The 56,809-nt window shown below is 66.0% G+C and carries 50 protein-coding genes and 1 tRNA gene (2 of these 51 cut by a window edge); 16 read left to right on the top strand and 35 right to left on the bottom strand.

The window, feature by feature from the left end; genetic code table 11:
- Nucleotides 1–167, top strand: partial view of a tripartite tricarboxylate transporter substrate binding protein gene (locus tag AC3FJ6_RS20810; protein WP_488773551.1) — the end only. Its footprint begins 820 nt before the window's first position; the window shows 167 of its 987 coding nt (coding positions 821–987); the start codon falls outside the window, past its left edge; it ends in the stop codon at nt 165–167.
- A gap of 315 nt (nt 168–482) precedes the next feature.
- On the opposite strand, the gene AC3FJ6_RS20815 is transcribed toward AC3FJ6_RS20810, so the two are convergent.
- The 7 genes from AC3FJ6_RS20815 to AC3FJ6_RS20845 all read right to left on the bottom strand — a co-directional run bounded on the left by AC3FJ6_RS20815 (nt 483) and on the right by AC3FJ6_RS20845 (nt 11,062).
- Complete coding sequence (locus AC3FJ6_RS20815) at nt 483–1,673, bottom strand: ribonucleotide-diphosphate reductase subunit beta (protein ID WP_153947226.1); 1,191 nt, start codon at nt 1,671–1,673, stop codon at nt 483–485.
- Between the two features lie 137 nt (nt 1,674–1,810).
- Entirely contained in the window at nt 1,811–4,759 is a 2,949-nt protein-coding gene (locus AC3FJ6_RS20820; RefSeq protein ID WP_488773552.1) for a ribonucleoside-diphosphate reductase subunit alpha, read from the bottom strand.
- A gap of 703 nt (nt 4,760–5,462) precedes the next feature.
- Nucleotides 5,463–6,074: a 1,6-anhydro-N-acetylmuramyl-L-alanine amidase AmpD gene (ampD, locus tag AC3FJ6_RS20825; RefSeq protein WP_488773553.1), complete on the bottom strand. Its 612-nt coding sequence runs from the start codon at nt 6,072–6,074 to the stop codon at nt 5,463–5,465.
- Nucleotides 6,067–7,743 carry a sigma-54-dependent transcriptional regulator gene (locus AC3FJ6_RS20830; protein ID WP_488773554.1) on the bottom strand — a complete coding sequence of 559 codons (1,677 nt, stop codon included), beginning with the start codon at nt 7,741–7,743 and terminating at the stop codon, nt 6,067–6,069. Before AC3FJ6_RS20830 ends, ampD begins: the two co-directional genes overlap by 8 nt.
- Before the next feature lie 38 nt (nt 7,744–7,781).
- Nucleotides 7,782–9,803 (bottom strand): sensor histidine kinase, encoded by a 2,022-nt coding sequence (locus AC3FJ6_RS20835; RefSeq protein ID WP_488773555.1) that lies wholly within the window; start codon nt 9,801–9,803, stop codon nt 7,782–7,784.
- Entirely contained in the window at nt 9,800–10,066 is a 267-nt protein-coding gene (locus AC3FJ6_RS20840; protein ID WP_488773556.1) for a PP0621 family protein, read from the bottom strand. Before AC3FJ6_RS20840 ends, AC3FJ6_RS20835 begins: the two co-directional genes overlap by 4 nt.
- 51 nt (nt 10,067–10,117) lie before the next feature.
- On the bottom strand, nt 10,118–11,062 hold the full coding sequence (locus AC3FJ6_RS20845; RefSeq protein WP_488773557.1) for a cytochrome C assembly family protein: 945 nt from the start codon (nt 11,060–11,062) through the stop codon (nt 10,118–10,120).
- Nucleotides 11,063–11,180: 118 nt separating this feature from the next.
- On the opposite strand from AC3FJ6_RS20845, the gene ffh reads away from it, so the two are divergent.
- The gene (gene ffh, locus AC3FJ6_RS20850) at nt 11,181–12,572 is read left to right on the top strand and encodes a signal recognition particle protein (protein WP_153947219.1); all 1,392 of its coding nucleotides are present in this window, start codon (nt 11,181–11,183) and stop codon (nt 12,570–12,572) included.
- Nucleotides 12,573–12,622: 50 nt separating this feature from the next.
- On the top strand, nt 12,623–13,165 hold the full coding sequence (locus AC3FJ6_RS20855) for a hypoxanthine-guanine phosphoribosyltransferase (protein ID WP_400393685.1): 543 nt from the start codon (nt 12,623–12,625) through the stop codon (nt 13,163–13,165).
- Nucleotides 13,166–13,189: 24 nt separating this feature from the next.
- On the opposite strand, the gene AC3FJ6_RS20860 is transcribed toward AC3FJ6_RS20855, so the two are convergent.
- The 6 genes from AC3FJ6_RS20860 to AC3FJ6_RS20885 all read right to left on the bottom strand — a co-directional run bounded on the left by AC3FJ6_RS20860 (nt 13,190) and on the right by AC3FJ6_RS20885 (nt 18,986).
- On the bottom strand, nt 13,190–13,828 hold the full coding sequence (locus AC3FJ6_RS20860) for a LysE family translocator (protein ID WP_488773558.1): 639 nt from the start codon (nt 13,826–13,828) through the stop codon (nt 13,190–13,192).
- Between the two features lie 112 nt (nt 13,829–13,940).
- Nucleotides 13,941–14,612, bottom strand: a complete 672-nt coding sequence (locus AC3FJ6_RS20865) for a LysE family translocator (protein ID WP_488773559.1) — start codon at nt 14,610–14,612, stop codon at nt 13,941–13,943.
- Nucleotides 14,613–14,737: 125 nt separating this feature from the next.
- Nucleotides 14,738–15,586: a helix-turn-helix domain-containing protein gene (locus tag AC3FJ6_RS20870; protein WP_488773560.1), complete on the bottom strand. Its 849-nt coding sequence runs from the start codon at nt 15,584–15,586 to the stop codon at nt 14,738–14,740.
- Nucleotides 15,550–16,491, bottom strand: a complete 942-nt coding sequence (locus AC3FJ6_RS20875; RefSeq protein WP_488773561.1) for a 2OG-Fe(II) oxygenase — start codon at nt 16,489–16,491, stop codon at nt 15,550–15,552. Before AC3FJ6_RS20875 ends, AC3FJ6_RS20870 begins: the two co-directional genes overlap by 37 nt.
- Entirely contained in the window at nt 16,488–17,249 is a 762-nt protein-coding gene (locus AC3FJ6_RS20880; protein ID WP_488773562.1) for a lytic transglycosylase domain-containing protein, read from the bottom strand. Before AC3FJ6_RS20880 ends, AC3FJ6_RS20875 begins: the two co-directional genes overlap by 4 nt.
- A gap of 15 nt (nt 17,250–17,264) precedes the next feature.
- Nucleotides 17,265–18,986, bottom strand: a complete 1,722-nt coding sequence (locus AC3FJ6_RS20885; RefSeq protein WP_488773563.1) for a proline--tRNA ligase — start codon at nt 18,984–18,986, stop codon at nt 17,265–17,267.
- Between the two features lie 196 nt (nt 18,987–19,182).
- Here AC3FJ6_RS20885 and AC3FJ6_RS20890 point away from each other — a divergent pair, with 196 nt between their 5' ends.
- A complete protein-coding gene (locus AC3FJ6_RS20890; protein WP_487523489.1) occupies nt 19,183–19,893 on the top strand; it encodes an RNA pyrophosphohydrolase in 711 nt (236 codons plus the stop codon).
- A complete protein-coding gene (locus tag AC3FJ6_RS20895; protein ID WP_400392328.1) occupies nt 19,890–20,468 on the top strand; it encodes a CNP1-like family protein in 579 nt (192 codons plus the stop codon). Before AC3FJ6_RS20890 ends, AC3FJ6_RS20895 begins: the two co-directional genes overlap by 4 nt.
- Nucleotides 20,469–20,570: 102 nt before the next feature.
- On the opposite strand, the gene proB is transcribed toward AC3FJ6_RS20895, so the two are convergent.
- The 4 genes from proB to rplU form a co-directional block, all read right to left on the bottom strand.
- Nucleotides 20,571–21,689: a glutamate 5-kinase gene (gene proB / locus AC3FJ6_RS20900; RefSeq protein WP_488773564.1), complete on the bottom strand. Its 1,119-nt coding sequence runs from the start codon at nt 21,687–21,689 to the stop codon at nt 20,571–20,573.
- Nucleotides 21,690–21,739: 50 nt separating this feature from the next.
- Nucleotides 21,740–22,837 carry a GTPase ObgE gene (gene obgE / locus AC3FJ6_RS20905; protein ID WP_488773565.1) on the bottom strand — a complete coding sequence of 366 codons (1,098 nt, stop codon included), beginning with the start codon at nt 22,835–22,837 and terminating at the stop codon, nt 21,740–21,742.
- 202 nt (nt 22,838–23,039) lie between these two features.
- Nucleotides 23,040–23,300, bottom strand: a complete 261-nt coding sequence (rpmA, locus tag AC3FJ6_RS20910) for a 50S ribosomal protein L27 (protein ID WP_066732378.1) — start codon at nt 23,298–23,300, stop codon at nt 23,040–23,042.
- A gap of 51 nt (nt 23,301–23,351) precedes the next feature.
- On the bottom strand, nt 23,352–23,663 hold the full coding sequence (gene rplU, locus AC3FJ6_RS20915) for a 50S ribosomal protein L21 (RefSeq protein ID WP_008647259.1): 312 nt from the start codon (nt 23,661–23,663) through the stop codon (nt 23,352–23,354).
- Between the two features lie 507 nt (nt 23,664–24,170).
- Between rplU and ispB the strand changes: the two genes are divergently transcribed.
- The 8 genes from ispB to yacG all read left to right on the top strand — a co-directional run bounded on the left by ispB (nt 24,171) and on the right by yacG (nt 31,595).
- The gene (ispB, locus tag AC3FJ6_RS20920) at nt 24,171–25,100 is read left to right on the top strand and encodes an octaprenyl diphosphate synthase (RefSeq protein WP_153947425.1); all 930 of its coding nucleotides are present in this window, start codon (nt 24,171–24,173) and stop codon (nt 25,098–25,100) included.
- Nucleotides 25,101–25,206: 106 nt separating this feature from the next.
- Nucleotides 25,207–25,283: transfer RNA gene (locus AC3FJ6_RS20925), tRNA-Pro, on the top strand.
- Nucleotides 25,284–25,632: 349 nt separating this feature from the next.
- On the top strand, nt 25,633–27,354 hold the full coding sequence (gene pilB / locus AC3FJ6_RS20930; RefSeq protein ID WP_488773566.1) for a type IV-A pilus assembly ATPase PilB: 1,722 nt from the start codon (nt 25,633–25,635) through the stop codon (nt 27,352–27,354).
- A gap of 137 nt (nt 27,355–27,491) precedes the next feature.
- Nucleotides 27,492–28,757 (top strand): type II secretion system F family protein, encoded by a 1,266-nt coding sequence (locus tag AC3FJ6_RS20935; protein ID WP_153947206.1) that lies wholly within the window; start codon nt 27,492–27,494, stop codon nt 28,755–28,757.
- Nucleotides 28,758–28,772: 15 nt separating this feature from the next.
- Nucleotides 28,773–29,666, top strand: a complete 894-nt coding sequence (locus AC3FJ6_RS20940) for a prepilin peptidase (protein WP_488773567.1) — start codon at nt 28,773–28,775, stop codon at nt 29,664–29,666.
- Between the two features lie 88 nt (nt 29,667–29,754).
- On the top strand, nt 29,755–30,378 hold the full coding sequence (gene coaE, locus AC3FJ6_RS20945) for a dephospho-CoA kinase (protein ID WP_488773600.1): 624 nt from the start codon (nt 29,755–29,757) through the stop codon (nt 30,376–30,378).
- A gap of 258 nt (nt 30,379–30,636) precedes the next feature.
- Nucleotides 30,637–31,395: a cell division protein ZapD gene (gene zapD / locus AC3FJ6_RS20950; RefSeq protein ID WP_092601271.1), complete on the top strand. Its 759-nt coding sequence runs from the start codon at nt 30,637–30,639 to the stop codon at nt 31,393–31,395.
- Between the two features lie 8 nt (nt 31,396–31,403).
- On the top strand, nt 31,404–31,595 hold the full coding sequence (yacG, locus tag AC3FJ6_RS20955; RefSeq protein ID WP_488773568.1) for a DNA gyrase inhibitor YacG: 192 nt from the start codon (nt 31,404–31,406) through the stop codon (nt 31,593–31,595).
- Between the two features lie 130 nt (nt 31,596–31,725).
- On the opposite strand, the gene mutT is transcribed toward yacG, so the two are convergent.
- From mutT to AC3FJ6_RS20980, 5 genes are all read right to left on the bottom strand, one after another.
- The gene (gene mutT, locus AC3FJ6_RS20960) at nt 31,726–32,169 is read right to left on the bottom strand and encodes an 8-oxo-dGTP diphosphatase MutT (RefSeq protein WP_488773569.1); all 444 of its coding nucleotides are present in this window, start codon (nt 32,167–32,169) and stop codon (nt 31,726–31,728) included.
- A 6-nt stretch (nt 32,170–32,175) separates the two neighbouring features.
- The gene (locus AC3FJ6_RS20965; RefSeq protein WP_400392307.1) at nt 32,176–33,066 is read right to left on the bottom strand and encodes an ATP-binding protein; all 891 of its coding nucleotides are present in this window, start codon (nt 33,064–33,066) and stop codon (nt 32,176–32,178) included.
- Between the two features lie 76 nt (nt 33,067–33,142).
- Complete coding sequence (argJ, locus tag AC3FJ6_RS20970) at nt 33,143–34,369, bottom strand: bifunctional glutamate N-acetyltransferase/amino-acid acetyltransferase ArgJ (protein ID WP_488773570.1); 1,227 nt, start codon at nt 34,367–34,369, stop codon at nt 33,143–33,145.
- Between the two features lie 138 nt (nt 34,370–34,507).
- Complete coding sequence (secA, locus tag AC3FJ6_RS20975) at nt 34,508–37,297, bottom strand: preprotein translocase subunit SecA (RefSeq protein WP_400392302.1); 2,790 nt, start codon at nt 37,295–37,297, stop codon at nt 34,508–34,510.
- Nucleotides 37,298–37,540: 243 nt separating this feature from the next.
- Nucleotides 37,541–38,485 carry a M23 family metallopeptidase gene (locus AC3FJ6_RS20980; RefSeq protein WP_488773571.1) on the bottom strand — a complete coding sequence of 315 codons (945 nt, stop codon included), beginning with the start codon at nt 38,483–38,485 and terminating at the stop codon, nt 37,541–37,543.
- Between the two features lie 105 nt (nt 38,486–38,590).
- Here AC3FJ6_RS20980 and AC3FJ6_RS20985 point away from each other — a divergent pair, with 105 nt between their 5' ends.
- The 3 genes from AC3FJ6_RS20985 to AC3FJ6_RS20995 all read left to right on the top strand — a co-directional run bounded on the left by AC3FJ6_RS20985 (nt 38,591) and on the right by AC3FJ6_RS20995 (nt 41,256).
- Nucleotides 38,591–39,094 (top strand): DciA family protein, encoded by a 504-nt coding sequence (locus tag AC3FJ6_RS20985; RefSeq protein ID WP_400397169.1) that lies wholly within the window; start codon nt 38,591–38,593, stop codon nt 39,092–39,094.
- A 253-nt stretch (nt 39,095–39,347) separates the two neighbouring features.
- Entirely contained in the window at nt 39,348–40,520 is a 1,173-nt protein-coding gene (locus AC3FJ6_RS20990) for a M20 aminoacylase family protein (protein ID WP_488773572.1), read from the top strand.
- Nucleotides 40,521–40,551: 31 nt separating this feature from the next.
- On the top strand, nt 40,552–41,256 hold the full coding sequence (locus tag AC3FJ6_RS20995) for a hypothetical protein (RefSeq protein WP_488773573.1): 705 nt from the start codon (nt 40,552–40,554) through the stop codon (nt 41,254–41,256).
- 73 nt (nt 41,257–41,329) lie between these two features.
- Here the strand turns inward: AC3FJ6_RS20995 and lpxC are convergent, their stop codons facing one another.
- The 13 genes from lpxC to AC3FJ6_RS21060 all read right to left on the bottom strand — a co-directional run.
- Entirely contained in the window at nt 41,330–42,247 is a 918-nt protein-coding gene (gene lpxC, locus AC3FJ6_RS21000; RefSeq protein ID WP_153947194.1) for a UDP-3-O-acyl-N-acetylglucosamine deacetylase, read from the bottom strand.
- 154 nt (nt 42,248–42,401) lie between these two features.
- The gene (locus tag AC3FJ6_RS21005; RefSeq protein ID WP_488773574.1) at nt 42,402–42,908 is read right to left on the bottom strand and encodes a peroxiredoxin; all 507 of its coding nucleotides are present in this window, start codon (nt 42,906–42,908) and stop codon (nt 42,402–42,404) included.
- A gap of 404 nt (nt 42,909–43,312) precedes the next feature.
- A complete protein-coding gene (gene ftsZ, locus AC3FJ6_RS21010; RefSeq protein ID WP_092601247.1) occupies nt 43,313–44,503 on the bottom strand; it encodes a cell division protein FtsZ in 1,191 nt (396 codons plus the stop codon).
- A gap of 196 nt (nt 44,504–44,699) precedes the next feature.
- Nucleotides 44,700–45,932, bottom strand: a complete 1,233-nt coding sequence (gene ftsA, locus AC3FJ6_RS21015; protein ID WP_061955279.1) for a cell division protein FtsA — start codon at nt 45,930–45,932, stop codon at nt 44,700–44,702.
- Nucleotides 45,929–46,831: a cell division protein FtsQ/DivIB gene (locus AC3FJ6_RS21020; protein ID WP_488773575.1), complete on the bottom strand. Its 903-nt coding sequence runs from the start codon at nt 46,829–46,831 to the stop codon at nt 45,929–45,931. The genes ftsA and AC3FJ6_RS21020 overlap by 4 nt, the downstream gene beginning before the upstream one ends.
- Before the next feature lie 37 nt (nt 46,832–46,868).
- Nucleotides 46,869–47,852 (bottom strand): D-alanine--D-alanine ligase, encoded by a 984-nt coding sequence (locus AC3FJ6_RS21025; RefSeq protein ID WP_488773576.1) that lies wholly within the window; start codon nt 47,850–47,852, stop codon nt 46,869–46,871.
- The gene (murC, locus tag AC3FJ6_RS21030; RefSeq protein WP_400391246.1) at nt 47,849–49,264 is read right to left on the bottom strand and encodes a UDP-N-acetylmuramate--L-alanine ligase; all 1,416 of its coding nucleotides are present in this window, start codon (nt 49,262–49,264) and stop codon (nt 47,849–47,851) included. The genes AC3FJ6_RS21025 and murC overlap by 4 nt, the downstream gene beginning before the upstream one ends.
- A 10-nt stretch (nt 49,265–49,274) precedes the next feature.
- Nucleotides 49,275–50,345: an undecaprenyldiphospho-muramoylpentapeptide beta-N-acetylglucosaminyltransferase gene (gene murG, locus AC3FJ6_RS21035; protein ID WP_488773577.1), complete on the bottom strand. Its 1,071-nt coding sequence runs from the start codon at nt 50,343–50,345 to the stop codon at nt 49,275–49,277.
- On the bottom strand, nt 50,342–51,583 hold the full coding sequence (gene ftsW, locus AC3FJ6_RS21040) for a putative lipid II flippase FtsW (protein ID WP_092601237.1): 1,242 nt from the start codon (nt 51,581–51,583) through the stop codon (nt 50,342–50,344). The genes murG and ftsW overlap by 4 nt, the downstream gene beginning before the upstream one ends.
- Complete coding sequence (gene murD, locus AC3FJ6_RS21045) at nt 51,580–53,091, bottom strand: UDP-N-acetylmuramoyl-L-alanine--D-glutamate ligase (RefSeq protein ID WP_488773578.1); 1,512 nt, start codon at nt 53,089–53,091, stop codon at nt 51,580–51,582. Before murD ends, ftsW begins: the two co-directional genes overlap by 4 nt.
- Nucleotides 53,092–53,137: 46 nt before the next feature.
- A complete protein-coding gene (gene mraY / locus AC3FJ6_RS21050; RefSeq protein WP_066732432.1) occupies nt 53,138–54,307 on the bottom strand; it encodes a phospho-N-acetylmuramoyl-pentapeptide-transferase in 1,170 nt (389 codons plus the stop codon).
- A gap of 12 nt (nt 54,308–54,319) precedes the next feature.
- The gene (locus AC3FJ6_RS21055) at nt 54,320–55,720 is read right to left on the bottom strand and encodes a UDP-N-acetylmuramoyl-tripeptide--D-alanyl-D-alanine ligase (protein WP_488773579.1); all 1,401 of its coding nucleotides are present in this window, start codon (nt 55,718–55,720) and stop codon (nt 54,320–54,322) included.
- Nucleotides 55,717–56,809 carry the 3' portion of a UDP-N-acetylmuramoyl-L-alanyl-D-glutamate--2,6-diaminopimelate ligase gene (locus AC3FJ6_RS21060; RefSeq protein ID WP_488773580.1) on the bottom strand. It continues 455 nt past the right edge of the window, so only the last 1,093 of its 1,548 coding nucleotides appear in the window; the start codon falls outside the window, past its right edge; the stop codon is at nt 55,717–55,719. The genes AC3FJ6_RS21055 and AC3FJ6_RS21060 overlap by 4 nt, the downstream gene beginning before the upstream one ends.

Below are 56,809 nucleotides of genomic sequence, written 5' to 3' on the forward strand. Positions count from 1 at the left end.
ACGCGGAGACGGTGAAGGCGCTGCAATCGCCCGACCTGCACAAGTTCATCACCGACCGGGGATCCGAGCCAATGCCGATGACCCCGGCCGAAACCGGCAAGTTCGTCGACAGCGAGATCAGGAAGTGGTCGGCCGTGGTGAAACGGTCGGGGGCGACGGCGGACTGAGGCGGTTTCAGGGGCCGTGCTCCGTTCGCCGCCAGCCGCTCAGGCGGCGAAACGGGACACGGTTTCTTCGATCACGACATGCCGGATCGTCCTGAGCAGGCGAAAACTCGTCGTACTGCAAGTTTTTCCATGCGCCGATCTACCGCAGGCCAAAAACTGTACGAACGCATGGTTTTTCCGGGCCGTTATCGCGCGGCGCTCGACCAAAGAAAAACGGCCACCGGGTTCTCACCCGATGGCCGTTCCTCACCCGTCCTGGCTGCGTGGACTGTTCAATGCATGTAATTACCGCTGTGCAGCCGACCCTTCAACCGGTCAGTCCCACGACAACGCGCCGCCGGTCTGGTACTCGATCACGCGCGTTTCGAAGAAGTTGCGTTCCTTCTTCAGGTCGATCATCTCGCTCATCCACGGGAACGGGTTTTCCTCGTTCGGGAACAGCTGGTCCAGGCCGATCTGCTGGCAACGGCGGTTGCAGATGTAGCGCAGGTAGCCCTTGAACATCGGCGCGTTCAGACCCAGCACGCCGCGCGGCATGGTGTCCTCGGCGTAGCGGTATTCCAGATCCACGGCCTTCTTGAACAGTTCGGTGATCTCGGCCTTGAACTCGGGCGTCCACAGGTGCGGGTTCTCGAGCTTGATCTGGTTGATCAGGTCGATGCCGAAGTTGCAGTGCAGCGATTCGTCGCGCAGGATGTACTGGTACTGCTCGGCGGCACCGGTCATCTTGTTCTGGCGGCCCATGGCCAGGATCTGCGTGAAGCCCACGTAGAAGAACAGGCCTTCCATGATGCAGGCGAAGACGATCAGGCTCTTCAGCAGCTTCTGGTCGTTCTCCGGCGTGCCGGTCTTGAACGACGGATCGGTCAGCGTGTCGATGAACGGGATCAGGAACTCGTCCTTGTCGCGGATCGACTGCACTTCATGGTACGCGTTGAAGATCTCGGCCTCGTTCAGGCCCAGCGATTCCACGATGTACTGGTACGCGTGCGTGTGGATCGCCTCTTCGAAGGCCTGGCGCAGCAGGTACTGGCGGCATTCCGGCGCCGTGATCTGGCGGTAGGTGCCCAGCACGATGTTGTTGGCGGCCAGCGAGTCGGCCGTCACGAAGAAGCCCAGGTTGCGCTTGATGATGCGGCGCTCGTCCTCGGTCAGACCGTTCGGGTCCTTCCACAGGGCGATGTCGCGCGACATGTTGATTTCCTGCGGCATCCAGTGGTTGGCGCAACCGGCCAGGTACTTTTCCCACGCCCACTTGTACTTGAACGGCACCAGCTGGTTCACGTCCGTGGCGCCGTTGATCACGCGCTTGTCGGCGGCGTTCACGCGGCGCGTGCTCTGGGCGGCGGCGGCGTTCGGGTTGTTGCCGAGGATGCCCGTCGGCGCGGTGGCGGCCGGCGGCAGCACGCCTTGCTGGTCGGGCGTGGCGGACGGCGCGGCGGGTTGCAGGGCAGGCTGCGGCGCAGCTTGCGGCGTGGCTTGAACGTCGTCGTCCCAGCTCAGCATGTTGTGTTCTCCGATGATTCGATTAGGGGCGGCTGGTGGCCAGCATCACGCATCCGGGTCAGGATGCGCCGGCCCTCTCCCCCGGCCCCTCTCCCGCATGCGGGAGAGGGGTGAAAACCGAGGGGGTTGGTATGACGTTACTGGCAGGCTTCGCACTCTTCGAAGCCGGGGTCGCCCGGACGCATCGTGCAGACCGCGCCTTCGGCTTCCGGCATGGCCGGGGCCGCGGCGGCGGCCGCGTCGATGGCCGACTGGCCGTCCGCGCCCGACGACACCGCGTTCAGCGAACCGCGCGTCACGGTGGACTTCTCCACGTGCGTGGCGGCCATCGTGCGCAGGTAGTACGTGGTCTTCAGGCCACGCAGCCAGGCCAGCTTGTACGTGTCGTCCAGCTTCTTGCCCGATGCGCCGGCCATGTAGATGTTCAGCGACTGGGCCTGGTCGATCCACTTCTGGCGGCGGCTTGCGGCCTCCACCAGCCAGGTCGGCTCCACTTCGAAGGCCGTGGCGTAGATGTCGCGCAGGTCTTGCGGGATGCGGTCGATGCGGGCCAGCGAACCGTCGAAGTACTTCAGGTCGGCAACCATCACTTCGTCCCACAGGCCGCGGTCCTTCAGGTCGCGCACCAGGTAGTCGTTCACCACCGTGAATTCGCCCGACAGGTTCGACTTCACGTACAGGTTCTGGAACGTCGGCTCGATGCAGGCGGACACGCCGATGATGTTCGAAATGGTCGCGGTCGGGGCGATCGCGATGCAGTTCGAATTGCGCATGCCGTGCTGCTTGATGCGGGCGCGCAGGCTGTCCCAGTCCATCGTCGACGACAGGTCCACGTCCAGGTAGCCGCCGCGCTCTTCGGCCAGCAGCTTCAGCGAGTCCTGCGGCAGGATGCCACGGTCCCACAGCGAACCTTCATAGGTGCTGTAGCGGCCGCGCTCTTCGGCCAGCTCGGTCGAAGCCTGGTAGGCGTAGTAGCAGACCGCTTCCATCGACGTATCGGCGAACTTCACCGCGGCGTCGCTGGCGTACGGCGTGCGCAGCACGTGCAGGCAGTCCTGGAAGCCCATGATGCCCATGCCCACCGGACGGTGGCGCAGGTTCGAATTGCGCGCCTTCTCCACCGCGTAGTAGTTGATGTCGATCACGTTGTCGAGCATGCGCATCGCGGTGCGGATCGTCTTCTGCAGCTTGGCGTGGTCCAGCACGTGCGTGCCGTCGGCCTGCTGCTTCAGGTGGGCCACCAGGTTCACCGAACCCAGGTTGCACACGGCGATTTCGCTTTCGTTCGTGTTCAGCGTGATTTCCGTGCACAGGTTCGAGCTATGCACCACACCCACGTGCTGCTGCGGGCTGCGGATGTTGCACGGGTCCTTGAACGTGATCCACGGATGGCCGGTCTCGAACAGCATGCCCAGCATCTTCCGCCACAGCTGCATGGCCGGCACTTTCTTGAACAGCTTCAGTTCGCCGTTGGCAGCCTTGGCTTCGTAGCCCAGGTAAGCCTGCTCGAAGGCCTTGCCGACCTTGTCGTGCAGGTCCGGGCAGGTGGCCGGCGAGAACAGCGTCCATTCGCCGTTTTCCATCACGCGCTTCATGAACAGGTCCGGAATCCAGTTGGCCGTGTTCATGTCGTGCGTGCGGCGGCGGTCGTCGCCGGTGTTCTTGCGCAGTTCCAGGAATTCCTCGATGTCCAGGTGCCACGTTTCCAGGTAGGCGCAGACCGCGCCCTTGCGCTTGCCGCCCTGGTTCACGGCCACGGCCGTGTCGTTGACCACCTTCAGGAACGGCACCACGCCCTGCGACTTGCCGTTGGTGCCCTTGATGTGCGAGCCCAGCGCGCGCACGTTGGTCCAGTCGTTGCCCAGGCCGCCGGCGAACTTCGACAGCAGCGCGTTTTCCTTCAGGGCTTCGTAGATGCCTTCCAGGTCGTCCGACACCGTGGTCAGGTAGCACGACGACAGCTGCGAGCGGCGCGTGCCCGAGTTGAACAGCGTGGGCGTGGACGACATGAAGTCGAACGACGACAGCAGCTGGTAGAACTCGATGGCGCGGGCTTCGCGATCCTTTTCTTCCAGCGCCAGGCCCATGGCCACGCGCATGAAGAATGCCTGCGGCATTTCGATGCGCACTTCATCCACGTGCAGGAAGTAGCGGTCGTACAGCGTCTGCAGGCCCAGGTAGTTGAACTGGAAGTCGCGCGAGGCGTCCAGCGCGGCACCCAGCCGGGCCAGGTCGTACGTGGCCAGCTTTTCGTCGAGCAGTTCAGCTTCGATGCCGCGGGCGATGAACTTCGGGAAGTACTCGGCGTACTTCGTCGACATTTCGGCCTGGGTCACTTCGGCGCCCAGGATTTCCTTGCGGATCGTGTGCAGCAGGATGCGGGCGGTCACCTGGCTGTAGGCCGGGTCCTTCTCGATCAGCGTACGCGCGGCCAGGATGGCCGAGTCGTAGACCTGCGTCATCGGCACGCCGTCGTACAGGTTCTTGAGCGTTTCCTTCAGGATCGGCTCGGCGCTGACGGCATTGCCCAGGCCGCTGCAGGCGTTGTCGATCAGCGCGTGCAGCGCCGCCAGGTCCAGCGGACGCGTGACGCCGTTGTCCGTCACGTTGAACGACGCACCCGATTCCTGCACGCGGGCCACGGCCTGCGCGTTGGCCTGGGCGCGCTCCTGCGTGCGCTTTTCGCGGTACAGCACATAGGCACGGGCCACCTCATGCTCGCCCGAGCGCATCAGCGCCAGTTCCACGTGGTCCTGCACGTCCTCGATATGGAAGGTGCCGCCATTCGGACGGCTGCGCACCAGCGCGCGCACCACGGACTGCGTCAGTTGTTCCACCAGCTCGCGCACGCGGGCCGATGCCGCGCCCTGGCCACCGTTGACGGCCAGGAAGGCCTTGGTCACGGCCACGGCAATCTTGTTCGGCTCGAACGCCACCACTGCGCCGTTGCGGCGGATCAGCTTGTAATCCTGGTACGACACACCTGCAGCGGCAGGGCTCTGCTGCGAGCTACCGGCTGCTGCGCCACCGATGCCGGTTGCGCCAGTCACGCCGGTGGTTTGTTGTTCGTTTTGGGCCGTTTGCATGAGGTAACTCCGGTATTAACCCTGAAATGAATACTTCTGTTCTTGTACTGAGACGACAAAGTCCCTAGCAAAATGCGCTATATAAGTCACTTGATTCAGGCGATGCCAGATGCGAACCAAACTGCTTGTGCGGACACTTTGCTAGGGACTTTCGGTACTGCTCCGGCCCGCCAATCCCTGTGCAGTGAATCTCGCATCTTGCTGCGACGATTGCTGCACCTGCGGCCGGTTCCCCGGTAGCACCACTAGATGTTGTGGTGCCGTTCGAAACTGGGCCTAAGTATAGTGAAAAGAGGCCACATGACCAGTCTTGACAAGTGCGGTCTGGGGTCTTGGCCGCCCGGTGCGGCGGCGCCACATTCCCGCAAAGCGCGCTGCCTCAAGGCTTGGCGGCGTCACGTTCGGTGGCGCACAAAATCCTGAAAATTTTTTAATGGGAATGGATCACCGATAGGTGACCCAGGATGGGGCGCGCCCGCGACCGCCGGGGGCGCGATTGTAGCCGCCCTTGCGCCGAAATGAAGCGGCGTACACGCAACTGCACAGGGAATTTTCATCGCGATGACACCCTACGGTGCGTGAGGTTTTGCCGGCGCCACATTCCCCGTTTTGATGCCACGGGGCGTTTGCGGCGTTTGTGCAACACAGTGAATATCCCTACACAGATTCGCCCGGCCGTGCCGATACGGCCGACCCCATCGATCTATCGATCCCCCGATTGCGGGCGATAGGGCAGCAGCGCGGCAGGCAGGCCCGCCAGCCTGACGAAGCGGTCCCAGTCGAAATGCGGCCCCGGATCGGTCTTGCGCCCAGGGGCAATGTCGCTGTGCCCCGCCACGCCCTGGATCGCGTACGCGGCACGCAGCCCGGCCACCAGCGCGGCGGCGGTGTCGTACTGGACCAGCGTGAACGGCTGGTCGTCGGCGCCCTCGATCTCGATGCCGATCGAGAAGTCGTTGCAGCGTGGCCGTCCGCAGTATTCGGATTGCCCCGCATGCCACGCGCGCTGCGTGCAGGCCACGAACTGCACCAGTTCGCCGTCACGGGCGATCAGGAAGTGGGCCGACACACGCACATCGCGGATGGTCTCGAAGAACGGATGGCGCGACGCATCGAGCCGGTTCTGGAAGAACGCCTCGATGTCACCGGTGCCGAACTGGCCGGGCGGCAGGCTGATGTTGTGGATGACCACCACGTCCAGCGGCACGCCGTCGGGCCGGGCGTCGAAATTCGGCGACGGCACGCGGCGGGCGGCGGGCACCCAGCCTTGCGCGTCGGGCCTGAAGTCGCGGGCGCCGGCAGCCGCGTCAGACATCGCGTCCCTCGCCCTCGGCCAGCGGTTCGCCATCGTCAGCGGGGTCGCGGCCATCCCGGCCATCGCGCTCGTCGCGAATGCCCAGTTGCTGGATGCGGTAGCGCAACTGGCGGAAGTTCAGGCCCAGCAGCGGCGCGGCAGCCGTGCGGTTGAAGCCGGTCTGGCGCAGCGCTCGCAAGATCAGCGCGCGCTCCACGGCTTCGAGCCGCGCGGGCAGGTCGATCGGGAATTCGATGTCGGCCAGCGCCGCGCCCAGCGGGTCGGTCGCCGCACCGTCGCCGCCCTGCCCGGCTTCGCCAGCATCCACGCCGGGTTCGGGCGCCCGTTCGGAAAGACCGCCCATCGATGGCGCTGCGCCGGTGGCCGGCCAGGTCGTCGAACTGCCCCAGGCGTGATAGCCGGCCGGCGCCGGCGCGGGCGCGACGGCAGGCATCGGCGGCATGCCCGCCTGCAACAGGCTGGCGCGCTCCATGCCAGCGTCGAGCGGCCCCAGATCGGCCACGGCGATCTCGTCGGTCTCCGCAAACGCGTAGGCGCGCTCCAGCAGGTTTTCCAGTTCCCGCACGTTGCCCGGGAACGGATACGCCGCCAGGCGCTCCAGCGCGGCGCGCGACAGCCGCTTGGGATGGGCGTCGCCATAACGCGTGGCCAGGTGCTCCAGGATGGCATGCGCCAGCACGGGCACGTCCTCGCTGCGCTCGCGCAGCGTCGGCATGCGCAGTTCCAGCACGTTGAGCCGGTAGTACAAGTCCTGCCGGAACAGGCCGGCCGCCACCATCGCGGCCAGATCCTTGTGGCTCGCGCACATCACGCGCACGTCCACGCTGTCTTCCTTGCTGGCGCCGATCTTGCGCACGCGGCGTTCCTGCAGCGCGCGCAGCAGCTTGACCTGCATGGCCAGCGGCAGGTCGGCCACCTCGTCCAGCATCAGCGTGCCGCCATGGGCGGCCTGGAAGAAGCCCCCGCGCTCGGCGTCGGCGCCCGTGAAGGCGCCCTTCACGTAGCCGAAGAACTCCGACTCCATCAGCGTTTCGGGGATCGCGCCACAGTTCACGGCCACGAACGGGTGCGCCGACCGGGCGCTGATGGCGTGGATGGCGCGCGCGGCGCGCTCCTTGCCGCTGCCGGACTCTCCGCTGATCACCACGGGCGCCATGCTGCGCGCCAGCCGCGACAGCGAGCGCCGCACCTCGCTGACGGCCGCCGACACGCCGGGCAGCAGCTGCGCCGCGCGGTCGGCCAGTTCCGACGACTCCGCCGGGCTGCCGCCATCGGCCGGCGCGCGGTGTTGCCGCCCCAGCGCGTTCAGGATCAGCGTGCGCAGTTGTTCCAGCGAAACCGGCTTGGCGATGTAGTCGAATGCGCCCGCCTTCAGCGCATCCACGGCGTTGTCGGCGCTGCCATAGGCCGTGATCACCGCCACCGGCGTCCGCTCGGGCGACGCCGACAGCTGGCGCACGATGTCGATGCCCAGCCCGTCGCCCAGGCGCATGTCGGTCAGCACCAGGCTGTAGCGGCGCTCGGCCAGGCGCAGGCGCGCCTCGGCCAGCGAACCGGCCATCACCACGTCATGGCCCATGCGGCGCAGCGAAATGTCCAGCAGCTCGCGCAGGTCGGCCTCGTCGTCGATGACGAGAATCGGGGCGGGGGCGGGCGGTCTGGGTGGCATGACGAAGGGATGTCCGGTTGTTGTTGTGGCGATGCGAACTAGCCGGCGATGGCCGCATCGACCACGTCGGGGGTCTCGATGCGCATCGTCAGCACGAATGCCTTGGCCGGCAGTGTATCGCGAGCCCCGCCCGCCAGCATGCCGGTGCGATCCAGCAACGCGTCGAGCACGATCGCCCCGTATCGCACCTGGGCGTCGTTCGCCCCGCAGAGTTCGCGCGCCATGAACAGGCCCAGCCCGGTACCCTGCGGATTGCTGGTGAAGAACGGCTCGAACAGACTGCGCTGCTGCTCGCGCGTGACCTCGGCCCCATCGTTCCAGACGATCAGTTCGGCGTGGTGTTGGTCCAGCGCGTGGGCCAGCAGCCGGATCGATCCCGGCAGCCGGCTGCAGTAGCGCCAGGCGTTGTCGAGCAGGTTGCCCAGCACCTGTTGCAGCTGCGAGGCATCGAAGATCACCGGCCCCTGCAGGTCCACGGCCACGCGCACCGCATTGGGATTGACCTCGGCGCGGGCGCCGGCGCGCGAGCGCATCTCCAGCCGCCAGCGATCGACGATCTCGGGCAGCGCCTGCCCCAGATCCACCGCGCTATGGCCGGCCTTGGGGCGGCGCGACAACTGCAGCACGTCGGACACCACCTGGTCCAGCCGGCGCACGTTGTCGCTGATGATGCGCAGCAGCCGGGCATCGATGGCGGAACCCTCGCCGCCGCCCGAATCGGCCAGCAGCTCGTTGGCCTGGCTGATGGCAGCCAGCGGATTGCGGATCTGGTGCGCCACGCTGGCCACCAGCCGGCCCATGGCCGCCAGTTTTTCCTGCTGCACCTGCTCGGCGATCCGCTCCCAGCTTTCGATATGGACCAGCACCGTGTCGCGCATCTCGCTGCGCAGCAGCGTCTCGTCTTCCGGGCTCCAGGCCATGGCCTCGTTCTGGGCAATCGCCAGACGCAGCCGTGCCGCGCCTTCGGCCGACATGTCGTGCAGGCCCGTGGTATCGCCCCCCAGCGACGACACACCGTTCAGCGTGGCCCGCAGCCCGGCCAGGCCCGGCAGCACGAAGCGCAGGCGCAGCCGGGTGTGCAGCATCGGCGTCCGGCTGGCCGTCGGGCGCGACGGCAGCGGCAGAAGCTGCAGGATGCGCGGCACGTCGTCCTTGCGCTGGATCCAGTCGCGCAGCATCTCCATCAACGGCTGCAGGCGCGGGATGCGGCGCAGGTCGAACAGCACGTTGTCGCGCTCGCCCGCGCGCACCTGGCCCTGCCTGACCCGCTCGTGCGGCTGCACGCCCAGCAGCACGAACGCCGCCGGGTTGGCGGCCACCACCGCGCCGTGGGCGCGCACCAGCATCACGCCGTCCTGCATGTCGTTCACCATCAGCCGGTTCACCAGCTGCTGCATGCGCAGTTCCTGCTCGCGCGCCAGCGCCAGCTGTTCCTGCGCGAGCTGGCGGTTCGCCAGCATGTACATCAGCAGCGCGGCGATCATGAACACCAGCCCGAACAGGCCCGAGCCCAGCAGGTTGGCGTCGGCCTGGCGCACCAGCAACGTCTGGACGAACGGATTGGCCATCACCAGCATGGCCGACACCGCGGCGGTCAGCAGCGCGAACATCAGGCTGGTCAGCGCCCCGGCCTCCAGCGCGGGCAGCAGGAAAATCATCGCCAGCCCCTCGCCGTGATTGCCGCTGCGGCCCAGCACCAAATAGATGGCAGCCAGCAGCGCCAGGTCGACGATGACCTGCGCGCGCACCCGCACATGGAAATGGCGCCGCCATAACGTGCCCAGCAGCGTGGCCAGTCCGATGCACAGGTATGGCACCACCACGGGAATCGCGGCGGCCGTGCGCGCACTGGCCGCCAGGTCCGCCACGGCCACGCCGGCACCGCCACGCTCCAGCGGCAGCCAGGCGTAGCCCAGCAGCAGCACGGCCACGGTGGCGCGGGTCCAGCAGAAGTAGCGCAGCAGGCGCCAGTGGAAGTCGGGCGGCTCGGGCTGGCGCCAGAGATCGGACAGCGTATGCCAGCCGCTCAACCGGGACCAGACCGACGCCCGCCGCTTCATGCCCCGCCCTCGCCGGCCGAATCGGGCAGGTGGCTGCGCCGGCAGTAGTGCTGCCCCTGCCAGGCAATGGCGTCAGTGCGCGGCAGGTGCACGCCGCATTGCGCACATTGCACCATCGGCTGAGCGGCCTCCGGGCTCGCCGGTTCGCGGCCGGCGGCGGCGTCGCGCCGTCCCCCATCGGATGCCTGGTGTGCGCTGGCACGCTGGCGCAGCCACCAGAGGACGCCCAGCACGACAGCCAGCAGGATGAAGATTCTTGCCATGGATCGGAAATACGGGAACGGGTTGGCCTGGAGAAAGGACGATGGGTCCGGTCAGGTGATCCGGTGCAGCACCACTTCGATCACGAAGCGGCTGCCCACATAGGCCAGCAGCAGGATGCCGAACGACGCGATGACCCAGCGCAGCGCCGTGCGGCCACGCCAGCCCCGGAAGTGCCGGCCGATCAGGATGCCGCCGAACATCAGCCAGGAGATGATCGCGAAGACGGTCTTGTGATCCACCCGGAATGCGCGGGCGAACAGCTGCTCCGAGAACAGGAAGCCCGACGCGATGGTCAGCGTCAGCAGCACGAAGCCGGCCGAGATCAGGCGGAACAGCAGCTTTTCGAGCGTCAGCAGCGGCGGCAGCAGGTCCAGCCAGCGGCCCAGCCACTGCCCGGACGCCGCCTCGCCCGCCGCCGGGCGGGTAAAGCCATGCAGGCGGCGCTCTGCCAGCAGCATCAGGAAGGCATGAAAGGCAGCCAGCGTGAACAGCCCGTAGGCCACGTTGGCGATCACGAAATGCAGCTTGAACAGCGGCCGCGCCGCGTAGCCCAGGATCTGCGCCCCCGGAAACGCGAGCGGCATCAGGCTGGCCAGCATCGCCACCGGGAACACGATCAGCCCCAGCCCGGCCAGCGAGAAGAAGAAACTCTCGATCCAGTAGATACCCACGCCCAGCCAGAGCATGGCCGACAGCGCGAAGGCGAAGCCGAACATCATGTGGTCGGCCGGGAAAATGGTTTCGTGCAGCAGCACGCCGTGGCTGACCAGCGCGGCCAGCACCAGCCCATGCCACCAGGCCGGCTGGCCGTCGATGCGCCCGCCGTGGGGCGTGGGCGATGGCATCAGCACCGCCGTGGCGCCGCCGCCTGGACGCCCGGATGGCCCGACCGTCGCCCCGCCGGCTGCCGCCAGTTGCGGGTTGCGCGTCGCCCAGCCGTGAAAGGCCAGGCCGCAGTAGAGAATTGCCGTCAAGGCATACAGTACAATGGCCATTTGCGCAGTTTACCTTAGTGCCATCACGGGTGGTTCTGGCGATGGGATTCCCGCCACACCCTCTTGCCCCGAGCCGGCTGCGCCCCGCATCTAAGCCGATTTCCTCCCCTTTTCTGCCATGCTGGATAACCTCACACAACGCCTGGCGCGGGTCGTCAAGACCATGCGCGGCGAGGCCCGACTGACCGAGGCCAACACCGCCGAGATGCTGCGCGAAGTGCGCCTTGCCATGCTCGAAGCCGACGTGGCGCTGCCGGTCGTGCGTGACTTCATCGCCCGCGTCAAGGAAAAGGCGCTTGGCGAGGACGTGGTCACCAGCCTGACGCCAGGACAGGCCCTGGTCGGCGTGGTGCAGCGCGAGCTGACCGCGATCATCGGCGGTGACGACGCCATTGCCGACCCGAAGATTACCGAGCTGAACCTGAACGTCCAGCCGCCCGCCGTGATCCTGATGGCGGGCCTGCAGGGTGCGGGCAAGACCACGACATCCGGCAAGCTGGCCAAGTGGCTCAAGGAAAACAAGAAAAAGAAAGTGCTGACGGTGTCGTGCGACGTGTATCGCCCCGCCGCCATCGCGCAGCTCAAGACCGTGTCCGAACAGGTGGGCGCGGACTTCTTCCCGTCGCAGCCCGACCAGAAGCCGGTGGACATCGCCCGTGCGGCGCTGGACTGGGCCCGCAAGCACTACCACGACGTGCTGATCGTCGATACGGCCGGCCGGCTTGGTATCGACGAGGCGATGATGCAGGAAATCGCCGCCCTGCACGCCGAACTGAAGCCCGCCGAGACACTGTTCGTGGTCGACGCCATGCTCGGCCAGGACGCCGTGAACACGGCCAAGGCGTTCAACGACGCCCTGCCGCTGACCGGCGTGGTGCTGACCAAGCTGGACGGCGACGCCCGGGGTGGTGCCGCGTTGTCCGTCCGTCACATCACCGGCCGGCCGATCAAGTTCGTCGGCGTGGCCGAAAAGCTCGACGGCCTGGAGCCCTTCTATCCTGACCGCATGGCCCAGCGCATTCTGGGCATGGGCGACATCCTCGCGCTGGTGGAGGAAGCCCAGCGCGGCGTGGACATGGAAGCGGCCGAGAAGCTGGCCAAGAAGATCAAGAAGACGGGCGGTTTCGACCTCGAAGACTTCAAGGCACAGATCGGCCAGATGAAGAAGATGGGCGGCCTGGGCAGCCTGGTCGACAAGCTGCCGGCCCAGTTTGCGCAGCAGGCGCAGGGCGCCAACATGGACCAGGCCGAAAAGCAGGTGCGCCGCATGGAGGGCATCATCAACAGCATGACCGCCGCCGAACGCGCCAAGCCGGAACTGATCAAGGCCAGCCGCAAGCGCCGCATCGCGGCGGGCGCCGGCGTGCCGGTGCAGGAAGTGAACCGCCTGCTGAACCAGTTCGACCAGATGCAGGGCATGATGAAGAAGCTCAAGGGCGGCGGCATGATGAAGATGATGCGCCAGATGGGTGCCATGAAGGGCGGCATGAAGGGCCTCTTCAACCGCTGACCCGCCCCCTACCCTGATTCCCGCAAAAGACAAGTAACAGGACACCGATCATGATGACCGCCGATCAGGCCCGCGAACTCTGGGCCAGCTCCGAGGAAATCGTCAGCGCCCAGGAGGTGCAGGACTCGCTGGACCGCATGGCCAGCGAGATTACCGACAAGATGGGCAACGACTTCCCGCTGGTGCTGTCCGTGATGGGCGGCGCCGTGGTGTTCACGGGCATGCTGCTGCCCAAGCTGCAGTTCCCGCTGGAATTCGACTACATCCACCTGTCGCGCTACAACAACAAGACGGTGGGCGGCGAGATGCAATGGCGCGTGGCGCCGCGCGAATCGGTCAAGGATCGCGTGGTGCTGGTGCTCGACGACATCCTCGACGAAGGCGAGACCATGGCGGCCATCCGCCAGCGCATCATGGACATGGGCGCCAGGGAATTCCACGCCGCCGTGCTGTGCGAAAAGACGCTGACCAAGCTCAAGCCGATGCACCCAGACTTCTGCGGCTTCCAGGTGCCCGACCGCTATGTGTTCGGCTGCGGCATGGACGTCAAGGGCTACTGGCGCAACCTTGGGGCCATCCGCGCCCTGGTCTGAACCGCACGGGTCGCCGTCCTGGCGCTACGCCCCGCGCGGGTGGGCGCCCAGGATGGGCCAGAGCGATGCCAGTAAAAGTATCGCCATCGTCACATTGAATACGCGCAGCACGCGCGGATTTGCCAGCCAGCGGCGCAATGCCGCGCCGAACACCGCCCACGTCGTGATGCTGGGCAGGTTCACCACTCCGCACAGCACCGCCATCAGGGCCGCGTTGGTCCACAGGTTCGGATGCAGCACATAGGCGCTGCAGGCGCCCACCGCCATCACCCAGGCTTTCGGATTCACCCACTGGAACGCCGCCGCGCGCAGGAAGGTCATCGGCTGCGCCACCTCGCGGTCCTGCAGCCCGCCCGCCGTGGCCAGCTTCCACGCCAGCCAGACCAGGTAGGCGGTAGCGGCGACGCGCAGCACGCTCCACGTCCACGGAATCGCCGTGAACACCGAGCCCAGGCCCAGCCCCACGATGACCATCATGACCACCATGCCGATGCAGATGCCGAGCAGGTGCGGCACCGTACGGCGCAGGCCGAAGTTCACACCCGAGGCCAACAGCATCGTGTTGTTCGGGCCCGGGGTGATCGACGAAACCAGCACGAAGGCGCTGTAGGCCATCAACGCGCCGGTACTGGCGGCAAATTCGGGGGGCAGGGTCAGAGCCATGACGGCGCTCCAGAAAATCGAAAACAGGCGCTCAGTCTAAGGACACTGCTAAGTACAGTACCGATACAGTTGGGGCGAAAGCTGCCGGTACGGCATTGGTCACGCCTGTGGGCTACCGTCCGGCGGCATGGATCGCGACCGCCACGGCCATGCCCCACAGCACGACGCCGGTCGCCCGCTCCACGGTGCGCACCGACCGGACAAAGCGCCGCATCACGGCCGGGTGGCGCACAGCGGCCGCCACGGCGATGTCCCACAGCAGGACCGCCCCGAGCATCCACACCCCATAGGCCGCCTGGGTGGCCAGCGGCGTAGACTGCCCCGCCAGCACCGCAAACAGGCTGGCGTAGAACAGTCCGTTCTTCGGATTGAGGACTGCCGACAGAAACCCTGTGCCGACCTGCGCCAGATAGGCGGGCCCGGTCATTCCGCCCGACGCCCCCAGGGCATCGGCGGCATCGCCAGGGCCGGACGGCAGCCGCACGGCGCCGCGCGCGCGCAGGAATTTCCATCCCATCCACCCCAGATAGGCGCAACCGGCCCACTGCAGCGCGCCGAACAGGCCATGCATGCCAGCCGTGGCGGCCAGACCGGCGAGCGCCAGCACAATATAGACGCCGTTGCCCAGCGCGATGCCCAGGCACACGCCGGTGGCGCTGCGCACGCCATCGACCATCGACGCACGCAACACCAGAAAGAAATCGGGCCCTGGACTCAGCAGCGCCAACCCGTGCGCGCCGGCCACCATCGCAAACTGCTGCCACGATGCCTGATCGAATGCCATCCTCGCCTCCCAGCCGGTATGCACCTGCAAAGGCGGCAGTCTGGCTGGATCGGCGCGGCAAGGATTGAAGAAAATTGCGCGGGCGCGCGGAAAGACGGCAGGCCGCCTGAAAGGCCGCTCGCCGGCTAACCGGCCCGCTGATACGCGCGCGGCGTCAGTGCCACCCGCTGGCGGAACGCGCGATGGAAGTGGCTCTGGTCGGCAAACCCGAGCTGCTGGGCCACGTCGGCCGGCGCATCGCCGCGACGCAGCAGCCGGCGCGCGTGCTGAATGCGGATGTCGATCTGGAACGCATGTGGCGTCATGCCGAACCGGGCCCGGAAATGGCGGATCAACTGGTAGCGGCTCATGCCCGCCACCACGGCCAGTTCGGCCAGCGGCAGTGCGTCGCCATGGCGGTCGTGCAGCAGCGCGGTGACGCGATCGAGCCGGCCATCGGCTGGCGGGCCATCGTCGGGCACGCCGTGCCGCTGGCGAGGCTGCCCGAGCCAGCCTTGCATATCTCCCACGAACGCCACCAGGGCCGCCTCCTTTTCCACCAGGTCGACCTCCGAAAACAGCGTGGCGTTCAGCGCGCAGACCAGTGCGTAGGACTCGGCGTCTGCGCTGACGTGCACCCGGCGTACCCGGGCCCTGCCCGCTTCGTCGAGCACCGCATCGGCCCATGCCGCATCGACGTGGATCATCTGGTAGCTCCAGCGCCCGTCGGGCACCGGGTTGCAGGCATGCACGCAGCCGGCGGGCACCCACACCACTGCGCCCGGGGCCAGCCGGGTGTCGTGGCGCGCACCGCGCAGGTCATGACTGAAGACACTGGCGCCGCCATCGACGGCACCTACCGACAGCGTGGGATGCGTGTGTGGCAGATAAGCGGCCCGGCTATCGCAGGCGCGCCGGCTTTCGACGACCGGCAGCGCCGGGTCGAACCAGACGCGGCTCAGCCCCGGCTGCGATACGGTTGCTCGCGCAGCCATTTGGTGGCGATCCACTTTTCGCCCGATTCCACGGGCAGGCCGGCATGCAACGTACGGTCGTCGAGCGTGCCGTCGGGCTGCTTGTAATGGAACAACACCGCGTTGCCCTTGACCGGCGCCACTTCGAGCCCAAGACGCGGAAACGCCGTGGCGCCACCGGCCGGCGGGCTGTTCAGGTAGATCACCAGCGTGGCCACGCGCTGGCCGCCCACGCGCAACTGGCGCGCTTCGCCGGGGCGCTGCGGGTTGAAGAAATCGAAATGCGGCTGATACTCGCCGCCGGGCTTGTAGTTGAGGATTTGCAGGCCTTCGCCGTGCTCGACCGGCAAGCCGGTGATGGCGGCAATGCGCGCCTCGATCCGCTGGATCAGCGCATGCTCGCCCACCTGGAACATCGCCCCCATGCTGGTGCGGGCGTCGATCAGGTTTTCGTCGCCGGTGTCGGGATTGACCACGGGCGAACGCTGCAGGCGGTCGCGCGCCAGCGTGATCAACGCATCACATTCGGTACCGTCGAGCAGATTCTGCAACAGCAGGATGCGCGGCGCCTCCAGCGCAAACAGGATAGGCACCTCGCGCCCTTCGTGGCGAAACGCGTTGCGGCCGGCGGCCGGCATGGCTGCTTCCGCCGCCTCTGCCGCCTTGGTTGCCGCCGTGGCCGCAGCCCCCGCAGGCTGCACCGCCGCGCGCGTCACCCCCGGCGCGGGCGCCGGCACCTGCCGGGCGGGCGGGCGATGGCCCAGCGCGCCATTGACGGTATCGCGGGCAAACGTGGCGTCGTAGCCCGACCGCAGCATCGACAGCACCAGCGATTCGGCATCGAAGCCCTGCTCGATATGGCGTGCCAGCCATAGTTCGAGCTCGGGAGACGTGGCGCAATACCCTGCGCGGGACTCACGTGTCATGACGGATTGGACAGCCGCTGGGGCGAGAACGGGTTGCGCGCGGGCGATTCGGGCGGCAGCGTGCGGCGTGCCGGCGCCGTGGCCGCCGGGGCCGCGCCGTCCGGGTCGCCAGCAATCGTGACCGTGGCCTCGGAATACTGCCAGCGTTTCCAGGCCCCCAGCACCGCATTCGGATACTCGGGACGGCCACGGCTGCCGTTGTACCGGCCCAGCGCCAGGAACAGGTCGCCGTTCTCGCGATCCAGATAGTGGCGCAGGATGGTGCACCCGTAACGCAGGTTGCTCTGCAGGTGGAACAGCTTGCGGGTGTCACCGTCGCCGATCGAGCGTACCCAGAACGGCATCACCTGCATCAGCCCACGCGCATCGGCCGAACTGATGGCGTACTTGCGGAAGCCGCTTTCCACCTGCACCAGGCCCAGCACCAGCGACGGCTCCAGCCCGGCGCGCTTGGCCTCGTAATAGACGGTCTCGATCAGTTCGACCCGCGTCTGCGGGTCGGGCAGCTTCGATTCCAGCCGGCGCGACATCTCGCCCAGCCATTTCAGATAGCCGAGCTTCTCGCCGCCCGACGCGAACGTCGGCCGCACCGGCCGGTTATCGGCAATCGCCGCCGCCAGCGCGCCCCGCACGGAATCGGCCAGCGCCTCTTCCTTTTGTGCCCCGGCCCGGGCTGCCGTGGATAATGCGGCACATAACACGCCGGCGGCCAGGGCGGCAGCCCAGCGGCGGGACATCGGCAGGCCAGCGGCGCGCATGACGTCGACCGTCGCTTAGCTGGCGAGCAGGTGGCGCACGTGCGCCACCACGTCGGTCACGGCTACGGGAGTAGCCTGTGCATCGCGGCGGCCCTGGTATTCGACCTTGCCTTCCTTGAGGCCACGGTCGCCCACCACCACGCGATGCGGCACGCCGATCAGTTCCCAATCGGCAAACATCACGCCCGGGCGCTCGCCGCGGTCGTCCAGGATCACGTCCACGCCGGCTGCCAGCAGTTCGGCATGGATGCGGTCGGCCTCGGCCTTCACGGCTTCGTTGCGGTCATAGCCGACCGGGCACACCACCACCGCGAACGGGGCAATCGACGCCGGCCAGATGATGCCGCGCTCGTCATAGTTCTGCTCGATGGCCGCGCCCAGGATCCGGGTGACGCCAATGCCATAGCAACCCATCTGCATCGGCTGGTTCTTGCCGGTTTCGTCCAGGAACACGGCATTCATCGACTCCGAATAGCGGGTACCCAGCATGAAAACGTGGCCCACCTCGATGCCGCGGCAGATTTCCAGCGTGCCCTTGCCGTCCGGCGACGCGTCGCCGGCCACCACGTTGCGCAGGTCCGCCACCACCGGCTCGGGCAGGTCGCGGCCCCAGTTCACGCCGGTGTAGTGGTAGTCGCGCTCGTTGGCGCCGCAGCAGAAATCGGCCATGTTGGCCACGGTGCGGTCAGCCACCACCTTGACGGGCTTCTTCGTGCCGATCGGGCCCAGGTAGCCCGGGGGCGAGCCAAACGCATCGACAATCTCGGTCTCGGTGGCAAATCGGAATTCGGCCAGGCCCGGCACCTTCGACGCCTTGACCTCGTTCAGTTCGTGGTCGCCACGGATCAGCAGCAGCCAGATCTGCGCGCCGGCATCGCCATCGGTGGCCAGCACGATGGACTTGACCGTGCGGTCCAGCGGCATGCCCAGGAATTCGGCCACGTGCTCGCACTTGGCCTTGCCCGGCGTGGACGTTTTGGCCAGGGCCTCGGCCGGCGCGGCGCGCTGGGCCGTGAGCGGCAGCGCCTCGGCGGCTTCCATGTTGGCGGCGTAATCCGACGTGGGGCAATAGACGATGGCGTCTTCGCCGGTGTCGGCGATCACGTGGAATTCGTGCGAGCCGGAGCCGCCGATGGCGCCGTTATCGGCCGCCACGGCGCGGAATTCCAGGCCGAAACGCGTGAAAATGCGCTGGTAGGCGTCGTACATCTTCTGGTACGAGACCTTCAGGCCCTCGACGTCACGGTCGAACGAATAGGCGTCCTTCATCGTGAATTCGCGGCCGCGCATGATGCCGAAGCGCGGACGGCGCTCGTCGCGGAACTTGGTCTGAATCTGATAGAAGTTCACCGGCAGCTGCTTGTAGCTGCGGATTTCGCCCCGGGCGATGTCGGTGACCACCTCTTCCGACGTCGGCTGCATGGCGAAGTCGCGCTCGTGGCGGTCTTTCAGGCGCAGCAGCTCGGGGCCCATCTTGTCCCAGCGGCCGGTTTCCTGCCACAGCTCGGCCGGCTGGACCACCGGCATCAGCAGTTCCACGGCGCCGGCGCGGTTCATTTCCTCGCGAACAATGTTCTCCACCTTGCGGATCACCCGCAGGCCCACCGGCATGTAGCTGTAGATCCCGGCGCCCAGCTTCTTGATCATGCCGGCCCGCATCATCAGTTTGTGCGACACGATTTCCGCGTCGGCGGGGGCTTCCTTGAGGGTGGAAATGAAGAAATGCGAGGCTTTCATCCGTTGGTTTCTCGTAAGGCTGGTCGTGGCGGGCCGTATCGGCCGCGCCGCCGGACGGCAGCATAGGACTTTCGGTTCACGGGGGGACGCGCCTGAAACTGCCCATCTGCTCGGGAAAACCAGCATTCCCGGGGTCGGGCCGACGCGCGCGCATCCCTTATAATCGACGTAATTCTAAAGGATTCGAGGTGCAGTCATGCTCGATCGTGAAGGCTTTCGCCCGAACGTCGGCATCATCCTCATCAACGCACGTAACGAGGTTTTCTGGGGCAAGCGAATCGGCGAACACTCCTGGCAGTTTCCGCAAGGTGGCATCAAGTACGGCGAGACGCCGGAACAGGCCATGTTCCGCGAGCTGCAAGAAGAAGTCGGGCTGCTTCCGGAGCACGTCAGGATCGTCGGTCGCACGCGCGACTGGCTGCGTTATGAGGTGCCGGACAAGTTCATTCGCCGCGAGATCCGCGGCCACTACAAGGGCCAGAAGCAGATCTGGTTTCTGCTGCGCATGGTGTGTCGCGATTGCGACATCCACCTGCGCGCGAGCGACCATCCGGAATTCGATGCCTGGCGCTGGAGCGAGTACTGGGTACCGCTCGACGCCGTGATCGAATTCAAGCGCGATGTCTACCAGTTGGCGCTGACCGAGCTGTCGCGGTTCCTGAACCGTGGACGCGTGCCGCTGAGCCCCTATGGGCATCACCATATGGGACACGGCCGGCACGGCGAGGGCGCGCGTGCGCCCCGGCAGCCCGAGACCGCGCCAGCGGCCTTGCAGGCGGCCACCGCAGGCAACGGCCAGCCCGCCCATGCCGTCGATGAGACGGCTGCCATGGACGCGGCGGCCATCGTGCCCGAAACCTCTCTTTCGCCGGACCAGCCGGCGACCAACAAACGGAGTCATGGATGACTAGTTTCAGCGGCCGGAGTCTTCGCTCCGGCCTGTTGCTGGCGGCAGCCTGCCTGGCGCTTGCCGGCTGCAAGACCACCAGCAAGGGCATGCCCGAGGAAGAACAGCCGGCGTCCGACAGCGGCTTCATCAACCCGTTCGAGGACCGGCCGTTCAAGGAAGTCCAGACGGCGCTGCCGGCCCTGCCCCAGGATGCGGACCTGATCCCGTTCAAGGTCAACGATTCGTCGGACTTCCGCTTCATGGTCGATCCGAAGTCGATCTCGGTCGGCCCGGACCGCGTGGTGCGCTATACGGTGGTCATCACCAGCGCCGGCGGCGGCCGCAATGTCAGCTATGAAGGCATGCGCTGCGATGCATTCGAGCGCCGCATCTACGCCACGCTGCCCAAGGGCGCCACGGCCTGGGTGCCGAACCTGGGCGAGGACCGCGACCTGTGGATCCGCATGCAGACCCGCTCCCGCAACGCCTATGCGGCCACGCTGGCCACTGACTACTTCTGCGAAGGCCGCACGGTGGCCGGCAAGCCGGAGCAAATGATCCGCGACCTGAAGGCCTACGCGCCCAGCCGCTGACCGGCCCTTCAGCACAAAAAAAGGCGAGTACCCGACGGGACTCGCCTTTTTTTCATGGGCTCCGGCCCGATCCGGCCCTATCCGGCCTTCGGCGGACGCGCGTCAGACCAGCACGAGGTTGTCGCGATGGATCAGCTCGGGCTCGTTCAGATGACCCAGTACCGACTCGATTTCCGACGATGGCTTGCGGGCGATCAGCCTGGCCTCGGCGCTTGAATAGTTGGTGATGCCGCGCGCCACCTCGCGGCCGCTGCTGTCGACACAGGCCACCACTTCGCCGCGCGCGAACTCGCCCTGCACCTCGGTCACGCCGATCGGCAGCAGCGACTTGCCGCCGCCCGTCAGCTTTTCGACGGCGCCGGCATCGATGACCACGCGGCCGCGCAGCTGCAGGTGATCGGCCATCCATTGCTTGCGCGCCGTCAGCCGGCCCGTGGGCGCCAGCAGCTGCGTGCCGATGGCTTCGCCTGCCGCCAGGCGGCCCAGCACGTCCTGCTCGCGGCCCGACGCAATCGTGGTGTGCGCGCCCGACTTGGCGGCCCGCTTGGCCGCCAGGATCTTGGTCAGCATGCCGCCGCGCCCGATGGACGTGCCCGCGCCGCCCGCCATGGCTTCCAGTTCCGGCGTGCCGGCCAGCGCCTCGTGGACGAACTCGGCATCCGGGTCCTTGCGCGGGTCGGCCGTGTACAAGCCACGCTGGTCGGTCAGGATCACCAGCGCATCGCCTTCGATCAGGTTCGTGACCAGGGCGCCCAGCGTGTCGTTGTCGCCGAACTTGATTTCGTCGGTGACCACGGTGTCGTTCTCGTTGATGATCGGCACCACGCCCAGGCTCAGAAGCGTCAGTAGCGTGGAGCGCGCATTGAGATAGCGTTCGCGGTCGGCCAGGTCGGCGTGGGTCAGCAATACCTGCGCCGTGCGGATGCCATAACGGCCGAACTGGCTCTCGTAGACCTGGGCCAGTCCCATCTGGCCCACCGCGGCGGCGGCCTGCAGTTCATGGATTTCCTTCGGCCGGCGGCTCCAGCCCAGCCGCTGCATGCCTTCGGCAATGGCCCCGGAACTGACCAGCACCACTTCCTTGCCCGTCCCGCGCAGCTTGGCGATCTGGGCGGCCCAGCGCGCAATGGCGTCGTGATCCAGCCCCTTGCCGTCGTTGGTGACCAGGCTCGACCCCACTTTGACGACGATACGCTTTGCCTGGGCGATGACCGATTGCATGACGAGTTCCCTGTCTCCGAGCCGTGGTAGTTGTGTTGAGGTGTGACAGCTTACGCCGGCTGGTCGCCCCGGTCGACGTTGTGCAGGCGGTCGTCCAGCCGGATGTCGGGCTCGGCCAGCGCGGCGGCCTCTTCGGCCTTGAGCGCGGCCAGATGGTCCTTGATCGCGTAGACCAGCTCGCGGCAGCCTTCGCCGGTCAGCGCCGAGATATGGAACACCGGGCCCTTCCACTTGTAACGCTTGATGAAGTCCTTCACCCGTGTGGCGCGCTCTTCCTCGGGCACCACGTCGAGCTTGTTCAGCACCAGCCAGCGCGGCTTGTTGTACAGGGTCTCGTCGTACTTCTTCAGTTCGTTGACGATGGCCCTGGCCTCGGCAACGGGATCGACATTCTCGTCGAACGGCGCGATATCGACGATATGCAGCAGCAGCCCGGTGCGCTGCAGGTGGCGCAGGAACTGGTGGCCCAGGCCGGCACCCTCGGCGGCGCCTTCGATCAGGCCGGGGATATCGGCCACCACGAACGACTGCTCATGGTCCACGCGGACCACGCCCAGGTTCGGATGCAGCGTCGTGAACGGGTAGTCCGCCACCTTCGGGCGGGCGTTCGACACATGCGAGATGAAGGTGGACTTGCCCGCATTGGGCATGCCCAGCAGGCCCACGTCGGCCAGCACCTTCAGTTCCAGCTTGAGCATGCGGCGCTCGCCCGGCTTGCCGTCGACCTGCTGGCGCGGCGCGCGGTTGGTACTCGACTTGAAGTGCAGGTTGCCCCAGCCGCCCATGCCGCCTTCGGCCAGGCAGACGCGCTGGCCGTGCTCGGTCAGGTCGGCGATGACCTCGCCGGTATCCATGTCGGTGATCAGCGTTCCCACCGGCATGCGCAGCGTGACGTCTTCGCCGGCGGCGCCATAGCAGTCGGAGCCGCGGCCGTTCTCGCCGTTGCGGGCCACGTGCTTCTTGGCATAGCGGAAGTCGATCAGCGTATTGATATTGCGGTCGGCCTGCGCGAACACGCTGCCGCCACGGCCGCCGTCGCCGCCATCGGGGCCACCGAAGGGCACAAATTTCTCGCGCCGGAACGAAGCACTTCCGTTGCCGCCATTGCCGGCGATCGCTTCGATACGGGCTTCGTCAATGAACTTCATGTTGGTTTTCCGATGAGGATCCGGCTTGCACCCGCGAAACGCCAGCAAACGGAGCGAAGCGGTTCGGGCCAGGGCGCGTGGCCGCAGATAATACAAATGTTACGGCAAGGCCGCGCAACGACGCCAGAAACGTTTTGCCGGCGCGTCGAAAATAAAAAAGCCCCGCATGCTTGCGGGGCCTTTCGTGCTGCAAAGGCTGTTATCAGGCCGCCGGAACGACGCTGACTTGCTGCTTCTTGGCAGCGCCCTTGACTGCGAACTGCACGTGGCCGTCGACCAGTGCAAACAGCGTGTGGTCCTTGCCGACACCCACGTTGTCGCCAGCGTGCACGCGCGTGCCACGTTGACGAACGATGATGCCGCCGGCGTTGATCGCCTGACCACCGTACACCTTCACGCCCAGACGCTTCGATTCCGAATCACGTCCGTTCCGCGTAGAGCCGCCGCCTTTTTTCTGTGCCATGTCTTAACTCCTGTTGACCTATTGCGAGGAAACCTGTTTCCGAGCCGTGGCTCAGGCAACGATGGCTTCGATGCGCAGTTCGGTGTAATTCTGACGATGGCCCTGACGCTTCTGGTAGTGCTTGCGACGGCGCATCTTGAAGATCTTCACCTTGTCGTGACGACCTTGGGCGATAACGGTAGCCTTGACGGAAGCCCCGCTCACCAGCGGCGTACCAAACTTGATTTGGTCGCCAGCGCCCACTGCGAGCACCTGGTCCAGCGTGATTTCTGCGCCAATGTCAGCCGGTATCTGTTCTACTTTCAGTTTTTCGCCAGCAGCAACCTTGTATTGCTTGCCGCCGGTTTTTACGACCGCGTACATTGTCGAACCTCTCGATGTTGATTGAAACGATGAATGCTGCCCCGGGAGGCCCGGAGCCGGCGCCGTTTCGTGCGCCGCAGACGGTGCGCGCATGAAACGCGACCGAAGGAACCGCAAATTATAATCCGGTTTACGGAAAAGCGCAAAGAAAACAACGGGATAGCCGGCCGGACGCCGGTTGAGGCGGGCGGCGCACTTCCGGCGTTGCGCGCAGGATCAGGTCAGGTCGGCCAGCAGAAACCCGGCCAGGGCAGCGAACGCCACCCACCAGGCGGTGCGGCGGACATGCCGGCGGGATGCATGGGGCTTGTCCATGGCGGCATTATAGGGGCGCCAGCGCCGCCGCAGACACCCTTGCGCCGCCGCGCCTGACATTCCCTTCCATCCCGCGCCAGCGACAGCCATAGTCACATCGGCATCGCATATAATCCTCCGGTTTTGCGAAACGGTGATCCCATCTTGTCCCAGTCTTCCGCCACTGCCTTGCTTGCCCCGGTCGCTGCCGACATGCGCGCCGTTGACGCCGTGATCCGCCGACGCCTGTCGTCGGAAGTCCCGCTCGTCGAACAGATTGGCGAATACATCATCAGCGCGGGCGGCAAGCGCCTGCGCCCGGTCATCCTGCTGCTGTCGGCGCGCGCGTTCGGCTACGAGGGCCATCGCCATCACGAACTGGCCGCGGTGGTGGAGTTCATCCATACCGCCACGCTGCTGCATGACGACGTGGTGGACGAATCCGAACTGCGCCGGGGCCGCCAGACCGCCAACGCCGTGTTCGGCAATGCCGCCAGCGTGCTGGTCGGCGATTTCCTCTACTCGCGCGCGTTCCAGATGATGGTCGACGCCGGCAGCATGCGCATCATGGAGATTCTCTCCAACGCCACCAATGTGATCGCCGAGGGCGAGGTGCTGCAGCTGCTGAACATGCACGACCCCGATGTCACCGTGGAACGCTACCTGCAGGTGATCCGGTACAAGACGGCCAAGCTGTTCGAGGCTTCGGCGCAACTGGGCGCGGTACTGGCCGGCGCGGACGCCGCCATGGAAGAAGCGGCCGCCGAGTACGGCCGGCGTATCGGCACGGCATTCCAGCTGATCGACGACATGCTCGACTACACGGCCAGCGCCGAGCAGATGGGCAAGAACGCCGGCGACGACCTGCGTGAAGGCAAGCCCACGCTGCCGCTGCTGCACCTGCTGGAGCATGGCACGGCCGAGCAGCGCGAACTGGCCCGCGACGCCATCGTGCAAGGCGGCACCGAACACTTCGACGCCGTCTTCTCGGCCATCCACGCCAGCGGCGCGCTTGAAGTCACGTTCGCGGCCGCGCGCCACGAGGCCGAAGCCGCCGAGCGGGCCGCCATGCAGTTTCCGGACTCGCCGCTCAAGAACACGCTGATCGAGCTGTGCGCGTTCTCGCTGCAGCGGCAGAGCTGACGGCGGACGATACTTTTTCTTGAGATGGTGCTTGCCAACTCCGGGAAACGCCGCTAGAATTTTGTTCTTTGCTGCTGACGACACACTGTCAGCGGGCAACAGAAATCGGGGTGTAGCTTAGCCTGGTAGAGCGCTACGTTCGGGACGTAGAGGCCGGAGGTTCGAATCCTCTCACCCCGACCAGATTTCGATGCAAGGTGATGCAGGGCATTGCCGGACATCACAGGTATCAGCAGAAAGCCGCACAGCGATGTGCGGCTTTTTTGTTTTTGTCCCCCGCCCCTCCCCTGCTTTTCCCCCTCCTTTCCGCCGGACCGCGCCACCCCTCTTTCCGCCCCCCGCGCAAGTAGGGTTGCAGCCGTGTCGCGCAAACGCCAACGCGCCCGCGCGCCAGCTTTACAAAAAGTGACCCCGGCGGCAAACTGCCCCGATCCTGGGACCCGCGCCCGCCGTCCCGACGCTGTCAACCGCGCCGTCCGCCGTTTTCCGCCCAGCCTTCGGCAGCCTGCGCACCTTGCATCGACTTTCGACCATGACACTAGGTCTTGCGCTTGCCCAGAGCCGGCGGATCGCTCCGGCGCTGCTCGCCCAGCTGGAGCAATCGGCACGGGAAAAGAAAACGCAGCTGATCGACGAGATCATCGGCAGCGGCACGATGTCCGCCCACGACGTGGCGATCTTCGCCGCCGACAAATACCGGCTGCCGCTGCTGGACCTGTCGCAATACAGCCTGGACCGCGTGCCGTCGGTGCTGGCCGGCAACCGCGAATTCCACGCCCACCGCCTGCTGCCGCTGGGCCGGCGCGAGAACCGGCTGATCGTGGCGACGTCCGACCCGGCCAACCAGGCCGGCGTGGAGGCCATCCGTCAGAAGATGAACCTGACGGTCGAAACGGTCGTGGTCGAGCACGACAAGCTCATGAAGCATGTGCAGGCAGCCGGTGAAACGCTCGGCACGCTCAAGAACATCTCGCCGGTGACGCCGACCGCGCAGAAGATGATCGAGTACGACCCGTCGGCCGCGGCTGCCGCGCGCAAGGGGCCGGGCAACGACATCGACGACGCCCCGGTGGTGCGCTTCCTGCAGAAACTGCTGAACGAAGCGTTCAATCGCGGCGCATCGGACCTGCATTTCGAGCCGTTCGAGTTCTTCTACCGCATCCGCTTCCGCGTGGACGGCGTGCTGCAGGAAGTTGCGCGCCCGCCGCTGGACATCCGCGACAAGATCGCCACCCGCATCAAGGTGCTGTCGCGGCTGGACATTTCCGAAAAGCGCGTGCCGCAGGACGGTCGGATGAAGCTGCTGATCTCCGTGCCCAAGGACAAGGACAGCAAGGAAACCATCGAGAAGGCGATCGACTTCCGGGTATCGACCCTGCCGACGCTGTTCGGCGAGAAGATCGTGATGCGGATTCTCGATTCGTCCACCGACAAGCTCGACATCGACCAGCTTGGCTACGAGCCGGCGCAGAAGGAACTGCTGCTCGACGTCATCAAGCGCCCGTACGGGATGGTGCTGGTCACCGGCCCGACCGGCAGCGGCAAGACCGTGTCGCTCTACACGTTCCTGAACATGCTGAACCAGGGCGACATCAATATTTCCACGGCGGAGGACCCGGCGGAAATCCAGCTGCCCGGCGTCAACCAGGTTAACGTCAACGACAAGGCCGGCCTGACCTTCGCGGCCGCGCTCAAGTCGTTCCTGCGGCAGGACCCGGACATCATCATGGTCGGCGAAATCCGCGACCTGGAAACCGCCGATATCTCGATCAAGGCTGCGCAGACCGGCCACCTGGTGCTGTCGACGCTGCACACCAACGACGCGCCCACCACGCTGACGCGCCTGATGAACATGGGGGTGGCCCCGTTCAACATCGCGTCGTCGGTGCTGATGATCACCGCGCAGCGCCTGGCGCGCCGCCTGTGCTCGTGCAAGCGCGCGGGCGACCTGGCGCCGCAGGTGCTGCTCGATGCCGGCTTCACGCAAGCCGATATCGACGGCAGCTGGAAGCCGTACCACCCGGTGGGCTGCGAACGCTGCAACGGCAGCGGCTACAAGGGGCGCTGCGGCATCTACCAGGTCATGCCCATCACCGAGGCCATCCAGCAGATCATCCTGTCGCACGGCACGGCGTTGCAGATCGCCGAACAGGCCCGTAAAGAGGGCGTGCTATCGTTGCGCGAGGCCGGGCTGCAGAAGGTGAAACAGGGCATCACGTCGCTGGAAGAAGTGCTGGCGACCACGAACAGCTAGTCACGGACAAGGCGGTACTGACCAGGCGCGCGGCCGGGGACAGTACGAAAGGCAGAGCCGGCCGCGCTTACGGGCATCCGCATCGGGTTGCGGAGGTCCAAAAACAATAGCAATAGCAATACTTCGGGGGTCAAATCATGGCGACGCGTGCACCAGCGGCGGGCGCCCGGACGGCAGCGCCGTCACGGGCCAGGACAGGGCGGAAGGCGCCCACGCAATACATCTTCGAGTGGGAGGCCAAGGACCGCAAGGGCAAGTCCTTCAAGGGCGAGCAACGGGCCGAGAGCCAGGCGGAGGTCACCACCACCCTGCGCAAGCAGGGCCTGACCGTCGTCAAGATGAAGAAGCGCAAGGCGGCGCGCGGCAAGAAGATCACCGAGAAGGACATCGCATACTTCACGCGCCAGCTGTCGACCATGCTCAAGGCGGGCATTCCGCTGCTGCAATCGATCGACATCATCGCGCGCGGCCACGCCAACCCGAACTTCACCCAGCTGCTGAACGACATCCGCTTCGATATCGAGTCCGGCAGCAGCATGGCACAGGCCTTCCGGCGCCAGCCGAAGTACTTCGACACGCTGTACTGCAACCTGATCGATGCCGGGGAACAGGGCGGTATTCTCGACGCGCTGCTCGAGCGCCTGTCGCTGTACATGGAAAAGAGCATCGCGCTGAAGAGCCAGATCAAGTCGGCGATGATCTACCCGATCGCCGTGCTGTCGGTGGCCTTTGCCGTGACCGTGGTGCTGATGCTGTTCGTGATCCCGGCCTTCAAGGGCGTGTTCTCGAGCTTCGGCGCGGCGCTGCCGGCGCCCACGCAGGTCGTGATCGGCATGTCCGATTTCTTCGTCGAATACTGGTATCTGATTGTCGGCGCGCCGATCCTGTCGATCGTCGCCTACTTCCGCGCCCGCAAGACATCGGAAAAAGTCCAGCGATGGCATGACAAGATGCTGCTGAAGATGCCGATCTTCGGCAGCCTGTTCCGCAAGGCCGTGGTCGCGCGCTGGACCCGCACGCTGGCCACGATGTTCGCGGCCGGCACGCCGCTGGTGGAGTCGATGGAATCGGTGGGCGGTGCGGCCGGGAACTGGCTGTATTACGATGCCACGCGTGAAATCGAGCAGGCCGTGCGCATCGGTACCAGCCTGACCAACGCCATGCAGGCCACGCACCTGTTCGACAACATGGTGCTGCAGATGACGCAGATCGGCGAGGAATCGGGTGCGCTGGACAACATGCTGCTGAAGGTGGCGGAATTCTACGAGCGTGAGGTGGACGACGCCGTGGCTGCCATTTCGAGCCTGATCGAGCCGCTGATCATCGTGATCCTGGGTGTGCTGATCGGTGGCATGGTGGTTGCCATGTACCTGCCGATCTTCAAGCTTGGCCAGGTGGTTTAACAACAGGTATCTCGCATGCAAGCAGTTTTTGGACCGGCCGGGGCCGTCACGCTGGATGCCCTGGCGCGGGTGCCGGCGCCTTTCCTGATCGTCGTGGCCGGTCTGCTGGGCCTGCTCGTGGGCAGTTTTCTCAATGTCGTGATCCATCGCCTGCCAAGGATGATGGATCACGAAGAGGCCAACTACATTGCCGAACTGCGCGGCGAGCCCCTGCCGCATCCCGGGCGTTACAACCTCATGGTGCCGCGCTCGGCCTGCCCGCACTGTGGGCACCAGATCGCGGCGTGGGAAAACGTGCCAATCGTCAGTTACCTGTTCCTGCGGGGCAGGTGCTCGTCGTGCAAGGCGCCGATCAGCATCCGCTACCCGCTGGTGGAAGCGGTAAGCGGGGTCCTGTCCGCACTGGCAATGTGGCATTTCGGCCCGACCGCCCAGGCCCTGGCCGCCATCGTCATGATCTGGGCCCTGGTGGCACTGTTCCTGATCGATGCCGATACCCAGCTGCTGCCTGACCAGATCACGCTGCCGCTGCTCTGGCTGGGGCTGCTGCTGAACCTGCAAGGATGGTTTGCGCCGCTGGCCGATGCCGTGATCGGGGCCGCCGCCGGGTATCTGGTGCTGTGGACGGTCAACCTGCTGTTCACGCTGGTACGCGGCCAGGCCGGCATGGGCCATGGCGACTTCAAGCTCATGGGCGCGCTGGGCGCATGGTTTGGCTGGCAGGCACTGCCTGCGCTGATTCTGATGTCGTCGATTGTCGGCGCGATCATCGGCGGGCTGATGCTGGTGGTCCAGCGCAAGGGCCGCGACACGGCGTTTCCGTACGGCCCGTACATTGCCGGGGCCGGCCTGATCGTGCTGTTCCTGGGCCCGGACGTGCTGCCGCTGGGGCTGATCGCGGGCCACTAGCGACGCCAGACCGGCCCGCATCGCAATCAGGGGAGTGCGAAACTGGTATCGTGGGCACCATTCGCCAATGACTCCCCTGCCTGCCCCCATGCTGGAAATCGGCCTTACGGGCGGTATCGGCTCCGGCAAGACCCGCGTCGCGGACATGTTTGCCGAGCGCGGTGCCGCGTTGATCGATACCGATCTGCTTGCCCACGAGATCACCGCGCCCGGCGGCGCGGCCATCGCACCGCTGGTGGAAGCCTTCGGGCCGCGCTGCCTGCGGTCCGACGGCGCCATGGACCGCGACGCCATGCGCGCGCTGGTGTTTTCCGACCCCACGGCCAAGGCCCGGCTCGAAGGCATCACCCACCCTGTGATCCGCCAGCTGACCGAAGCGCGCGCGGCCGCCATCCGGTCTGCCGGCCAGCATCCGTATCTGATCTACGTGGTGCCGCTGCTCGTGGAATCGGGCACGTGGCGGGCGCGCGTCGGGCGCGTGCTGGTGGTCGACTGCCAGGAGGAAACGCAGGTGGCGCGGGTCATGGGCCGCAACGGGTTCACGCGTGACCAGGTGCTGGCCATCATGCACAAGCAGGCCACCCGGGCGGCACGCCTGGCCGTGGCCGACGACGTGATCGATAACGATGGCCCGCCCGACGCACTCGCGCCGCAAGTGGCGCGGCTCGATGCGCTGTATCGCAGTCTGTCGGCGCGGCCGGCCGGCGCATAAGACGACCCAAGGATCACCCGGTTGGGTTTCGCGCGGCACCTGGGCGTTCGGTCTGCGCCGCCCGGGGAACTTTCGATTTGTGGTTGGGCTCCGACTCGCATAGAATGCGCTGAAACATGCCGGGGAAAAAGCACCGAGTGACGGCTCCCGGCCTCTGCGCCACGGCTGGACCACCAGCGTGCGCGGAGAAACCGGCGGCAGCACCGCCGGGCGCCCTCGCCTACGAACCGCCATTCGGCGCGCAGCACGGATACCGACTTGATCCTGTACGAATATCCTTTCAACGAACGCATCAGGACGCTCCTGCGCCTGGAAGACCTGTTCGATCGGCTGGATTATTTCCTCGGGCAGGAACATCCGCTGCAGCACCACGTTGCCATCACCACGATCTTCGAGATCATCGACGTGGCCGGCCGTGCCGATCTCAAGACCGACCTGATCAAGGAACTGGAGCGTCAGCGCCAGGCCCTGGCGCCGCTGCGTGCCAATCCGCAGATCGACCAGGATGCACTGGTCAGCGTCATTACCGAAGTCGAACAAGGCATTGCAGCACTGAGCCAGACCGTTGGCAAGGCCGGCCAGCTGCTGACCGACAACGAGTGGCTCACCAGCATCCGCAGCCGGGCGATCATCCCGGGCGGCACCTGCGAATTCGACCTGCCGGCCTACTACGCCTGGCAACACCGTCCCGCCGAAGACCGCCAGGCCGATATCCTCAAGTGGGCCCGGCCGCTGACCTCGCTGCGCATGGGCGCGACCATCGTGCTGCGCCTGCTGCGTGAGTCCGGCCAGAGCGGCAAGGTCATCGCCACGGGCGGCAGCTATCAGCAGATGCTGTCCGGCCGCAGCTACCAGCTGATGCAGGTGTACCTGGACGAATCGCTGCTGGCCTTCATCCCCGAGATGAGCGCCAACAAGTACATGCTCTGGGTCCGCTTTACCCAGCAGGACGGCGACATGCGGCCGCGCTCGGTGGACGCGGATATCCCCTTCCTGCTCAAACTCTGTAATTTCTGAAGTTCGCGATGCCAGCCGTCGTCAAGTGTCCCACCTGCGGCAAGGATGTCGCCTGGGTGCCGGAAAACAAGTTCCGCCCGTTCTGCTCCGATCGCTGCAAGCAGATCGACCTTGGCGCCTGGGCGGCCGAGAAGTACGTCATCGGCGGCAAGCCGGACGAATCACCATCGCCAGACCTGCCGGCGGACGAGGAAGACTGACGACGCGTCGCAGGGCTGGCTCCCCTCGCCTGCATGGCGGCAGAGGGGATCGCAGATAGCGCGCTTCCGCACTCTCTCGCCGTCGCCAACGGAAATGCCCGGCTTGTAGCCGGGCATGCCTTGCCTGCGTTCAGCTGGTGCGGGATTCCTCCGCCAGCCATTCGACGACCGGGATGGTCGCCGGTAGCAGCGGCCCCACGTCCACGGGTACCGCCTGCCAGGAAAAAGCCTGGCCCTCCCTGCCAACCGGCTCGCCGCGCCAGTCGGTGATCTTGCAGAAATACAGCCGCACATAGGCGTGCGGGTAATCATGTTCGAGCGTGTGCCAGCGTTCGCTGCGCAGGATGTCGAGCCCCAGTTCCTCGTGCAGTTCGCGCGCCAGCGCGTCTTCCACCGTTTCGCCCGGTTCCAGCTTGCCGCCCGGAAATTCCCAGTAGCCCTCGTACGGCTTGCCCGCCGGGCGCTGTGCCAGCAGGAAGCGGCCATCGGGCTGGATCATCACGCCCACGGCCACCTCCGTGACCTTGCGCGTCTGGCCGTCGGCCGTCGTCACGGTTTCCACCTGCGCCGTCATGCCCGGTTATTCCTTGTCCGCCACGAACGGCTGGCCATGCTTGCCGCCCCAGTCGCGCGCAAATTGCCAGGCCACCCGGCCCGAACGCGAGCCGCGCTCCAGTGCCCAGATCAGCGCGTCGCCGCGCGCCGCCTCGATATCGGCCGGCGTGCAGCCGAAGTGCGACAGCCAGTGCCCGACAATCGCCAGGTACTCGTCCTGCTTCGGCGGGTAGAACGACAGCCACAGGCCGAAACGCTCGGACAGCGAGATCTTCTCTTCCACCACCTCGCCCGGATGGATCTCGCCATCGGACGTGTGCTGGTACGTCTCGTTGTCCTTCATGTACTCGGGCAGCAGATGGCGGCGGTTCGACGTGGCATAGATCAGCACATTGTCCGACTGCGCGGCCACCGAACCGTCGAGCGCCGACTTCAGCGACTTGTAGCCCGACTCGCCGTCTTCGAACGACAGGTCGTCGCAGAAAATCACGAAGCGTTCCGGCCGCGAAGCCAGCCTTTCGACGATGTCGCCCAGGTCGCCCAGGTCGTCCTTGTCTACTTCCACCAGCCGCAGCCCATCCTTCACGAATTCGTTCAGGATGGCCTTGATCAGCGACGACTTGCCTGTGCCGCGCGCGCCGGTCAGCAGCACGTTGTTGGCCGGCAGTCCCTTCACGAACTGGCGCGAGTTGGCCACGATCGCGTCCTTCTGGCGATCGATGTTCTTCAGGTCGTTCAGGTGGATCGGCGGCAGCTGGCGGATAGCCTGCAGATAGCCGATGTTGCCGAACAGGCTCTGCCGCTTGCGCCAGCGGAATGCCACCGCCTCCTTCCAGTCCGCCTCGGTCAGTTCGGGCGGCAGCCATTGTTCAAGGCGGGCGAGGAAGTTGTCGAGGCGGGCAGCAAGGTCGGACATGGGGCGCTTCTTCTCAGACGAATGACGGAATACGAAAGGCGACGGGCGAAAGTCGAGAATTTGAAGGTTCTACGACTTACGAACGGTAATCGGCGTTGATCGACACGTAGTCGTGCGACAGGTCGCACGTCCACACCGTGGCGTCGGCATTGCCACGGCCCAGCGCGATACGCACCGTGATCTCGGCCTGCTTCATCACGCGCTGGCCGTCTTCCTCGCGATAGTCGGGGTTGCGGCCGCCATCGCGTGCCACCCAGACGTCGTCGAGCCACAGGTTGACGCGGTTCACATCGAGATCGTTCACGCCGGCATAGCCGACGGCGGCCAGGATACGGCCCAGATTGGGGTCCGACGCATAGAAAGCGGTCTTGACCAGCGGCGAATGGGCCACGGCATAGGCGATCTGGCGGCATTCGGCCACATCCTTGCCGCCTTCCACGCGAATCGTCATCAGCTTGGTGGCGCCTTCGCCATCGCGCACGATCATCTGGGCCAGTTCCTGGGCCAGCGACGTCACCGCGTCGCGCAGCGCGTCAAACGCCGGGCCTTCGGCGGCGGTCACGCTGGCGCCCGACTTGCCCGAGGCAATCAGCACGAACGAGTCATTGGTCGACGTATCGCCATCGATCGTGATGCTGTTGAACGAGTGATCGGCCGCATGCGACACCAGCTTCTGCAGCACCGGCTGGGCCACCGCGGCGTCCATCGCAATAAAGCCAAGCATCGTCGCCATGTTGGGACGAATCATGCCGGCACCCTTGCTGATGCCCGACAGGGTCACGGTCTTGCCGTCGATCTGCACCGTGCGCGACGCGGCCTTGGGCTGCGTGTCGGTGGTCATGATCGATTCGGCAGCGGCCAGCCAGTTGTCGGCGCGCGCGTTGGCGATGGCCGTGGGCAGTGCGGCGGTCAGGCGATCCACGGGCAGCTGCTCCAGAATCACGCCGGTCGAGAACGGCAGCACCTGGTTGGCGGCGATGCCCAGCTGCCTGGCCAGCGCGTCGCAGGTGGCGCGCGCGGCGGCCAGGCCCGGTTCGCCGGTGCCGGCGTTGGCATTGCCCGTGTTGACCACCAGCGCGCGGATGCCGGCGCCCGCTGCCAGATGCTCGCGGCAGACCTGCACCGGCGCGGCGCAGAAGCGGTTCTGGGTAAAGACGCCCGCCACCGTGCTGCCTTCGGCCACCTTGACCACCAGCACGTCCTTGCGATTGGCCTTGCGGATACCGCCCTCGGCCCAGCCGAGTTCGACGCCAGCGACGGATTTCAGGTTGTCTGCCTGCGGCAGGGGCAAGTTCACGGGCATGTTCGTTTCCTTTGCTGCAAATTGTGTGATGCACCTGATGAACATGCCCGCTTGAGCGGTCGGCTCAAGCGGGCATGTCCAGGGATTCGGTCGATGACGCGCCGCTCGGGGCGCGTCACCGGCAGTGGCGGGCCGGCTTCAGCTCAGCTTGCCGTGGCACTGCTTGAACTTCTTGCCCGATCCGCACGGGCAGGGGTCGTTGCGGCCAACCTTGGGCATGCCGGCCAGCGCCACGTCGCCGCCCATCGCGGCCATCGCGGCGGCTGCCGTGCTGCTGCGCGGCGACGCCTCTTCCACCGGCTCGCCGCCGTCGGCGAATTCGTCGTGCTTGTACTGCACGTTGGCCAGGTGCGACAGGCCTTCCTCGATTTCCTCGGATGCCTGCTCCAGCTGCTCCGGCGACTGGATCTGCACGTTGAACACCACGCGCGTGACTTCGTTCTTGATGACGTCCAGCAGGCGGGCGAACAGTTCGAACGACTCGCGCTTGTATTCCTGCTTCGGGTCCTTCTGCGCGTAGCCGCGCAGGTGAATACCCTGGCGCAGGTGATCCAGCGCGGCCAGGTGCTCGCGCCAGTGCGTGTCGATGCTCTGCAGCATGACCGACCGCTCGAAGCCCGCGAACGAATCGCGGCCAACCTGTTCCACCTTGGCGTCGTAGGTCTCGCGCGCGGTCTTCAGGATCAGGTTCAGCAGCTCCTCGTCCTCGATGCTCTGGGCGCCCTCGATGGTCTTGGCCAGCGGCACGTCCAGGCTCCAGTCGTCACGCAGACGCTGCTCCAGCCCGGCGATATCCCACTGCTCTTCCATGCTTTCAGCCGGCACGTAGTCGCGGAACATTTCCACGATCACGCTTTCGCGCAGGTTGGCCACCATGTCGCCGACGTCCTTGGCTTCCAGCACGTCGTTACGGAGCTTGTAGATTTCCTTGCGCTGGTCGTTGGCCACGTCGTCATACTGCAGCAGCTGCTTGCGGATGTCGAAGTTGCGGCCTTCCACCTTGCGCTGTGCCGATTCGATCGAACGCGTGACGATGCCGGCCTCGATCGGCTCGCCCTCGGGCATCTTCAGGCGTTCCATGATCGCGCGCACGCGGTCGCCGGCGAAGATGCGCAGCAGCTGGTCGTCCAGCGACAGGTAGAAGCGCGACGAACCCGGGTCGCCCTGGCGGCCGGCACGGCCCCGCAGCTGGTTGTCGATCCGGCGCGACTCGTGACGCTCGGTGCCCACGATATGCAGGCCGCCCGATGCCTTGACCTGCTCGTGCAGCGACTGCCATTCCCCTTCGAGTTGCGCGATCCTGGCGGCCTTCTCGGCATCCGACAGGTTCGGGTCGGCCTGGATGAAGCCCGATTGCTTCTCGACGTTGCCGCCGAGCACGATGTCGGTACCGCGACCGGCCATGTTCGTGGCGATCGTGATCATCTTCGGCCGGCCGGCCTGCGCCACGATCTCGGCTTCGCGCTCGTGCTGCTTGGCGTTCAGCACCTGGTGCGGCAGCTTTTCCTTGTTCAGGAGGTCCGACAGGTACTCGGACGTCTCGATCGACGTCGTGCCCACCAGCACCGGCTGGCCACGCTCGTAGCAGTCGCGGATATCGCGCACCACGGCGTCGTAGCGTTCCTTCGACGTCTTGTAGATCTGGTCCTGCAGGTCCTTGCGCTGGGCCTGGCGGTTGGTCGGGATTACAACCACTTCCAGGCCGTAGATTTCCTGGAATTCGTACGCTTCGGTATCGGCCGTGCCAGTCATGCCGGCCAGCTTCTCGTACATGCGGAAGTAGTTCTGGAACGTGATGGTGGCCAGCGTCTGGTTTTCCTGCTGGATCGTCACGCCTTCCTTGGCTTCCACGGCCTGGTGCAGGCCGTCGGACCAGCGGCGGCCCGTCATCAGCCGGCCCGTGAATTCGTCGACGATCACCACTTCGTCGTTCTGCACCACGTAGTGCTGGTCGCGATGGAACAGGCTTTGCGCACGCAGGGCGGCGTACAGGTGGTGCATCAGCGTGATGTTCTGCGGCGCGTAGAGCGATTCGCCCTCGCCGATCAGCCCTTGCGCGGCCAGGATCTGCTCGGCCTTCTCGTGGCCGGCCTCGGTCAGGTAGACCTGGTGGCCCTTCTCGTCCACGTAGTAGTCACCGGGCTTCTCGACGCCCGTGCCATCGGCCTTTTCCTCGCCGATCTGGCGCTCGAGCAGCTTCGGAATGCCGTTCATGCGCTGGTAGAGGTCGGTCTGGTTCTCGGCCTGGCCCGAGATGATCAGCGGCGTACGCGCCTCATCGATCAGGATCGAGTCCACTTCGTCGACGATCGCATAGTGCAGCGGGCGCTGCACGCGCTGCGACGGGTCGTAGACCATGTTGTCGCGCAGGTAGTCGAAGCCGAACTCGTTGTTCGTGCCGTACGTGATGTCGGCGTTGTAGGCCACCTGCTTCTGGTCGTGCGGCATCTGCGACAGGTTCACACCCACCGACAGCCCCAGGAAGTTGTACAGGCGCCCCATCCACTCGGCGTCACGCTGGGCCAGGTAGTCGTTCACCGTCACCACGTGCACACCCTTGCCGGTCAGCGCGTTCAGGTACACGGGCAGCGTGGCGGTCAGCGTCTTGCCTTCGCCGGTTCGCATTTCGGCGATCTTGTTGTCGTTCAGCACCATGCCGCCAATCATCTGCACGTCGAAGTGGCGCATCTTCATGACGCGCTTGCTGGCTTCGCGGCACACGGCAAAGGCTTCGGGCAGCAGGGATTCGAGCGATTCGCCGCCGGCATGGCGCTGGCGGAACGTCTCGGTCATGCCACGCAGTTCGTCGTCCGAAAGCACCTCGAACTTCGGCTCGAGCGCGTTGATCTGCGTGACCGTGCGGCGATATTGTTTGATCAGCCGCTCATTGCGGCTGCCGAAGACTTTCTTGAGAAGGCCCGTGATCATCGAGTGCTTTCACCTGCGCGGCAGACCGGTACGAGACCCGCCAAATCCGCGCGAGGAATGGGTAGATTGGCGCAAAACGCCGAGTTTATCATGTGCCGATGTCCTGACCGGACCTGTCACCAGCACAGTTTCTGTACAGGTGCAACAGCCCGGCCCCATTGACCGGCGGCCCGTGCAGCAGGTTGGGACAGACGCGGCGGCTTCAATGTTCCGGCCATCGGGCCCGATGGCGGCCGGTGGTCGTCATCGGATGGCGCGCCGGTCGGCCGGCGCAGGGGCAGCCGCCAGGGGGAACTGCGCCGGCACCGGCACCGCGGCGGTCAGGAAGCCGCCCGGGTTGCGTGGCACGCCGTTCACATGGACCTCGAAATGCAGGTGCGCCCCTGTGGAGCGGCCCGTGCTGCCCACGCAGGCGATCGGCTGGCCCGCCCGGACCAGGTCGCCGGCCTTGACCAGCACTTTCGACGCGTGGGCGTAGCGGGTCTTGAGGCCGTTGCCATGGTCGATATCGATCATGTTGCCGTACTCGTGGTGCCATTCGGCGGCCACCACCACCCCGCCTGCGGCGGCCACGACCGGCGTGCCGGCGGGCGCGACGAAATCCACGCCATCGTGCTGCGAGCGGCGGCCGCTAAAGGGATCGATGCGCGCGCCGAAGCTCGATCCATCGTAGCCCGACGCCACCGGCAGCACGCTGGGCTGGCGGCGCTCACGCAACTGGCGATCCATCAGCGCGGTCTCGATCATGTCGAAATAGTCGACGCGATGGTCGGCCTGGCGGCCCAGCCGCGCCAGTTCGTCACTCAGCTCGGGCATCGTCAGGTCGCTGGACTGTGCGGGGTGGGCCGGGCCGCCGCGCGCCGGCCGATGGCGGAAATCGAAATCCTGGGGGGAGATGCCGGCCAGGCCGGACACGCGCTCGCCGAGCGCGTCCAGGCGCACCATCTGGGCCTGCAGTTCGCCCAGCCGGGTGGCCATCACGGCCAGGTTCTCGCGCAAGTACGCATTGTCCCGCGCCTGGCGGGTGATTTCCGGCGCCGACGCATTGCGGGCAACCAGCCAGGTCAAACCCGACGAGGCCGCCGCCACCAGCGCGCACAGCGCCAGGCCGAAGAGCACGAGGCGCGCCCGCGTCAACTGGAAGCGAAACACCCGCGGCTCGCGCGGATGCAGCACGATGATCTGCATGACCGTTCCCCAATTTCAAGGACGGCGCCATCGAGGCACCGGCGCGCTGGCAGGCATCGCATCCCGGCTCTCGGACGGGCAAGGATTGCGCGCTAGAATGCTTGCATGCGCTTGTTCACCCACCACGCTCACCAGACCCCGAACGCCAAGCCTCTCAATGATTGGCTGGCCAAGTCCGGCCCGGTTTCCGCGCTGATGCAGACCGCGCGGCAACTGGCGTCACTGGAAGCGGAAGTCTTTGCGTTGCTGCCACCGGCCCTGCGCAGCGGCATTGCGGTGGGCGGCATCAAGACCGACAACCGGGGCCCGCAGGCGGAGCAGACGCTGCTGTTGCTGGCCGCCCATGGCGCGGCCGCCGCACGGGTCAGGCAAGTGGTGCCCACATTGCTTTCCCGGTTGCAACAACGAGGCTCGCAGGTTACTGCAATCCGGGTACGGGTACAACCCGAGGTGGGACGCGGCGACTGGGACACCGAGCCCGTCGAGCGCAAGCCGCGCACGCAGAATCTGTCGCAAGCCGGCATGCAGAGCATGGACGCACTGGCGCGCACCCTGGAGGATTCGCCGCTGAAGGACGCCGTGCAGGCATTGCTGGCGCGTCACCGCTGAAGACCGAAAGCCCCAAAACGCTTCAGTCGAGCCCATCACGATAATCCCGCATCATTGCGCCAATCGGGCAGATGCGACGGTCATCGCAAATCCTGATATTTCCCCGCGATTTTGATGTACCGGTGCGCGAACCGCGCATCGGGCCCGCTGTCGTCAAAACCATGACGCCGGGCAATTTGATCAAGCTTTCCGGCTCATAGAATGGGCTCGGGCGTACATCACGACCCTTTGCATTGTCCAAAGGAGAAACATCATGTACCAGCGCATTCTGAAAGCCATTTCCGAAAGCGAAGACAGATTTATCCGAATTCGGCGTCAGATCCACCAACACCCGGAAATCGGATTCGAGGAAACCCGGACCAGCGATCTTGTAGCAGAAATGCTAAAAGGCTGGGGCTACGAGGTCCATCGCGGCTTGGCCCGGACCGGCGTGGTCGGCACGCTGAAGGTGGGCAATGGCAGCAGGCGCCTGGGCATCCGCGCCGATATGGACGCCTTGCCGATGGCCGAAAACAGCCAAAAGGAATGGAGCAGCACCGTTCCCGGCAAATTCCACGGCTGCGGCCACGACGGACATACCGCGATTCTGTTATGTGCGGCGGAATATCTGGCAAAGACCCGGAATTTCGACGGCACGCTGCATCTGATTTTCCAGCCGGCCGAGGAATTGCTTTACGGCGGCAAAGTCATGGTGCATGACGGATTGTTCGAGCAATTTCCCTGCGATGCGATTTTCGCCATGCACAACATGCCGGGATTCAAGGAATGCGAATTCTATTTCAGGAAGGGCGCATTCATGGCATCGTCCGACACCTTGCATATCGAGATTACCGGGGTCGGCGGGCATGGTGCGATTCCGGAGAAAACGGTCGATGCCACGCTGGTTGCCTGCCATATCGGCACCGCGCTGCAAACCATTGTCTCGCGTAATGTGTCGCCGTTCGAGGCGGCGGTTATCACCATCGGCAGCATCCAGTCCGGAGAAGCGCCAAACATCATCAACGCCAAGGCCCTCATGAAACTGAGCGTCCGGTCGTTGAATCCGTCCATCCGCACCCTGCTGCTCAAACGGATCGGCGAAGTCGCCCAGCTGCAGGCGCAGAGTTTTGGCGCGACTGCAGAAGTCTTTCACGTGAACGGCAGCCCGGTGCTGGTCAATGACGACCAGGCCACCGAGTTCGCCGCCGAGGTCGCGGAGGACGTGTTTGGCAGGAACAAGGTCCATACCGACGCGCCTCAGCTACCCGGCAGCGAGGATTTTGCGTTCATGCTCGAAGCCAATCCAAATGGCAGCTACATGCTGATCGGCGGGGGCGACGAGCCGGGCTATTGCATGGTGCATAACCCCGGTTATGACTTCAACGACAAATGCCTGGTGCCTGCCGCCGCATACTGGTGCGCGCTGACCGAGCGATACCTGAAGTAGGCCCCATTCAGGCTGGATTCGAGGTTATCCCATGAAAACACAGGATCTGGCGCTGGTCGCGCTGCTCTGCCTGATACTTCTGCCGTTCGCGGTGTTCCCGGCATGGCTCGATGCCTACAAGAGCTTCAACGGGCAGCACGGCATGGTCATGGCGTTTATCAAGTTTGGCGTGCTGGCGACGTTGGGCGAGGTCATCGGGCAGCGCATACGCACCGGGCATTATTTCAGGAAGGGGTTCGGCATCCTGCCGAGAATGATCGTCTGGGGCATTCTCGGCCTGTTCATCAGCATGGCGTTCAAGGTCTTTGCCGTCGGCTCGCCCTATTTTGCGGAATACCTGGGCATCGACGGCATCGTCGCGGCCATGGCGGGCGGTTTCACGATGCTCAAACTGGTGGGCGCCCTGATTATCAGCACCTTGCTGAACCTGACCTTCTCGCCGGTCATGATGACCGCCCACAAGGTCACGGACATGCATATCGTCCGCCATCACGGCTCGTTGCGGTCGCTATACCGGCCGATTGCCGTCGCGGAACACCTGAAGGCGCTCGACTGGCAGACGCAGTGGGGCTTCGTGTTCAAGAAGACCATTCCGTTCTTCTGGATTCCCGCCCATGGACTGACCTTCCTGCTGCCCCCCGATTTCCAGATCCTGTTTGCGGCATTGCTTGGTGTCGCCCTGGGTATCGTGCTGGCCCTTGCAGGCCCCAAGCCTGCGAAACCCATGCCGGCCTGATCGGCGATCCCAACAAAAAACCCCCGCTCTCACGAACGGGGGTTTTTCAATCTGGCGGAACCGCTATGGTCGATCAGGCAAACGCCGGTTGCGCCTGCGGCAGGAAAGCCGTGGGTGCTTCCTCGACCTTGTCGAAGGTCACGATCTCGTAGGCTTCCTGGTCGGCCAGCAGTGCGCGCAGCAGCTGGTTGTTCAGACCGTGGCCCGACTTGTGGGCAACGTACGAGCCAATCAGCGGATGGCCCACCACGTACAGATCGCCAATGGCATCGAGGATCTTGTGACGCACGAACTCGTCGCCGTAGCGCAGTTCCTCGTTGTTCAGCATGCGGTGCTCGTCGAGCACGATGGCGTTGTCCAGGCTGCCGCCACGGGCCAGGCCCATCTCGCGCAACGCTTCCACCTCGTGGGCAAAGCCGAACGTGCGGGCACGGGCGATTTCGCGGACATAGCTCGTATCGGCAAAGTCGATCGAGAAAGTCTGGCCGGTCTTGTCGACCGCCGGATGGCGGAAGTCGATCGTGAACGCGAGCTTGAAACCGAAGAACGGCTCCAGGCGGGCCAGCTTGTCGCCCTCGCGCACTTCCACCGCCTTCTTGACGCGGATGAAACGCTTGGCGGCCGGCTGCTCCTCGATGCCCGCGGACTGCAGCAGGAATACGAACGAAGCCGCGCTGCCGTCCATGATCGGGATTTCCTCGGCGTCGACGTCGACGTAGAGGTTGTCGATGCCCAGGCCGGCGCAGGCCGACATCAGGTGCTCGACCGTCGAAACGCGGGCGCCGTCCTTCTGCAGGACCGACGCCAGACGGGTGTCGCCGATGGCGCTGGCGGCCACCGGAATTTCCACCGCTTCGGGCAGATCGACGCGCGTGAAGACGATGCCGGTATCGGCGGGGGCCGGCCTCAGCGACAGCGTCACCTTGCGACCCGAGTGCAAACCGATGCCGACCGTCTTCACCACGGATTTGATAGTGCGCTGTTTGAGCATGACGGCCTCAACTATTATTAAAAGCTATTGGGCGTGATTTCCAATAACGCGATACTACCATTACTGGATGTATTGCGCTGCACCACTTTGTGTCCGGGTGTTATGCAATGTTAATGAAGCGCCCAATACATCACCTTTACTGACACGCTTCGTGTCAGGCGCGCAACGCTTCCAGAACCGCTTCGGCGCTGCTGACCTTGAATTCGCCCGGTTCTTCCACGGCCAGGTGCGTCACCACGCCATCGTCGATGACCATGGCATAACGCTTGGCGCGCACGCCCAGGCCGCGCTGGCTCAGGTCCTGGTCCAGGCCGAGCGCCTTTGCCCACTGTGCGGCACCGTCGGCCATCATGCGGACCTTTCCATCGGTCTTCTGCTCGCGGCCCCAGGCGCCCATCACGAAGGCGTCGTTGACCGCATGGCACCAGACCTCGTCCACGCCAGCCGCGCGCAGCTGGTCGTTGAGCTTGACGAAGCCCGGCACATGTTTGGCCGAGCAGGTGGGCGTGAATGCGCCGGGCAGGCCGAACACCACGATCTTCTTGCCCTTGACCAGTTCGGCCACCGGAAAGGCATTGGGGCCCAGCGCGCAGCCGCCGGTCTCGGTTTCAAAGAACTCGTACAACGTGGCGTCGGGGACGCGCTGGCCAACGGCGATCATTTTGGACAATCCTCCAGCGTGGGGTCTGGCGTGTATCGGAAAAACCTGCCTGCATCATAGGGGCGGATGCCGTCGCCACCAAGCGGCGCGGCATGCGGGTGCAGCAGGAATTACCTTGGGATTCGAAACGCCGCGCGGCGCGTTAGGTCAGCGCGCCGCGCGGACGGAGACATCCCGCCGCCGGGGGCGGGAAACCAGTCCGGGGAGGCGGCCGATGGCCTGCCTGCCCGGCAACGGGATGCGACGGACAACATGTGGCGTGGCGCGGCGCAGCCGCACGCACTGACGGGTGACGTCAGTCCAGGCAAACGCCGGGCGGATAGGGAGCGCCCAGGCGATGCGTGACGGACCGCTGACAGCCTGCCAGGCGCGCGGCGGATGCCGCTGCCCTGCCGGTTCCCAACTTAGTCCGCCTGCTTGCGCAGGAAGGCCGGGATGTCGTACGTATCCACACCCTTTTCTTGCAACGCCGCCACGTGAGCCGATGCCGACTCACGCGAGCTGCGCCACACCGCCGGGGTATCCAGGTTGCTGTAGTCCGGCGATGCATGGGCCGGCGCGGCCGTCAGTCCTGCCATCATCTGCACCGGGATGTTGTCCGTGCCGGTCTTCAGCAGCGTCATCGGCTGCTGCTTCTTGGCCGAACGGCCCAGGCCCGTGGCCACCACGGTCACGCGCAGGGCGTCCCCCATCGAGTCGTCGTACACCGTACCGAAGATCACGGTCGCGTCTTCCGCGGCATAGCTGCGGATCGTGTTCATGACTTCCTTGGTTTCCGACAGCTTCAGCGAACGGCTGGCCGTGATGTTGACCAGCACGCCACGCGCGCCGGACAGGTCCACGCCTTCCAGCAGCGGGCTGGCCACGGCCTGCTCGGCCGCCAGGCGGGCGCGATCCACGCCCGACACGGTTGCCGTGCCCATCATGGCCTTGCCCTGCTCGCCCATCACCGTCTTCACGTCTTCGAAGTCGACGTTCACCAGACCATCGACATTGATGATCTCGGCGATGCCGGCCACGGCGTTGTGCAGCACGTCATCGGCGCACTGGAAGCACTTGTCCATCTCGGCGTCGTCGCCCATCACTTCGAACAGCTTCTCGTTGAGCACAACGATCAGCGAGTCCACCGACGATTCCAGCTCGCCCGAGCCATGTTCGGCCACCTTGGCGCGGCGCGCGCCTTCGAAGTCGAACGGCTTGCTCACCACGCCCACGGTCAGGATGCCCATTTCCTTGGCCACCTGCGCCACGATCGGCGCAGCACCGGTACCGGTACCGCCGCCCATGCCGGCAGTGATGAAGACCATGTGGGCGCCGCGCAGCGAATCGGCGATCTGTTCGCGCGCCTGCTCCGCGCAGTTGCGGCCCACTTCAGGCTTGGCGCCGGCACCCAGCCCGGAATTGCCAAGCTGCAGCACGCGCGATGCGCTCGAACGCTTCAGCGCCTGGGCATCGGTGTTCATGCAGATGAATTCCACGCCCTGCACCCCACGGCTGATCATGTGCTGCACGGCGTTGCCGCCTGCACCGCCCACGCCCACCACCTTGATGATGGTGCCGTCCTGAATCTCCGTTTCGATCATGTCAAAGTCCATCACTGCCTCCGAGAAAAATCAGTCCCCAAACGCTGCAGCCTCCCCGCCGCAACCCTTGGTTTCTGAACAAGAAACCATCAAAAAACGACTAGCCAATACCGCAGCAAAACTGCTTGACCTGCTCAACGTGCCACGATCCGTTCGGCTGACTGCAACAGGATCGTCACACTTAAAAAAGTCCTGACAAGCTTGCGGCTCAGAAGTTGCCGACAAACCATTCCTTCATGCGCGTCCACACCTGCTTCACCTGGCCGCTCTGCACGGCCACCTTGCGCCCGCGCATGCGCTGCACGCAGCCTTCCTGCAGCAGCCCCATAACGGTCGAATAGCGCGGACTCTTCACGACTTCGTGCAGATTGCCGCGGTACTCGGGCACGCCCACGCGCACCGGCTTCAGGAAAATGTCCTCGCCTAGCTCGACCATGCCCGGCATCATCGCCGTACCGCCGGTAATCACCACGCCCGACGACAGCAGTTCCTCGTAGCCCGACTCGCGCACCACCTGGTGCACCAGCGAATACAGCTCCTCGATACGCGGCTCGATCACGGCGGCCAGCGCCTGGCGGCTCAGCGTGCGCGTGCCGCGGTCGCCCACGCCGGGGACCTCGATCATGTCTTCCGGGTCGGCGATCGCCTGCTTGGCAATGCCGTACTGCATCTTGATGTCCTCGGCATCGGGCGTCGGCGTGCGCAGCGCCATCGCGATGTCGTTGGTGATCTGGTCGCCGGCGATGGGGATCACGGCCGTATGGCGGATCGCGCCCTCGCTGAAGATGGCGATGTCGGTGGTGCCGCCGCCGATGTCGACCAGCACCACGCCCAGTTCCTTCTCGTCCTCGGTCAGCACCGCCAGGCTCGACGCCAGCGGCTGCAGGATCAGGTCATGCACTTCCAGGCCGCAACGGCGCACGCACTTGACGATGTTCTGCGCCGCGCTGACCGCGCCGGTGACGATATGCACCTTCACTTCCAGGCGGATGCCGCTCATGCCGATGGGCTCGCGCACGTCTTCCTGGCCGTCGATGATGAATTCCTGCGTCAGGATGTGCAGGATCTGCTGGTCGGTCGGGATGTTCACCGCCTTGGCGGTCTCGATCACGCGGGCCACGTCCGTCTGCGTGACCTCCTTGTCCTTGATCGCCACCATGCCGCTGGAGTTGAAGCTGCGGATATGGCTGCCGGCAATGCCCGTGAACACCTCGGCAATCTTGCAATCGGCCATCAGTTCGGCCTCTTCCAGCGCCCGCTGGATCGACTGCACGGTGGCCTCGATGTTGACCACGACCCCCTTCTTCAAACCCTTGGACTCTGACTGGCCCATCCCGATGACCTCATAGCTGCCGTCGGGGCGCAGTTCCGCCACCACGGCCGCCACCTTCGAGGTGCCGATGTCGAGACCGACCAGAAGGTCCTTGTATTCCTTGCTCATCGAGTTTTCTCCGCGTTCTTACTCTTGAGTCGCGTCGGATTGTTGTTGGTGTTGCCGGCCGAAGCCGCCTGGGAACCTGCCGCACCCGCTGCCGCCTTGGCCGCTGCCTTGGCCGCCGCCTGCGCCTGGGCTTCGGTCAGGAAGCGCACGCTGGCCGTGCGGATGGCAAAACCGTTGGGATACCGCAGGTCGGCGTACTCGATCTGCTTGCCCCACTGCTGGGTCAACTGCGGCCACGACGCCACGAAACGCTTGACCCGCGCCTCCATGGCGGCGCGATCCTCGTCGTTCTGCTCGCGCCCGAACTCGATCACCGTGCCGTTGGACAGCTTCGCCCGCCAGGCATAGCGGCCGGAAAGGGCCACGGCCAGCGGTTCGGCCTTGATCGGCTTGAACCACTCGCGCATGGTCTCCAGCTTCTCGACCACGTCTTCCTCGCTGTCCGGCGGGCCGTCCAGCGCCAGCAACTGGGCGTCTTCCTCGGCTTCGGCCGTGTTGGCCACGAATACCTCGCCGTAGGTATTGATCAGCCGGCCGCTGTCCGACCCGCCCCACGTGCCCAGCGCCTCGTGCTCTTCCACCTGTACCGCCAGGCCGTTCGGCCATTCGCGCCGCACGCTGGCATGGCGCACCCAGGGCACCGACTCGAACGCCTGGCGCGCCGCGTTCAGGTCGAGCGTGAAGAAATTGCCCGACAGCTTGTTCAGCGCGTTGGCCCGCACGCTCGGCGCGTTCACGTGGCGCAGCTGGCTGCCGTCCAGCGACGTCAGTTCCACGTGGGTAATGGCGAACACGGGCCGCTGCGCCAGCCACAACAGGCCGGCGCCAAGCGCCATGAGCGCCACCAGCGCATAGAGCGCTGAGGCGATCAGGTTGAGCAGGCGCGCGTTGTGCCACATGGTCGTTTGGTGGGGCGGTCAGCCGTTGGTGATGCGGTTATTCGGGTTTCCAGTGCTCGTTCGGATGCAGGTCGAGCGTCGCGGCGGCCAGCACCTGCATCACGAAATCCTCGTAGCTGATGCCCGCCGCGCGCGCCGCCATCGGCACGAGCGAATGGCCGGTCATGCCGGGCGACGTATTCATTTCGAGCAGATGCGGGCGGCCGTCGCGGGTCAGCATGACGTCCGCACGGGCCCAGCCACGGCAACCCAGCACGCGAAACGCTTCGACGGCCAGCGCCCGCACTTCGTTCTCCAGTGCCTCGGGCAAAGTTGACGGGCACAGGTATTGGGTAACGTCAGTAAAGTACTTATTTTGATAGTCGTAGTTGGACTCGGGCGCGACAATCTTGATAACGGGCAGTGCTTCGGCCGTTGCGCCCTCGCCCACCACCGGGCAGGTCAGCTCGTCGCCATCGATGAACGTCTCGGCGATGACGTCGGCATCGAGCCCCGCCGCCTTCTCGAACGCCTCGCGCATCTGACCGGCGTCGGTGACCTTGGTCAGACCGATCGACGACCCCTCGCGGGCCGGCTTGACGATCAGCGGCAGGCCCAGATCCCGCACCACGGCGTCGAAATCGGTATCGGCGTACAGCATCGCAAAGCGCGGCGTGGCCAGGCCGTGCGTCATCCACAGGCGCTTGGTGGCCTGCTTGTCCATGGCCAGCGCCGACGCCAGCACGCCGCTGCCCGTATAGGGCACGCCCAGCTGTTCCAGCAGGCCCTGCATCGTGCCGTCCTCGCCGTAACGGCCATGCAGCGCGATGAAGACGCGGTCGAACTTCGCCGCGGCCAGTTCGGCCACGGACTGCAGCGCCGGGTCGAACGCGTGGGCGTCCACGCCGCGCGACTGCAGTGCCGCCAGCACGCCGTTGCCGGACATCAGCGAGATTTCGCGCTCGGCCGAGCGCCCGCCCAGCAGCACGCCAACCTTGCCCAGCGATTTCGGATCGATATTGGGATGCGCCACGAAGCTCATTGCTGACCTCCCGCCTGGTGCGACACCAGTTGTCCCGGCACCGCACCGATCGTGCCGGCACCCATGGTCACGACCACATCGCCAGGTCGCACGGCATCCATGATCGATTGGGGCATGTCTTCGATCTGTTCCACAAAAACGGGTTCTACCTTGTTGGCCACCCGCAGCGCGCGGGTCAGCGCGCGGCCGTCGGCGGCCACGATGGGCGCCTCGCCGGCCGCATACACCTCGGCCAGCAGCAGCGCGTCGACGGTGCCCAGCACCTTCACGAAATCCTCGAAGCAGTCGCGCGTCCGCGTGAACCGGTGCGGCTGGAAGGCCAGCACCAGCCGGCGGTCCGGGAATGCACCGCGCGCGGCGGCCAGCGTGGCGGCCATTTCCACCGGGTGATGGCCGTAGTCATCCACCAGCGTGAACGTGCCGGCGCCATCGGGCGTCGCCACCTCGCCGTAGCGCTGGAAGCGGCGGCCCACGCCGTGGAATTCGCGCAGCGCCTTGACGATGGCGGCGTCGGGCACCTCCAGTTCGGTGGCGATGGCGATGGCGGCCAGGGCGTTCTGCACGTTGTGCAGGCCCGGCAGGTTCAGCACCACGTCCAGCGGCGGTTCGGCGTGGCCGTTGAGCTGGCGCAGCACCGTGAAATGCATCTGGCCATCCACCGCGCGGGCGTTGATCGCGCGGATCTGGGCATCCTCGGCAAAGCCGTAGCGCACCACGGGCTTGGACACGAACGGCATGATCTCGCGCACGTTCGGGTCATCCACGCACAGCACGGCAATGCCGTAGAACGGCAGGCGCTGGGTAAATTCCACGAACGCCTGCTTTAGACGGGCAAAGTCATGCCCGTACGTGTCCATGTGGTCGGCGTCGATATTGGTGATGACTTCCATCACCGGGAACAGGTTCAGGAACGACGCATCGGACTCGTCGGCCTCGGCCACGATGAAGTCGCCCGTGCCCAGGCGCGCGTTGGCGCCGGCCGAATTCAGCCGGCCGCCGATCACGAAGGTCGGGTCGAGCCCGCCCTCGGCCAGCACCGACGCCACCAGGCTGGTGGTCGTGGTCTTGCCGTGCGTGCCGGCGATGGCCACGCCCTGCTTCAGGCGCATCAGTTCGGCCAGCATCACGGCGCGCGGCACCACCGGAATGCGCTTGGCGCGTGCGGCCAGCACTTCCGGGTTGTCGTGGGTCACCGCGGTCGACACGACCACGGCGTTGGCGCCTTCCACATTGGCCGCATCATGGCCGTGGCACACGCGGGCGCCGAGCGAGGCCAGGCGCCGCGTGGCAGCGTTGCTGCCCATGTCGGAGCCCGAGACCTTGTAGCCCAGGTTCAGCAGGACCTCGGCGATGCCGCTCATGCCGGCCCCGCCAATGCCTACGAAGTGGATGTTCTTGACGATATGCTTCATTGCTTCCGTTTCATTTTTCGCCCGCCACCTGCCGGCAGATCTCGGCCACGCGCCGGGTTGCCTCAGGTTTGGCCAGGCTGCGCGCCGCGCGCGCCATGTCCTTCAACTGGCCGCGGTCCAGGCCGGCGATCGTTTGCGCCAGGCCCTCCGCGGTCAATGCGTTCTGTTGCACCAGCAACGCCGCACCCTGCTTCGACAGGAAGCTGGCGTTGGTGGTCTGGTGGTCGTCCACCGCGTGCGGGAACGGCACGAACAGCGCGGCCACCCCGGCGGCCGCCACTTCCGAGACCGTCATCGCGCCAGCGCGGCAGATGACCAGGTCGGCGTCGGCGTAGGCCGCCGCCATGTCGTCGATAAATGGCACGGTCTCGCCGGCCACGCCCGCCGCCACGTAGTTGGCGCGCAGCTTGTCGATCTGTTTCGCGCCGGCCTGATGCTTCACCGTCGGCCGGGTGGCCTCGGGCAGCAAGGCCAGCGCCTTCGGCACCACGTCGTTCAGTGCCGCCGCGCCGAGGCTGCCGCCCACCACCAGGATGCGCAGCGGTCCGGTGCGATGGTCGTAGCGAGACGCCGGCTCCGGGATCTCCGCCAGTTCGGCGCGGACCGGGTTGCCGGTCCATTCGCTGTCCGGCAGCGCGTCCGGGAACGCGCACAGCACGCGGTCGGCCACCTTGGCCAGCACCTTGTTGGCCAGCCCGGCGATGGAATTCTGCTCATGCAGCACCAGCGGCCGGCCCAGCAGCGACGCCATCATCCCGGCCGGGAACGTAATGTAGCCGCCCATGCCCAGCACCACGTCGGGCTTCACCCTGCGCAGCGCGCCGATGCTTTGCCAGAACGCGCGCAGCAGGTTCAGCGGCAGCAGCAGCTTGGTCACCAGGCCCTTGCCGCGGAGGCCACCGAACTGGATGTACTCCATCGGGATGTCATGCTTCGGCACCAGCGTGGCTTCCATGCCCGAGCGATTACCCAGCCAGACCACGCGCCAGCCCTCGTCGCGCAGCGCGCGCGCGACCGCCAGCCCCGGGAACACGTGTCCCCCGGTGCCGCCAGCCATGACGAGAAGGGTGCGGTCGGTCATACCTTCCCTCCGCGCATCAACACTCGATTTTCGTAGTCGATCCGCAGGACGATCGCCAGCGCCACGCAGTTCATCAGGATGCCCGAGCCGCCGTAGCTCACCAGCGGCAGCGTCAGTCCCTTGGTGGGCAGCAGGCCCAGGTTCACGCCCATGTTGATGAAGGTCTGCCAGCCGACCCACACGCCGATGCCCTTGGCCACCAGCCCGGCAAACGTGCGGTCGAGCTGCAGCGCGGTGCGGCCGATGTTGAAGCAGCGGCGCACCAGCCAGTAGAACAGCACGATCATCACCAGCACGCCGATAAAGCCGAATTCCTCGCCGATCACCGCCAGGATGAAGTCGGTATGCGCCTCGGGCAGGTAGTGCAGCTTCTCGATGCTGCCGCCCAGGCCCACGCCCGTCCATTCGCCACGGCCGAAGGCGATCAGCGAGTGCGTCAGCTGATACGCCTTGCCCAGCGCGTTGCTCTCTTCCCACGGGTTCAGGTACGCAAAGATCCGCTCGCGGCGCCAGGGCGATGCCGTGATCAGCAGCGCGAACGCGCCCACGGCAACGCCCACCAGGCCCGCGAACAGCTTGCCGTTGATGCCGCCCAGGAACAGGATGCCCATGGCCACGGCCGCGATCACCAGGAACGCGCCCATGTCGGGTTCCAGCAGCAGCAGCATGCCCACCACCACCACCGCCACGCCCATCGGCAGGAAACCCTTGCTGACGGTCTGCATCCATTCCTGCTTGCGCACCGTGTAGTTGGCCGCGTACAGCACCACGGCCAGCTTCATCAGTTCCGACGGCTGGAAGTTCATCACGCCCAGCGGAATCCAGCGCCGCGCGCCATTCACGCCCTTGCCCACGAACGGCACCAGCACCAGCACCAGCAGCACCAGCGCGATGATGAACAGCTTGGGCGCGTACTTGTCCCACACCTTGACCGGCACCTGGAACGCCGCCAGGCCCACCGACAGGCCGATGAACAGCGCGAACGCATGGCGCACCAAAAAGTGCGCCTCGCGGTAGTTGGCGTAGCGCGGCGAGTCGGGCAGCGCGATCGATGCCGAATAGACCATCACCAGGCCGAACGTCAGCAGCACGATGGCCACCCACAGCAGGGGCTGGTCGTACTCCATCATCCGCGAACGGGTTGGCTTGACGCCCGACACCGCGTCGCGCAGGCCACCCCAGGCGTTGCCGATGGTGGCGCCGATGAATCCGCTGCGCTTGACCTGCGAGTCGCTCATGGCATGATCCCCCGGGACAGGGCCAGTTCTTCCACCGCGCCGCGAAACACCTGCGCGCGATGCACGTAATTGCGGAACATGTCGAGGCTGGCACAGGCCGGCGACAGCAATACGACATCGCCCGCTTCGGCCAGGCCCGCCGATTTCTCGACCGCTTTTTCCAGCGTGGCGGCGTCAATGATCTGCGTGCCCGTGGCGGCCAGTGCCTCGCGGATGGCGCCGGCGTCCTTGCCGATCAGCACCACGGCGCGTGCATATTGCGTCACCGGCGCGGCCAGCGGAGAAAAGTCCTGGCCCTTGCCTTCGCCGCCGGCGATCAGCACCACGCGCTTGTCCAGCCCGTTCAGCGCGGCCACGGTGGCCCCCACATTGGTGCCCTTGCTGTCGTCGAAGTACTCGACCTCATCGATGGTCGCCACCCACTCCACGCGGTGCGGCTCGCCGCGATACTCGCGCAGGCCATGCAGCAGCGCGTTCAGCGGCAGGTCGATCGCCCGGCACAGCGCCAGCGCCGCCATGGCGTTGGTGGCGTTGTGCAGGCCACGGATATGCAGCGCATCGGCCGGCATCAGGCGCTTGTGGCGCACCGGCACGGCTTCCGTGACCGCCTCGTCCCTCCTGCGGCGGCGCGGCTTCTGCTCCGGTTCGGCTTCCGTATCGGGCTCGGCCACGATCAGCCACGGCATGCCGCCGTCGCGCAGTACGCCGTAGCTGCCGGCGGTCTCGGGCAGGTCGGTGCCGAAGGTGACCGGCGTCGCGCCCGGACGGGCCATGTCCAGCGTCAGCTTGTCCTGGCGGTTCAGCACCTGTACGCAGCCTTTGCCATCCGGGCCGAAGATGCGGGCCTTGGCGGCGGCATAGGCTTGCATGCTGCCGTGCCAGTCCAGGTGATCCTGCGTGACGTTGAGCACCGTCGCGGCGTGGGGCGCCAGCGAGAACGTGTATTCCAGCTGGAAGCTCGACAGCTCCAGCACCCAGACATCGGGCAGCGTGGCGCTGGCGATGCAGGCCGACAGCTTGTCCAGCGCCGACGGGCTGATATTGCCGGCCACGCCCACGGTCTTGCCCGCGCGCTCGATCAGCCGGCCGGTCAGCGCCGTGGTGGTGGTCTTGCCGTTGGTGCCGGTGATGGCCAGCACGCGCGGCGCGTAGCCCGACGTGGCTTCCAGATAGCCCAGCGCCTGGGCGAACAGTTCGATCTCGCCCCAGACCGGGATGCCGCGCGCCTGGGCCGCATCGAGCAGCGCCTTCGTGCCGGCTTCCAGCGGCGACAGGCCGGGGCTGATCGCCACCAGGCCGATATCGTCGAGCAGGCTTTCGGCGAACGGGCCGCCCACGAACTGCGCCGTGGTCAGCTCGGCCTGCAGGAAGGCAAGGTTGGCGGGCGCCTCGCGTGTGTCGGCCACGCGCACGCGGCAGCCGTTCAGGCCGCACCAGCGTGCCATGGCCAGCCCCGATTCACCGAGGCCAAGTACCAGCACATGAGGTTTCTGCAACACGCCAAACACTTCGATTTCCTGCCTATATATAGAGAGCTTCAGTTTTCGGGAACGCTCAGCGCAGCTTCAGCGTCGACAGGCCAATCAGCACCAGCAGCATCGTGATGATCCAGAACCGCACGGTGACCTGTGTTTCCTTCCAGCCACTCAGTTCGAAGTGGTGGTGCAGCGGCGCCATGCGGAACAGGCGCCGGCCTTCGCCATAGCGTTTCTTCGTGAACTTGAACCACGTGACCTGCAGCATCACCGACAGCGTTTCCACCACGAAGATGCCGCCCATCACGAACAGCACGATTTCCTGGCGCACGATCACGGCGATGGTGCCCAGCGCGCCGCCCAGCGCCAGCGCGCCGACATCGCCCATGAACACCCGCGCCGGGTGCGCGTTGAACCAGAGGAAGGCCAGGCCCGCGCCGGCCATCGCCGAGCAGAAGATGAGCAGTTCGCCGGCGCCCGGGATATGCGGGAACAGCAGGTACTTGCTGTAGACCGCGTTGCCCATCACGTAGGCGAACACGCCCAGGCCGCCGCCGACCAGCACCACGGGCATGATCACCAGGCCGTCCAGCCCGTCGGTCAGGTTCACCGCGTTGCTGGAGCCGACGATCACCAGGTACGTCAGCACGATGAAGCCGGTCACGCCTAGCGGGTAGCTGATTTCCTTGAAGAACGGGACGATCAGGTTCGTCTTGTACGGCACATCGGCGAACATGCCGCCTTCGATCCAGCTCAGGAACAGGCTCCAGACCCGCACGTTGCTGGCCTCGGTCACCGAGAACGCCAGGTACACGGCAGCCACCAGGCCAATCAGCGTCTGCCAGAAGAACTTCTCGCGGCTCGACATGCCGCGCGGGTCGCGATACACCACCTTGCGGTAGTCGTCGACCCAGCCCACGGCGCCGTAGCCCAGCGTCACCAGCAGCACCACCCAGATGAAGCGGTTGCCCCAGTCGCACCAGAGCAGCGTCGACACGCAGATCGAGATCAGCACCAGCACGCCGCCCATGGTGGGCGTGCCGGACTTGACCAGGTGCGTCTGCGGGCCGATGGTACGCACGGCCTGGCCGATCTTCAGTTCGGTCAGGCGACGGATGACCCACGGCCCGAAACCGAGGCCGATCACCAGCGCGGTGAGGTTGGCCATCACCGCGCGGAAGGTCAGGTAGTTAACGACCCGCAGGAAGCTGTAATCGTTTTGCAGCCACTGGGCCAGTGCCAATAACATCGTTCGTCTTTCTTAGTGAGCGGAAGGGGATGCGACCAGCGCATCGACCATCCGTTCCATGCGCATGAAGCGCGATCCCTTCACGAGCACGGCGGCTGCACCAGCCACCACGCCCTCCTTGTCTTCCTTCAGCGCCTGCGCCAGGGCTTCCGCATGGGCAAAATGGCGCGCGCCCGGGCCGTATGCCTGCACGGCATGCGTGGCCAGATCGCCCAGCGCCCACAGCGTCTCGATGCCGCGGTCCCGTGCGTAGGCGCCAATCTCGGCATGGAACGCCGGGCCCTGGTCGCCGACTTCGCCCATGTCGCCCAGCACCAGCACGCGCGGGGCGGCAAACCCGGCCAGCACGTCGATGGCGGCGCGCACGGAATCGGGATTCGCGTTGTAGGTATCGTCGATGACCACCGTGCCGGCCGGCGTGTGCTTGACCTGCAGGCGGCCCTTTACGGCCGAGAAGCCCGCGATGCCGCGCTGGATCGCATCCACCGCCACCCCGGCCGCCAGCGCGCATGCCGTGGCGGCCAGCGCGTTGCGCACGTTATGCGCGCCCAGCAGCTGCAGCCGCAGATCGAAGCTCTGGTTTGGCGCCGTCACGTGCAGCACCTGCGCGCCGTCGTCCAGCTTCACGGTCGCGCGCACATCGGCCGAAGCGTCGGTGCCGAACGCCAGCACGCGGCGGGCGCCCGCCGCCTGGCGCCAGATCGCGGCATGCGCGCCGCCGCTTTCGGCATCCACCGGAAACACCGCCACGCCATCGGCCGGCAGCGCGGCGATGGCGCTGGCGTGCTCGTGGGCCACCGCTTCCACGCTGACCATGAATTCCTGGTGCTCGCGCTGCGCGTTGGTGATCACGGCCACGGTCGGCTGGGCGATGGCGGCCAGGTAGACCGTCTCGCCCGGATGGTTCATGCCCAGTTCCAGCACCGCCAGCTTGTGGTGCGCGCGCAGGCGCAGCACCGTCAGCGGCAGGCCGATATCGTTGTTCAGGTTGCCGCCCGTGGCCAGCCGGTCGTCCTCGCCCACGGCCGCGGCAAAGATCGCCGCGATCATTTCCTTGACCGTGGTCTTGCCGTTGCTGCCGGTGACGGCCACCGTCGGCGGCGTGAACTGGCCGCGCCAGCCGGCACCGAGTTCGCCCAGGCCGATGCGCGTGTCCGGCACGATCAGCGCCGGCACGTCGAGGTCGATGTCGCGGCTCACCAGCACGGCGGCGGCGCCGCGCGCCACCACATCGGCCAGGAAGTCATGGGCGTCGAAGCGGTCGCCCTTGAGCGCCACGAACAGATCGCCCGGCTGTACGGTACGGCTGTCGGTGTGCACGCGCGAAAACGTGCGGGTGGCATCGCCGGAAATACGCGCGCCGGCCATCCAGCCGGCGGCTTGCTGCAAATTCGTCATCTGGTGTCCGTTCATGCCGACACCCCCCGCGTGCCCAGGGTCAGGCGCACATGTTCGCGGTCCGAGAACGGCCGCTTGCGGCCCTGGATCTCCTGCGTGGCTTCATGGCCCTTGCCGGCCACGAGCACCACATCGGCCGGGGCGGCGTGCTTGATTGCGTAAAGAATGGCCGCGGCGCGGTCTTCGATCAGCCGTGCGCGGCTGCGGTCCTGCATGCCGTCGGCGATCTGTTCGAGGATATCGAGCGGATCTTCGCTGCGCGGGTTGTCGCTGGTCAGCACCACGTCGTCGGCCAGGCGTTCGGCCACGCCGCCCATCAGCGGGCGCTTGGTGGCGTCGCGGTCGCCGCCGCAGCCGAATACGCACCAGAGCCGGCCCTGGCGGGCGTCGGCCACCGGGCGCAGCGCGGTCAGCGTCTGCACCAGCGCGTCGGGCGTGTGGGCGTAGTCCACCACGGCCAGCGGCGCCTCATGGCCGCCGAACAGTTCCATGCGGCCATCGACCGGCGTCAGCTGGCGAAGGGCGGCAATCGCGGCATCCCAGGCCACGCCCTGCGCCAGCGCGGCACCCAGCACCGCCAGCAGATTGCTGACGTTGAAGGCGCCGATCATCGGCGTGGTCACGTCGGCGCTGCCGAAGCTGCCATCGACATGGAACGCCGTGCCCGAGGCCGTGGCGCGCACATCGGTGGCGCGCAGCCATTGGCCGCGTGCCGCCGAGGCACCGGCCTTGCCGTCGATGCCATATTCGATCACCTGCGGCGCGCTGACGGCGGCGGCATTGCCGGCCAGCAGGCGGCCGCCCATGGCGTCGTCGCGATTGATCACGGCCGCGCGCAGGCCATCCCACTGGAACAGCAGCGCCTTGGCGGCCTCGTACTCGGCCATCGTGCCGTGGTAGTCGAGGTGATCCTGCGTCAGGTTGGTCAGCACCGCCACGCCAAACCCGGTGCCAGCCACGCGGCCCTGCTCCAGGCCGTGCGACGACACTTCCATGGCGATGGCGCGCGCGCCCGCATCGTTCAGCTCGGCCAGGCTGGCCTGCAGCTGCACGGCATCGGGCGTGGTGAAACCGGTGATGCGCAGTGCATCGGGGAAGCCTGTG

Source organism: Cupriavidus sp. 94F1 (genome assembly GCF_057798875.1).

Coding starts and splice junctions, on each gene's coding strand:
- AC3FJ6_RS20815 (WP_153947226.1), bottom strand. CDS start 1,673: ATGCTGAGCTGGGACGACGACGTTCAAGCCACGCCGCAAGCTGCGCCG.
- AC3FJ6_RS20820 (WP_488773552.1), bottom strand. CDS start 4,759: ATGCAAACGGCCCAAAACGAACAACAAACCACCGGCGTGACTGGCGCA.
- ampD (WP_488773553.1), bottom strand. CDS start 6,074: ATGTCTGACGCGGCTGCCGGCGCCCGCGACTTCAGGCCCGACGCGCAA.
- AC3FJ6_RS20830 (WP_488773554.1), bottom strand. CDS start 7,743: ATGCCACCCAGACCGCCCGCCCCCGCCCCGATTCTCGTCATCGACGAC.
- AC3FJ6_RS20835 (WP_488773555.1), bottom strand. CDS start 9,803: ATGAAGCGGCGGGCGTCGGTCTGGTCCCGGTTGAGCGGCTGGCATACG.
- AC3FJ6_RS20840 (WP_488773556.1), bottom strand. CDS start 10,066: ATGGCAAGAATCTTCATCCTGCTGGCTGTCGTGCTGGGCGTCCTCTGG.
- AC3FJ6_RS20845 (WP_488773557.1), bottom strand. CDS start 11,062: ATGGCCATTGTACTGTATGCCTTGACGGCAATTCTCTACTGCGGCCTG.
- ffh (WP_153947219.1), top strand. CDS start 11,181: ATGCTGGATAACCTCACACAACGCCTGGCGCGGGTCGTCAAGACCATG.
- AC3FJ6_RS20855 (WP_400393685.1), top strand. CDS start 12,623: ATGATGACCGCCGATCAGGCCCGCGAACTCTGGGCCAGCTCCGAGGAA.
- AC3FJ6_RS20860 (WP_488773558.1), bottom strand. CDS start 13,828: ATGGCTCTGACCCTGCCCCCCGAATTTGCCGCCAGTACCGGCGCGTTG.
- AC3FJ6_RS20865 (WP_488773559.1), bottom strand. CDS start 14,612: ATGGCATTCGATCAGGCATCGTGGCAGCAGTTTGCGATGGTGGCCGGC.
- AC3FJ6_RS20870 (WP_488773560.1), bottom strand. CDS start 15,586: ATGGCTGCGCGAGCAACCGTATCGCAGCCGGGGCTGAGCCGCGTCTGG.
- AC3FJ6_RS20875 (WP_488773561.1), bottom strand. CDS start 16,491: ATGACACGTGAGTCCCGCGCAGGGTATTGCGCCACGTCTCCCGAGCTC.
- AC3FJ6_RS20880 (WP_488773562.1), bottom strand. CDS start 17,249: ATGCGCGCCGCTGGCCTGCCGATGTCCCGCCGCTGGGCTGCCGCCCTG.
- AC3FJ6_RS20885 (WP_488773563.1), bottom strand. CDS start 18,986: ATGAAAGCCTCGCATTTCTTCATTTCCACCCTCAAGGAAGCCCCCGCC.
- AC3FJ6_RS20890 (WP_487523489.1), top strand. CDS start 19,183: ATGCTCGATCGTGAAGGCTTTCGCCCGAACGTCGGCATCATCCTCATC.
- AC3FJ6_RS20895 (WP_400392328.1), top strand. CDS start 19,890: ATGACTAGTTTCAGCGGCCGGAGTCTTCGCTCCGGCCTGTTGCTGGCG.
- proB (WP_488773564.1), bottom strand. CDS start 21,689: ATGCAATCGGTCATCGCCCAGGCAAAGCGTATCGTCGTCAAAGTGGGG.
- obgE (WP_488773565.1), bottom strand. CDS start 22,837: ATGAAGTTCATTGACGAAGCCCGTATCGAAGCGATCGCCGGCAATGGC.
- rpmA (WP_066732378.1), bottom strand. CDS start 23,300: ATGGCACAGAAAAAAGGCGGCGGCTCTACGCGGAACGGACGTGATTCG.
- rplU (WP_008647259.1), bottom strand. CDS start 23,663: ATGTACGCGGTCGTAAAAACCGGCGGCAAGCAATACAAGGTTGCTGCT.
- ispB (WP_153947425.1), top strand. CDS start 24,171: ATGCGCGCCGTTGACGCCGTGATCCGCCGACGCCTGTCGTCGGAAGTC.
- pilB (WP_488773566.1), top strand. CDS start 25,633: ATGACACTAGGTCTTGCGCTTGCCCAGAGCCGGCGGATCGCTCCGGCG.
- AC3FJ6_RS20935 (WP_153947206.1), top strand. CDS start 27,492: ATGGCGACGCGTGCACCAGCGGCGGGCGCCCGGACGGCAGCGCCGTCA.
- AC3FJ6_RS20940 (WP_488773567.1), top strand. CDS start 28,773: ATGCAAGCAGTTTTTGGACCGGCCGGGGCCGTCACGCTGGATGCCCTG.
- coaE (WP_488773600.1), top strand. CDS start 29,755: ATGCTGGAAATCGGCCTTACGGGCGGTATCGGCTCCGGCAAGACCCGC.
- yacG (WP_488773568.1), top strand. CDS start 31,404: ATGCCAGCCGTCGTCAAGTGTCCCACCTGCGGCAAGGATGTCGCCTGG.
- mutT (WP_488773569.1), bottom strand. CDS start 32,169: ATGACGGCGCAGGTGGAAACCGTGACGACGGCCGACGGCCAGACGCGC.
- AC3FJ6_RS20965 (WP_400392307.1), bottom strand. CDS start 33,066: ATGTCCGACCTTGCTGCCCGCCTCGACAACTTCCTCGCCCGCCTTGAA.
- argJ (WP_488773570.1), bottom strand. CDS start 34,369: ATGCCCGTGAACTTGCCCCTGCCGCAGGCAGACAACCTGAAATCCGTC.
- secA (WP_400392302.1), bottom strand. CDS start 37,297: ATGATCACGGGCCTTCTCAAGAAAGTCTTCGGCAGCCGCAATGAGCGG.
- AC3FJ6_RS20980 (WP_488773571.1), bottom strand. CDS start 38,485: ATGCAGATCATCGTGCTGCATCCGCGCGAGCCGCGGGTGTTTCGCTTC.
- AC3FJ6_RS20985 (WP_400397169.1), top strand. CDS start 38,591: ATGCGCTTGTTCACCCACCACGCTCACCAGACCCCGAACGCCAAGCCT.
- AC3FJ6_RS20990 (WP_488773572.1), top strand. CDS start 39,348: ATGTACCAGCGCATTCTGAAAGCCATTTCCGAAAGCGAAGACAGATTT.
- AC3FJ6_RS20995 (WP_488773573.1), top strand. CDS start 40,552: ATGAAAACACAGGATCTGGCGCTGGTCGCGCTGCTCTGCCTGATACTT.
- lpxC (WP_153947194.1), bottom strand. CDS start 42,247: ATGCTCAAACAGCGCACTATCAAATCCGTGGTGAAGACGGTCGGCATC.
- AC3FJ6_RS21005 (WP_488773574.1), bottom strand. CDS start 42,908: ATGATCGCCGTTGGCCAGCGCGTCCCCGACGCCACGTTGTACGAGTTC.
- ftsZ (WP_092601247.1), bottom strand. CDS start 44,503: ATGGACTTTGACATGATCGAAACGGAGATTCAGGACGGCACCATCATC.
- ftsA (WP_061955279.1), bottom strand. CDS start 45,932: ATGAGCAAGGAATACAAGGACCTTCTGGTCGGTCTCGACATCGGCACC.
- AC3FJ6_RS21020 (WP_488773575.1), bottom strand. CDS start 46,831: ATGTGGCACAACGCGCGCCTGCTCAACCTGATCGCCTCAGCGCTCTAT.
- AC3FJ6_RS21025 (WP_488773576.1), bottom strand. CDS start 47,852: ATGAGCTTCGTGGCGCATCCCAATATCGATCCGAAATCGCTGGGCAAG.
- murC (WP_400391246.1), bottom strand. CDS start 49,264: ATGAAGCATATCGTCAAGAACATCCACTTCGTAGGCATTGGCGGGGCC.
- murG (WP_488773577.1), bottom strand. CDS start 50,345: ATGACCGACCGCACCCTTCTCGTCATGGCTGGCGGCACCGGGGGACAC.
- ftsW (WP_092601237.1), bottom strand. CDS start 51,583: ATGAGCGACTCGCAGGTCAAGCGCAGCGGATTCATCGGCGCCACCATC.
- mraY (WP_066732432.1), bottom strand. CDS start 54,307: ATGTTATTGGCACTGGCCCAGTGGCTGCAAAACGATTACAGCTTCCTG.
- AC3FJ6_RS21055 (WP_488773579.1), bottom strand. CDS start 55,720: ATGAACGGACACCAGATGACGAATTTGCAGCAAGCCGCCGGCTGGATG.